The following is a 56,281-nucleotide window of genomic DNA, read 5'->3' as shown; positions in this document are numbered from 1 at the left end:
AGACGCGGGCGATGTCGCGCAAAAGCCGGCTGCGCCGCGCCCCGGCCAGCCGCGATTCGGGGGCCATGCGCACCAGCTCGGCCCCCCAGCTGTCGGCGCGGATCAGGCCCGAGCCCTGGGGCAGCAGGTCTTCGGGGAAATCGGCATCCACCGCCCAGAAGAAGCGGTCGCAGAACTGCAGATAGCCCTGCCATTTCCGGTCCGAGACGAAATCGGCCCGGCAGCTCTTGCATTCGACGACCCAGATCTCGCCCCTGGGCGTGACCGAGATCACGTCGACCCGCAGCCCGCCCGCCGGCACGAATTCCGGCAGCGCCGCATGGCCCAGCCCGGCCAGCATCCGCGCCACCCCGCGCGCAAGCCGCTGGCCCGGCAGGGCGGGCAGAAGATCGGCGGTCGGATCGGCGGCGCTGTTCATGCGTCCACCATGAACGAAAGGGAAACATTGCGCAAGCTCGCGCCGCCCTTGCAGCCCATGGGCGGCCGTCCTATCTTTGGGCTGGCGGGTTTCTGCTCTTCTCGTGCGCGGCCATCTTTCTCACTGGCCTATAACTTCACCGAGGGGGCTGGCTCTGTCGGGGCCCTGGTCCCGTTATCCGGTTCCCACCTGGACATCCAGGCTTTCGGGGAAACCTGCGCCGCCACGGTCGCTGCGGTTCCCGCCACCGCTTTTCCCCCTGCTCCCGATGCAAAAAGGGGCGGCCCGAAGGCCGCCCATGGAGAGAGAGGAGGGATCTTCTTTCTTCTGCTCGATCAGAAGCCGTAGACCAGCGACACGCCCAGCGTGTTGTCGGTGCGGGTCGCGCGATCCGAAACATACTCGGTCTTATAGGAAATCCGGGTCGCGAAGGCTTCCGTCATCTTGAAGTTCAGACCCAGTTCGTTGGTCGCGGTATCGTTCGCGTCCGAGGTCAGATAGTCGGTGTCGTTGGTGATGAAGAACTGGTCGTTGATCCGGTGATAGAAACGCGACGACAGCAGGTAGCCGACTTCGGTTTCCGTGTTGTAGTCGTAGGTCTCGGCGACCGGGTCGATCACGTCCACGGCCTTGGTGTAGCGCACGCCGACGGCGGCCTGCACGCGCCAGGCGGTGGTGTCGTTGTTGATCACGCGGTAACCCGGACCGACGCCGAAATAGGCGTCACGCTTCAGGCGGCCGTCCAAGTCCGCGAAGCTCTCGTCGGTGGCCAGGCTGACCGGATCGTTGGCCAGCGCATCGGTCGTCAGACGACCCAGAGCGAAGCCGTAGAAGCGATCGTTGATGTCATACATGCCTTCGTAGATGACATAGGTCTTTTCGGTATCCGTGTCGCCGGCATTGTTCTCGCCGTATTCAAGCAGGATACCGACCGATTGCGAGAAGCGGCCCTGGTTCGACGACAGGCGGCCGGCCAGGCTGAAGTCCTGGTTCTCGCTGTTGCCGGTGCGGCCGACGTAGCTCAGCGCGACCGAGCCGAACACGCCTTGGCGGCGCTCGGGATTGCCGAAGCGATAGGCGTCGGACGAGCGGTCGAAATCGTCGCGGACCGCCTCCTCGACGTCCCGCATCTGTTCGTTGACTTCCGTGATGCCGGTGGCATCGGCGCCCGTGGCGATTTCGGATTGCGCGAAAGCCGGGGCCGAGAACGCGGCGGCCAGGGCGGTGGCACCGGCGAGGTAAGCAAGCGTCTTCATTGTGTCAGTCCTTTTCCGAACCGTTTCGTGTCCGTGGCACCGCCCTTGCGGAACCACGAGCATCTCTGCTGGCCCAGAGGTAGAACCGTCGCGCCCGACGATAAAGAGGCCCGGAAAACTGCGCAAAAACTCGCAAAAACGTGAAATTCGGCGGGAACCTGCCCATCGGCGGAAAACGGATCATGCGAAAACGTGATGAAACCTTTTCGCCCGCCGGTTGCACGGAATTTTCGGCGCGGCCTCAGGCGGGTAACAGGGCACCACATTGCTAACGAAAGATGACAATGCTGAAACACCGGGATGACGGCAGGGAGTTGCACAAAAAAAAGGCACCGGATCGGCGCCTTTCCGAGATGAAATTGTTGCGAAAGGTCCACAGTGGCGACGCAAAAATGCAGCGCCTGCCGGGCGGGCCGCGAAGATCAGCGCGGGCGGGTGGCGGCGGGGGCCATGGCGGGCGCGGGGTTGGGGCGAATCCGCTGCCGCAGGCCGCCGCCGCGGCCATCCTTGCGCGCCATCAGCATGATGCGGATGCCGAACTGCACCCCCGAGAACAGGATGGTGTGGAATACGACCAGCATCAGCACCGCGATCCAGCCGCCGCGCGTGGCCGTCACCAGATGCCGAAGCGTGCCGACATCCAGCGCCAGAAGCAGCGCGGTAAAGGCCAGCGCCAGCGCGAAGCCGATGGCGATGCTGACGATATAAAGCCGGACGAGTTGCGGCATCTTTTTTCCCGGAACAGACAAGCCCGGCCATTCTAGCGCGGATCGCGGCAAAGCCCGAGGGGAAAATCCCGCGCGCCCCGCGTCAGAATGCCTCGGGACGGGCCTCGCGCGCCATGTGGTCCAGCACGGCGTTGACGAATTTCGACTCGCGCCCCTCGGCGAAGAAGGCCTGCGACAGGCGGACATATTCGGCGATGACCACCTTGGGCGGGGTCTTGGGCGTCACCAGCTCGGCGCCCGCGGCCCGGAAGACCGAGCGCAGCACCGGGTCGATGCGGCCGATCGGCCATTTCGCCACCAGCGCCCGGTCGGTCATCTGGTCGATCCGCGACTGCCAGGTGACGGCATCGTCCACGATGCGGGTGAACAGCGCCTGGTCGGCCTCGGCCGAGACCATGTCCTCGTCCTCGTCCTCGCGGCCGATGCGCCAGTTCAGGAACTCGCGCTGCACGCGGTCGGCGGACTGGCCGCCCGCCTCCATCTGGAACAGCGCCTGCACCGCATAAAGCCGCGCGGCCGCGGCGCGGGCCTGCCGCGCCTGCCGGTCGCCGTCGCGGCGCGTCTTGTCGCCCGCCCCGCTCATGCGCTGCCCGGCCCGTCGATCTCGCCGGCCAGCTTGATCACGTCGCGCGGCACCGGGGCGTCGCCGCGCGGCGATTGCCCGGCCCAGCCGCGCTTGAGCGCGATCAGGTGCAGCGCCGCGGCCGCGGCCCCGCCGCCCTTGTTCTGGCCCTGCGGATCGGCGCGCAGCTCGGCCTGGGCGGTGTTTTCCACCGTCAGGATGCCGTTGCCGATGCAATGGCCCTGCAGGCCCAGCAGCATCAGCCCGCGCGAGCTGTCGTTGCAGACGGTGTCGTAATGCGTCGTCTCGCCGCGGATCACGCAGCCAAGCGCGACATAGCCGTCGTAAAGGTTGCGGCCGGCCGCCAGGGCGATGGCGCTGGGGATTTCCAGCGCGCCGGGCACCTCGACCAGATCGACGGTGGCACCGGCGGCCTCGGCCACGCCGCGCGCGCCGGCGATCAGCCCGTCGGCGATCTGGCGGTAATAGGGCGCGACCACGATCAGCAGGCGCGCGCCGCCCTCGATCCGGGGCAGCGGCAATTGGTCATGTTCGATGCTGGCGGCCATTTCGTCACTCTTTGGGAATCGAGCGGGTGGAATGGATCGAAAGCCCGTAGGCGTCAAGCCCGACCACCTTGACCGGCGCCGAATTGGTCAGCACCACCAGCTCGGACAGGCCGAGCGCCGAGAGGATCTGCGCCCCCAGCCCGTATTGGCGCAGCACATGCGAGGAAACCTCGTCCTGGCGCGGCAGGCGCGGCTCGAGGTCGCGAAACAGCACCACGACGCCCCTGCCCTCCTGGGCGATGACGCGCATGGCGGCGTCCAGGGTGCCGGCGCTCTCGCGCCCGATCCCCAGGACGTCGTGCAGCGGGTCCAGCACATGCATGCGCACCGGCACCGGGCCGGGCGCGGTCAGGTCGCCCTTGGTCAGCACGATATGCTCGGCCCCCGAGGTCTCGTCGGCGAAGATGCGCATCATCCAGTCGCCGCCGTGGATCGAATGCACGGCGCGCTGGCCGCGCTCGGCGATCAGGTTGTCGTGGCGGCGGCGATAGGCGATCAGGTCGCTGATGGTGCCGATCTTCAGCCCGTGCTTCTGCGCGAATGCCACCAGGTCCGGCAGCCGCGCCATGGTGCCGTCCTCGTTCATGATCTCGCAGATCACGCCCGAGGGGTTCAGCCCCGCCAGCCGCGCCACGTCCACCGCCGCCTCGGTATGGCCGGCGCGCACCAGCACGCCGCCCTCGCGGGCGCGCAGCGGAAAGACATGGCCGGGCGTGGCGATGTCGGCCGCGCCCTTGCTGGGGTCGATGGCCACCGCGACGGTATGGGCACGGTCATGGGCCGAGATGCCGGTGGTCACGCCCTCGCGCGCCTCGATCGACATGGTGAAGGCGGTCTCGTGCCGGCTGGAGTTCTTGGGGCTCATCAGCTGCAGGCCAAGCGCGTCGATGCGCGGGCCGGGCAGCGACAGGCAGATCAGCCCGCGGCCATGGGTGGCCATGAAGTTGATCGCCTCGGGCGTGGCCATCTGGGCGGGGATGACCAGGTCGCCCTCGTTCTCGCGGTCCTCGTGGTCGACCAGGATGAACATGCGGCCGTTGCGGGCCTCGTTGATGATCTCCTCGATGGGAGAGATCGCGTCGGACCAGTCGCGCTCGACCGGCCCCGGCTTTTCATACTGCATCCGCCGCTCCTGCAAAGAATTGCCGGCCGGTGACGAAACCCGCCAGCCCGCCTGCCACCATCATTTCCCGCTCATGCCCGGTCTCGCCGATCATCAGCACCGCATCGCCGGGCAGGCCCCGTGCCCGCAGCCAGCCCTTCATCCCGTCCCGGATCGCCGACCAGCTGGCGCCAAAGGGCGGCAGGCGTTCGGCCGAGACCGCCCCGATCTGCACCGCGATCGCATCGGGCGCAAGCCCCGGCGCGCAGCCCAGATGCGGCGCGGCGGCACTTTCGGCGATGCGCCGGCGCTCGGCCGCGCCGACCGGCTGGCCGTCGCGGAACACCCCCAGCGCATTCGTCGAGTAAAGAAACGCCACCAGGTCGCGCCCGGTCGTCGCCCGCACCCCGGCATAGGTCTTGTAGTCCAGCCCCAGCTGCCTGGCCCGGCGGACCTGCATGCGCACCACCTCGACCGGCAGCCGCGCGCCCAGCAGCTCGCGCCGCGCCACGGTCCAGGCATGGACGCGAAAGCCGCGGCCCGCCTCGGGGGACAGCGCCGGGCCGCGGTTATGGCCGATCCCGGCCATCAGCCCGCCTCGGCCAGCCGCGCGACATAGCGCGCCAGCGTGTCGATTTCCAGGTTCACCTCGTCGCCCGGCTGCACCTCGCCCCAGGTGGTCACGGCCTGGGTGTGGGGGATGACGTTCACGCCGAAGCGATCGCCCTCGACCTCGTTCACCGTCAGCGAGGTGCCGTTCAGCGCCACCGAGCCCTTGGGCGCGATGAAGCGCGCCAGCGCCCTGGGCGCGCGCAGGGTGATGCGGGTGCTGCCGCCTTCGTCGCGCATCTCCTCGATCACCGCGACGCCGTCGACATGGCCCGAGACGATATGCCCGCCCAGCTCGTCGCCGACGCGCAGCGCGCGTTCCAGGTTCAGCCGCTTGCCGGGCGCCCAGCCGTTGGCGCCGATGTTGGTCTTGGAGATGGTCTCGGCCGAGATGTCCACGTCGAACCAGTCCGCCCCCTTCTCGACCACGGTCAGGCAGATGCCGTCGCAGGCGATCGAGGCGCCCAGGTCCACCCCCGCCATCTCGTAATGGCAGGAAATCCGCGCCCGCATGTCGCCGCGCATCTCGACGCGGGATACCTCGCCGATATCGGTGATGATGCCGGTAAACATGGACGCCCCCTTCCTTTGGCTGCCCGAGAACTAGAGCCTCGGCGCGCGATCTTCAAGCAAAGCCGCAGCCGGGGGCCGCGCCGATTAAGGCAAAATGAGGAAAGGCCGTGACAGCGGCGGGATTTTGGTGCAATCAGAGGGAATATGACCTCGGTGGCTGGGCCCCGCCTGTAGCGAAAAGCCCGATTCCTGCACAAACAGACACCAGGCTCATATGCTCAATCCCATGACCGGCCCCCGCCACGTCCGCGATCTGCGCCCCGCCCCGGCGCCTGCGGCACCCCAGCGCCCGCTTGCCCCGCCCGATCCGCCGCCGCCCCAGCGCAAGCTGGTCCCGGTGGCGGCGACCGCCGCATTGCCCGCAGCCAAGCGCGTCTTCCTGATGCTGCAGGGCCCGCACGGCCCGTTCTTCGACCGCGTCGGCCGGCTTTTGCGCGCCACCGGCGCCCAGGTCTGGCGCGTCGGCTTCAACGCCGGCGATGAGTTCTTCTGGTCCGACGCGTCCCGGTTCATCCGCCACGGCACCGGGCCCGAGGACTGGCCAGACCACCTGGACCGCATCGTCACCGAAAAGGGCGTGACCGACATCGTGCTTTACGGCGACGTGCGCCCGGTCCATGCCGCCGCGCGCGAGGCGGCGCGGCGCCACGACCTGGTGCTGCATGTCTTCGAGGAAGGCTATCTGCGCCCGTTCTGGATCACCTATGAGCGCGGCGGCTCGAACGGGCATTCGGCGCTGATGCGCATCCCCCTGCGCGAGATGCGCAATGCGCTGCGCAACCGCATCGCCGAGATGCACCGCCCGCCGGCGCGCTGGGGCGACATGCGCCAGCACAAGTTCTATGGCGCGCTCTATCACTTCCTGGTGCTGGTGGCGAACCGCCGCTATCCCGGCTACCGCACCCACCGCCAGATCGGCGTGTTCCAGGAATTCCGGCTGAACCTGCGCCGCTTCGTGCTGACGCCCTTCGACGCGCTGGCCCGCATGCGCGAGGCGGGGGCGGTGCGGCGCGGCGGCTTGCCCTATGTGCTGGTGCTGATGCAGCTCGAGCACGATTCGAACTTCGTCGCCCATTCGCCCTATGCCCGCATGGCCGATTTCACCGACGAGCTGCTGACCGAATTCGCCCGCTCGGCGCCGCGCCACCACCATATCGTCTTCAAGGCGCATCCGCTCGAGGACGGGCGCGGCGGCATCCGCCAGGCCATCCTGGACCGCGCCCTGGCGCTGGGCATCGCCGAGCGGGTGCATTTCGTGCGCGGCGGCAAGCTGGCGCGGCTGCTGAACCAGGCGCGGGCGGCGGTCACGGTCAATTCGACCGCGGCGCAGCAGGCGCTGTGGCGCGGCCTGCCGGTCAAGGCGATGGGGCGCGCGGTCTTCGACAAGCCCGGCCTGGTCTCGGACCAGAGCCTGGCGGAATTCCTGCACGATCCGCGCCCGCCCAAGGCGGCGGCCTATCGCCGCTATCGCGACTTCCTGCTGGAAAGCAGCCAGGTGCCGGGGGGCTATTACGCCGCCCGCTCGCGCGCCCATGCGCTGCGCATCGTCGTCGACATGATGCTGGCGCCCGAGGATCCCTATCAGGCGCTTTTCGCCGGACGTGGCAAATATCGGCAACAGATGCTCGACAAGGACGAGTGAAGCGCCCAAAGAACATGGAAAACCCGGGCCCGCTGGGCTAACGTGCCAGCAAAAGACCGCGGCGATCCGGGAATCGCGCGAGTGGACAGGAGTGACAGTTTGAGCGAAGTCAGTTTTTCAGCCCATGTGGGTGGTCCGGCCGCGCCTCGGTCCGGCGTTCTCGGCGCGCGCCTGGCGCGGATGGCGGTGCTTGGCGCGCTGCTGCTGGTGTCGGCCTGCGGCCTGCCGCGTTCGGGGCCGACCAAGGGCCAGATCATCTCGGGCTCGGTGGACAAGGGCGGCAGCACCCATATCGTGCATGTGGACGACCGGGTGAACCGCGCCGCCAGCTTCTCGCCCGCCTACGGCTTCTCGTCGGATTTCCGCGCCGCCGGCCAGGTCGGCGCCGACGAGGTGCGTCCGGGCGACGTGCTGGGCCTGCAGATCTGGGAAAACGTCGATGACGGGCTGCTGGCCTCGATGGGGCAAAGCTCGACCGCGCTGACCGAGCTTCAGGTGGACAGCCAGGGCTATATCTTCGTGCCCTATGCCGGCCGCATCCGCGCCGCCGGCAACAGCCCGGACGAGCTGCGCCGCATCATCACCCAGAAGCTGGAAAGCCAGACCCCCGACCCGCAGGTCATGGTGACGCGCGTCGCCGGCGACGGCGCCACCGTCTCGGTCATGGGCAAGGTGAACGCCCAGGGCGTCTTCCCGATCGAGCGGCCGACGCGGACGCTGTCCTCGATGCTGTCCAAGGCCGGCGGCGTCTCGATCGAGCCCGAGATCGCGGTGGTGACGGTGAAACGCGGCAATTCCAGCGGCAAGGTCTGGCTGCGCGACCTTTACTCCAACGCCCGCAACGACATCGCGCTGCGCCCCGGCGACGTGATCCTGGTCGAAGAGGACGAGCGCAGCTTCACCGCGCTCGGCGCGCTGGGCGGCCAGACCAAGGTGCCCTTGGGCAACGAACAGATCAACGCCATCGAGGCGGTGGCCATGGTCGGCGGGCTCAACACCACGCTGGCCGATCCCAAGGGCGTGTTCGTGCTGCGCGACGAGCCGCCGGCGGTGGCCCGCGCCGTGCTGGGCCGCGGCGACATCCAGGGCAGCCAGCGCGTCGCCTATGTGCTGGACCTGACCAGGCCCGACGGCATGTTCCTGGCGCGCGATTTCGTCATCCGCGACGGCGACACCGTCTATGTGACCGAGGCGCCCTTCGTGCAATGGCGCAAGACCCTGCAGTCGATCCTGGGCACCGCGACCGAGGTCGGCTCGGTAGACAGCGCCTTCCGGTAAGGACGTGGAGCAGAACGACGATGCCGCCGGGGATTCCCGGCGGCTTTTCATATGCAGCGGCGGCTTCCTGACCCGGCCTCGCCTGCGCCGCATCCTGCATCTGGCCGGATGGTCGCCCCGCATCGGCCTGCCCGGCCCCGGCGATCACGTCGGCATCTGGGGCGACAGCCCGACCGCCTGGCGCGGCAAGGCGCTGGCCGCCCGCCGCGGCGCCCGGCTGGTGCGGGTCGAGGACGCCTTCCTGCGCTCGGTCCTGCCGGGACGGGCGCGCGGCGCGGTGGCGCGGCGCGGGCCCATCGGCCTGCTGGTCGACCCCGTCGGGCTGCATTTCGACGCCGAGGCGCCCTCGCTGATCGAAACGATGGTGCATGCGCCCGGCACCCAGGCGCAACAGCAACGCGCGCGACAGGGGATCGCGCGGCTGATCGCGGCCGACCTGTCGAAATACAACGCGCATCTGCCCCAGGTCGCGCCGCCCGCCGCCGGCTATGTGCTGGTCATCGACCAGACCCGCGGCGACGCCTCGCTGCGCGGGGCGGGCCGGGCGGATTTCCTGGCCATGCTGGAGGCGGCGCGCGACGAAAATCCCGGCCTGCCGCTGGTGGTCCGCAGCCATCCCGAGACCGCGCGCGGCCTGCGACCCGGCCATTTCAGCCCTGCCGACCTGCGCCGCGGCGAGGTCTTTTGCGACGGCGCGGTGTCGCCCTGGGCGCTGCTTGCGGGCGCGGCGCGGGTCTATGCCTGTTCCTCGCAGCTGGGATACGAGGCGATGCTGGCCGGCCACCGGCCGCGCATCTTCGGCCGTCCCTTCTATGCCGGCTGGGGCCTGACGGACGACCAGCACCCGATCCCGCGCCGCAGCCCGGCCAGCATCGAGCAGCTTTTCGCCGCCAGCCACCTGCTGGCGCCGGTCTGGTATGATCCCTGCCGCGACCGGCTGACGGATTTCGAGGGCGCGCTGGAACAGATCGAGGCCGAGGCCCGCGCCTGGCGCCAGGACAATGCCGGCCATCGCGCGCATGGCATCCGGCTGTGGAAACGCCCGTTCATGGCGCGGTTCTTCGGCAGCGGCCGGGGGGTGCGCTTTGTCGCGAAACCGGGACCGGGCGTGACCATGGCCTGGGCAGGCCGCGCCGATCAGGTGCCCGGCGCGCTGCGGGTCGAGGACGGATTCCTGCGCTCGCGCGGGCTGGGGGCGGCGCTGGTCCCGCCCCTGTCGCTGGTCGCCGACGACCTGGGCATCTATTACGACCCCGGCCGCGAAAGCCGGTTCGAGCGGCTGATGGCCGAACCCCTGCCCCCCGGCGGGCGGGACCGCGCCCTGCGCCTGGCCCGGCTGCTGGTCGAGGCCGGGATCACCAAATACAACCTGTCCGGCGGGCCGCCCGACCTGCCGCCCGGCCGTCGCATCCTGGTGCCGGGCCAGGTCGAGGACGATGCCTCGATCCGCCTGGGCGCGGGAGCCGAGCGCACCAACCTGGCCCTGCTGGAGCGCACGCGGGCCGAGAATCCCGATGCTGTGCTGGTCTACAAGCCGCATCCCGATGTCGAGGCCGGGTTGCGCCCCGGCCTGGTCGCCCCGGCCGATCTGGAACGGCTGGCCGATGTGGTCGCCCGCAACGCGGCCGCCGATGCGCTGATGGGCCGGGTGGACGCGGTCTGGACCATGACCTCGACCCTGGGGTTCGAGGCGCTGTTGCGCGGCCTGCCCGTCACCACGCTGGGCGCGCCCTTCTATGCCGGCTGGGGGCTGACGCGCGACCTGGGGCCGGTGCCGGCGCGGCGGCAGGTGCGGGCGGACCTGGCGCTGCTGGTCCATGCCGCGCTGATCGCCTATCCACGCTATTTCGACCCGGTGAGCCACCTGCCCTGCCCGCCCGAGCTCGCCGTCGAACGGCTGCGCGATCCGGGATTCGGCGCGGGCGGCCCGGCGCTACGGCTGCTGTCCAAGGCGCAGGGCCTGCTGGCGGGCCACGCCTGGCTCTGGCGGCGCTAGGCCGCGACCGATTGATTAACGCTCCACCGCATCATCGCGCAGCCAGCGATGCAGGACGTCGGGGCCGATCCGGCGCGTCTCGGCCAGCCGGAAGCGCGGCGCATCGGCCAGGCGCCCCAGCCCCAGCGCGCCGATCCCGGCGCGGCCGTCGCCGCCCAGCACCACCCCGGCGCTATAGCCGATCAGCTGGTCCACCAGCCCCGCGCGCAAAAGGCTGGCCGCCAGCACCCCGCCGCCTTCGCAAAGGACACGGGTCAGGCCACGGACGCCCAGTTCGGCCATGACATCCTCGGGGCGGCCGGCGAGCTGCCACAGCGGGCCATGCTCCGGCCCCTCATCCGGCAGGTCGGGCAAGGGGCGCGACGAGACCACGATCCGCACCGGCTGCCGCACCGGGCCGAAGCCGCGCACGTTCAGCCCCGGCCGGTCGGCGCGCGCCGTCTCGCCGCCGACCATCACCGCGTCATGGCCCAGACGCAGGGCATGGACATGGCGGCGGGCCTCGGCCCCGGTGATCCACTGGCTTTCGCCCGAGGCGGTGGCGATGCGGCCGTCGAAGCTGGCGCCCAGCTTCAGCGTCAGCATCGGCCGGCCACGCTGGATGCGGCTGAGGAAACCGCGCTGCACCGCGCGGGCCTCGGCCTCGCAGATGCCTTCGATTACCTCGATGCCGGCCGCGCGCAGGATGGCATGGCCGCGGCCGGCCACGCGCGGGTCGGGATCGGTCATGGCGGTGACGACGCGGGCGATGCCGGTGCGGACCAGCGCCTCGGCGCAGGGCGGGGTCTTGCCGTGATGGGCGCAGGGCTCCAGCGTGACATAGGCGGTGGCGCCGCGCGCCGCCGCGCCGGCCTGGGCCAGCGCCATGACCTCGGCATGGGGGCGGCCGCCGGGCTGGGTCCAGCCGCGCCCGACCACCGCGCCGTCGCGCAGCAGGACGCAGCCCACCGCCGGATTGGGCCAGACATTGCCCAGGCCGCGCCGCGCCAGCGCCAGCGCGTGGCGCATGTGGCGGCGGTCGGTCACTCCTCGACCGTCTGCGGGCGCAGCTCGGACACGAACTTGTCGAAATCGTCCGCCGCCTGGAAGTTCTTGTAGACGCTGGCGAAGCGGACATAGGAAACGGTGTCGATCCGGGCCAGCGTCTCCATCACGATCTCGCCGATGACCTTCGAGGGGATGTCGGTGTCGCCCATGCTTTCCAGCCGGCGCACGATGCCCGAGATCATCTGGTCGATGCGCTCGGGGTCGATCGGGCGCTTCTGCATGGCGATGCGGATCGAGCGCTCCAGCTTGGCGCGGTCGAAATCCTCGCGCCTTCCGCTGGACTTGACCACGACCAGGTCGCGCAGCTGCACCCGCTCATAGGTGGTGAAGCGGCCGCCGCAGGCCGGGCAGAAGCGGCGTCGGCGGATCGCCACGTTGTCTTCGGCCGGACGCGAATCCTTGACCTGCGTATCGACATTTCCACAGAAAGGACAGCGCATCCCTTGTTCCCCCAAAGCCCCGGACCCCTGCCAGTATAGGCAAGCCCAAACCGCTTGGGTAGTGCGTTGAGCGCCCTACAAGATCGGCGATGCGCGGGCTGGGCGGACTGACGCTGCGGCAATTGCGCAAGCGGGCGGGGATGCGGCGGAAATCCGGCACTGGCGTCTCGACAGGCCGTCCGGTCGCATGCAACATTCGCCCCGTCATCGGCCGCCCAGGAACAGGCCGATCAACGCGGAGGAACCCATGAAGACAACCAACCAGTTCGGCCGGCGCGCCTTTCTGACCCGCGCCACGGTTGGCGGCGCGACCGCAGCGGCCGGGGCTGCGCTTGCCGCGCCCGCCATCGCGCAAGAGATGCCCGAGGTGAAATGGCGGCTGACCTCGGCCTTCCCGAAATCGCTGGACACCATCTATGGCGGCGCCGAGGTTCTGTCGAAATACCTGTCCGAGGCCACCGGCGGCAAGTTCCAGATCCAGGTCTTTGCCGGCGGCGAGATCGTGCCCGGCCTGCAGGCCCAGGACGCCGTCACCGACGGCACCGTCGAGGCCTGCCATACGGTCGGCTATTACAGCTGGGGCAAGGATCCGACCTTCGCGCTGGGTTCGGCCGTGCCCTTCGCGCTGTCGGCGCGGGCCATGAACGCCTGGCAATACCACGGCGGCGGCATCGATCTTTACAACGAATTCCTGGCCACCCATAACATCTTCGGCCTGCCGGGCGGCAATACCGGCGTGCAGATGGGCGGCTGGTTCCGCAAGGAAATCAACGCCGTGGCCGATCTGCAGGGCCTGAAGATCCGTGTCGGCGGCTTTGCCGGCAAGGTGCTGGAGCGGCTGGGCGCGGTGCCGCAGCAGATCGCCGGCGGCGACATCTATCCGGCGCTGGAAAAGGGCACCATCGACGCCTCGGAATGGGTCGGCCCCTATGACGACCTGAAGCTGGGCTTCTTCAAGGTCGCGCCCTATTATTACTATCCCGGCTGGTGGGAAGGCGGCCCGACCGTGCATTTCTTCTTTGCCAAGGACAAATACGAGGCGCTGCCCGAGAACTACAAGTCGCTTCTGCACACCGCGTGCCGGGCGGTCGATGCCGACATGCTGCAGAAATACGACCACCTGAACCCCACGGCTCTGAAGGAGCTGGTGGCCTCGGGGGCGCAGTTGCGCCCGTTCAGCGCCGAGATCCTGGACGCCTGCTACAAGGCCGCGAACGAGGTCTATGCCGAACTGGAAGCCTCGAACGCGCCGTTCAAGAAGATCTGGGAATCGATCAAGGGGGCGCGGGGCGACTGGTATCTCTACAACCAGACCGCCGAATATACCTATGATACCTTCATGATGATCCAGCAGCGCAACGGCACGCTCTGATCCGTCGCAAGCCTGCAATCGGGCCGCCGCGAGCGATCGCGGCGGCCCTTTTCGTTGCGGGGCGCGGGGGGCGAAGGCGGGCGGGAAACCCGCCCAGCCCGATCAGTTCCCCGCCGGCTGTTGCGGGGCGGTCAGGCCCGGCGGCGGGCCTGACAGCGCCCCCAGCCCGTCCTGCGGCGCGGCGGGGGCCGGGGCCGGGGCGGTCGCCCCATCCGCCGGCGCGGCCGGCGCAGCGGGGGTGCCGAAGTTCGGCGCCCCGCCCAGGCCGCCCGGCGCGGGAATGCCGCCCGGCGCAGCGGTTCCGGGCGCGGCCGGCTGGCCGAAGGGATCGCCCAGCCCGCCGAGGCCGCCAAGGCCGCCCAGCCCGCCGCCCGAGGGGATCTCGATCCTGACGTTCGAGGTATCGACCGGCGCGCCCTTGTAGTGCATGACCAGTCCGGGGAAGGTCATGACGATGGCGACCATGACCAGCTGGATGCAGACATAGGGCACCGCGCCCCAATAGATCTGCCCGGTGGTCACCGGCTGCATCATCTGCCCCGTCACCTTGTCGCGATAGGGCGATTTCGGCGCCACCGAGCGCAGGAAGAACAGCGAGAAGCCGAAGGGCGGGTGCATGAAGCTGGTCTGCATGTTCACCCCCAGCAGCACGCCGAACCAGATCAGGTCGATGCCCATCGCCTGCGCCGCCGGCGCCAGCAGCGGCACGATGATGAACGCCAGCTCGAAGAAGTCGAGGAAGAAGGCCAGCAAAAAGACCAGCACCGACACCGCGATCAGGAAGCCGTATTCGCCGCCGGGCAGCGAGGTCAGCAGATGCTCGACCCAGATATGCCCGTTCACGCCGTAGAAGGTCAGCGAGAAGACCCGCGCCCCGATCAGGATGAACATGACGAAGGCCGACAGCCGCGTCGTCGCCAGAAGCGCCTGGCGGATCACGTCATAGCTGAGCCGCCCCTTGACCCCGGCCAGCAGCAGCGCGCCGACCGCACCCATGGCGCCGCCCTCGGTGGGGGTGGCGATGCCCAGGAAGATCGTGCCCAGCACCAGGAAGATCAGCGCCAGCGGCGGGATCAGCACGATGACGACCTGCTGCGCCAGCCGCGACATCAGGTTGATCTTCAACGCCCGGTCCAGCAGCGCCAGCACATAGATCACGATCACCGCCAGCGAGGGGGCGAGGATGTCGGCATCCTTGCCATGGGTCGGGTAGAGCCAGCGGAAGGCCAGCCAGGCCATGCCCACGGTCAGCGCCAGCGCCACCAGCAGCGAGGTGACGCCCGAGCCCAGCGTCCGCGCCTCTTTCGGCAGGGCCGGCAGGCTGTTCGGCCGGATGAACGACATGACGAAGATATAGAGCATGTAGATCCCGGTCAGCACCAGGCCGGGGATCAGCGCGCCCTTGTACATGTCGCCCACCGAACGGCCGAGCTGGTCGGCCAGCACGATCAGCACCAGCGAGGGCGGGATGATCTGCGCCAGCGTCCCCGAGGCCGCGATGGTGCCCGAGGCGATGCGCCGGTCATAGCCATAGCGCAGCATGATCGGCAGCGAGATCAGCCCCATGGCGATGACCGAGGCCGCGACCACGCCGGTCGTCGCCGCCAGCAGCGCGCCGACGATGATCACCGCATAGGCCAGGCCGCCGCGGATCGGACCGAAAAGCTGGCCGACCGTGTCCAGCAGGTCCTCGGCCATGCCGGATTTCTCCAGCACGATGCCCATGAAGGTGAAGAAGGGGATGGCCAGCAATGTCTCGTTCGACATCACCCCCCATAACCGCTCGGGCATGGCGTTCAGCAGGGGCCAGCTGAGGTTGATGTTGCCACCCGACAGCGGTGCCAGTTCGACGCCGATGACGAAGAACAAAAGCCCGTTCGCCGCCAGCGCGAAAGCCACCGGATAACCGAAGAGCAGGAAGATCACCAGCGAGGCGAACATGATCGGCGCCATGTTCTGCGCGATGAAGATCATCATTTGCGGGACTCCCCGTCCTTCGTCTCATCCTCGATCGCGGCCGTCATCTCGCGCACCATGATCTCGCCCTCCATGGCGGCGGCCTCATGGGCCGAGACGAAGGGGTTGGGATCCTCGATGATGCCGCGCATGACGGCGATCTTCTTGATGATCTCGGAAATGCCCTGGAAGAACAGCATGACGAAGCCGGCCAGCAGCAGCATCTTGGCCGGCCACAGCACCAGCCCGCCGGCATTGGTCGAGACCTCGCCGCGGTAGTAGGAGCGCATCGCCCAGGGGTAGAGATACCAGATCATCAGCGTGACGAAGGGCATCAGGAAGAACACATGCCCGATCAGGTCGATCCAGTGCTGGCGGCGGCGGCGCCACATGCCATAGATGATGTCGATGCGGATATGCTCGTTCTCCTTCAGCGTATAGGCCGCGGCGCCCAGGAAGGCGGCGCCATAGAGATACCATTGCAACTCCAGCCAGGCATTGGACGAGGTGTTCAGCACCTTGCGGATGACCGCATTCCCAGCGCTGACCAGCACGGCGACCAGGATCAGCCAGCTTGCGCCGCGGCCGATGACCGAATTGACGCGGTCGATGCCGCGAGAAAGCCCCAGCAGGGCACCCATATGAAAAACCTCCCCAAAACAATGGCCGCCCCTTGCCGTGGCGGCGGCGGATAATCCCCACCTTTCATGTAGCCGTTTGGTATGAGTGAAGTGCAAAAACCCGTCAAGAAAAAGGCGATGCGACGTAACGGCGCTTAGGCAAGGGCGGCCAGCGCCACCAGCCCGGCCGTCTCGCCCGCCTGTTGCATGGCGCCCAGCACGTCGCCGGTCTGCCCGCCAAGCGCCCGCAGGGCCCGGCGCGCCAGCCAAAGCTGCGCCGCCGCCACCGCCGCGGCCAGCACCAGCCAGCCCGCCGCCGGATGCGGCAGGCCAAGCGCCGGCAGCATCAGCGCGGCAAACCCCAGCGCCAGGGCGGCGAGCATCGCGCCGCGCGTCGGCCGCCCCGCCGCATGGCCCAGCCCGTCGTGGCGCGCAGGCGGCATCAGCCCCAGCCCCAGCGCCATCCCCGCGCGCGAGGCCGCCGCCAGCCCGGCCACGGCCGCCGCGGCCAGCCAGGGCTGGGCGACCAGCGCCGCAATCGCCGCCACGCGCAGTCCCGTGACCAGGACCAGCGCCAGCACGCCATAGCTGCCGATGCGGGAATCGCGCATGATCTCCAGCCGGCGCTCACGGGTCGCGCCGCCGCTGCCATCGGCGCAATCGGCCAGCCCGTCCTCGTGCAGCGCGCCGGTGGCAAGGATCATGGCGCCGACCGCCAGAAGCGCCGCGACCATCCCCGGCAGCCCGGCAAGGGCCGCCAGCCCCAGCACGGCGGCACCGATGAACCCCACGGCAAGCCCCACCAGCGGAAAGGCCCAGGCCGCCTGCGCCAGCGTCGGCGGCGAGGCGGGCAGAAGCCGCCCCACGGGCAGCCGGGTCAGCCAGACCAGCGCCAGCGCCGCCTGCGCCAGAAGCCTAGCCAATCCCGGCCTCGGCAAAGGTGGCCATGCCGTTGTGGCATTCCAGCGCCGCGCGCAGGATCATCAGCGCCACCGCCGCGCCCGAGCCCTCGCCCAGCCGCATGTCCAGCGTCACCACCGGCTTCTTCTGCATCACCGCGACCAGCCGGCGGTGGCCCGGCTCGGCGCTTTCATGGCCGATCAGGCAATGGTCCAGCGCGTTGCGGTCGTTGACCAGCAACACGCCCGCCGCCGCCGAGCAGATGAACCCGTCCAGGATCACCGGGATGCCCAGCTCGCGCGCGCGGATCACCGCGCCGCAGATCGCCGCCTGCTCGCGCCCGCCATAGGAGCCCAGGATCGAGGCCGCCGTCGCCGCGCCCTTGTGCCGCTTGAGCCCGGCCTCGACGGCGGCGATCTTGCGGGCCAGCACCTCGTCGTCGGCGCCGGTGCCGGGGCCGACCCAATCCTCGGCCGTGCCGCCGAAGGTCGCCGCCGCCAGCGCCGCCGCGACGGTGGAATTGCCGATCCCCATCTCACCCAGCAGGATCACGTCGGCCTGCGCGTCCACGGCGTTCTTGCCGGTCTGGATGGCGGCGACCAGGTCGTCGACCTCCATCGCCATACCTTGGGTGAAATCGCCGGTCGGCCGGTCCAGGTCCAGCGCGATCACCTGCAATTCAGCGCCGGAGAGCCGGCAAAGCTGGTTGATCGCCGCGCCGCCCTGGCGGAAATTCTCGACCATCTGGGCGGTGACTTCGACCGGGAAGGGGTTCACGCCCTGCTGGGTGACGCCGTGATTGCCGGCAAAGACCAGCGCCTGCGCGCGCTCGATCCGCGGGCGCTCGCGCCCCTGCCAGCCGGCCATGAACACCGCCAGTTCCTCGAGCCGGCCCAGAGAGCCGGCGGGCTTGGTCAGCTGGTCCTGGCGGTCGCGGGCGGCGGCGGCGGCGGATTGATCGAACTCTTTCACGATGTCCCTCTTTGCGGTTTGAGGCGCAGCGGCAGGCCGCTGACGGCCATCCAGACCTCGTCGGCGATCCCGGCCACGGCCTGGTTCATCCAGCCATGCTCGTCCCGAAAGCGGCGGGCAAGCGCGTTTTCGGGCACGATGCCCAATCCCAGCTCGTTCGTCACCACGACCACCGGGCTTTTCTGTGCATCCAGCGCCCGGCAAAGCGCGCGGACATGCGGGCCGGGCTGGCCCTCGGCCATGACGTTGGACAGCCACAGCGTCAGGCAATCGACCAGCCGCACCCCCTGCCCGTCGGTGCGCGCCAGCGCGCCGGCCAGGTTGCGCGGCTCTTCGATCGAGCGCCAGCCGTCGTTGCCGCGCCGGTCGCGGTGCAAGCCGATGCGCTGCGCCATCTCGTCGTCCCAGGCCTCGGCCGTGGCGATATAGATGCGCCCGCCCTCATGGCCGGCGGCGATGGATTCGGCCAGGGCGGACTTGCCCGAGCGGGCGCCGCCAGTGACCAGGGTGATGCGCGGGTGCTTGCTCATGAAGCTGTTGTTTCACAAGGCCGGGCGCTGCGAAAGCCGGAAAACGCCGCGGCTGTCTTACAGGTTCCGGTTGCCTGCCGGGCCGCGGCCGGCGCAGCATGCGGCCATGAAGATCGACCCGATTCGCGAAACCACCGACGAGGCCCGCGCCCTTGCCCGGCAATTGCTGGAGGGCGCGCGCCATGCCAGCCTGGGCACGCTCGACCCCGATACGGGGGTGCCGCTGGTCACGCGCATCGCGCTGCAGACCGATGCGGATGGCGCGCCGCTTGCGCTGCTTTCGGGGCTTGCTGCGCATACGCGGGCGCTGGCGGCCGATCCGCGCGCCGGGCTGCTGATTGCGGCCGAGACCGCCAGGGGCGACGCCATGACCCATGCCCGCCTGTCGATCCTTGGCCGTGCCGCGCCCGTCGCGCCGGACGAGGGACGCCGCGCCCGCTGGCTGGCACGCGATCCCAAGGCCAAGGTCTATCTGGACCTGCCGGATTTCCGCTTCTGGCGCATCGAGCCGGTCTCGGCCTTGCTGAACGCGGGCTTCGGCCAAGCGTTCCGGCTGCTGCCGCCGGACATGCTGAAACCCCCGGCGGAATGATCCGCCGAGGGCAAAGGCCGGCATAAGGGGGGCGTCAGTCGGGGTTGTCCATGCGCAGCCGCAGGCTGACCGAGCCGCGCACCGCCGCGCCCCAGTTCAGCGCAACCTGTTGCCGCGTGGTTCCCAGCGCGGTCTGCACCCAGGGCATCTCGGACACGCGGGCATTGGCGGCATTGGTGATCTGGCTGGTGGCGATGATGGACTGGACGTTGCGCACCCAGCCGTTGAAGGGCAGCGCCTGGTCCACCGTCACCAGCCAGCGGTTCGAGGCGCTGGCCTGGTTATGCGCCACGTCGACCGGGTTGGCGACATAGCTGTTCACGCCGTTGAACATGTTGCCCTGGAACTGGATGTTGCGCATGCGCTGATAGTTCATGTCGGCGAATGTGGTGTCCACCTTCTCGATCCGGGCGATCTTGTTGAACAGCGACTTGAACACATTGCCCATCACCGCCAGCCCGTGGATGAAATGGCCGCTGCCATAGGGCTTGACCACCAGCCAGTTGAACCCCAGCGTCGTGTTCGAGGCCAGGAAGGTGTTGCCGGTGACGGTCAGCCCGCCAAAGGAATATTCCTCGCCGTCGAAATTCGGATAGGGGTCATGCTCGTTCGTCCATTCGATCGAGCAATTGTCGATATAGTTCCCGGTCACGGTCGCCTGCAGGTTGGTCTGGGTCAGCACCAGCCCGCCGAAGCGCACGCCGTTCTGGGCATTGTCGCCCTGGAACCAGTGATTGCCCTCGATCATGTGGCCGCCGCCGTTCATCACCGCGAAATGCGCGAAGCGGATGAAGCGGCTGTGGCGGATCTTGGCGTCGTTGTTGTTGACGTTCAGCGCGACGGTGGTGCGGTTCTGCGCCAGGTCGCCCATCTCGTTGGACAGGAATTCGCAGCGGTCCACCAGCATCCCCTGGCAGGACGAGCCGATCGAGGTGATGCCGCGATCCCTGGGCCGGGTGAAGTAGCAGTCGCGGAAACAGTTCATGTTGCCGGTCTTGGCCAGCATGACGCCGCTGGCATTGCCCTCCAGCAGGAATTCGATGTCGTCGAAGTTGAAGCGGCTCAGATGCTCCATCCCCGAGAAATCGAAGGCATAGCGATAGCGGCTGAAGGTATAGTTGCGCGTGCCCGCCCCGCCGTAAAGCGGCTGCGACAGCGTCAGCGTCCCGGCGGCGACGTTCCGGGCCAGGACATAGACCTCGCGGCCGACGCCGTTGCCGATGACGCGGGCGCCGACCTCGATATTGGCGATGTTGGCGACGGCCGAAAGCACCTGGGGCTGCGCCGGGTCGTAGGTCGCGGCCGATGTCGCCGCCCGCGTATCCCAGGCCGGGCCGGGCACGATGCTGACCTGGCCATTGGCGATGACGCGGCGGTTGGCAAAGCTGGTCATGCCCGGCACCGCGTCCGAAATGCTGATCGGCTCGGCCAGATGCACGTTGCGGCCGCAAAGGTCCAGCACCGCATGGTCGGTAAAGCCCAGCAGCGCCTGCAGCGCCCGCTTCATCCCCTCGGTCTCGTCGCCGAAGGCCGCGGCATAGGTCGGAAAGTCGAAGCTGCGCGTCAGCGACAGCCGCGCCGTGCGCGGCATGGCCAGCGTGCCGACGAAACGGACCGGCGAGGACAGGCTCAGGTCCGAGCCGATGCGATAGCTGCCCTCGGGCACCAGCACCTGCCGCCCGGCCGCGGCCTGGTCGGCGGCGAGGAAGGCGCCGCGGTCGTCGGTGGTCCCGTCGCCCATGGCGCCGAAATCGCGCACATCGACCCAGTCCAGCATCCCCGGCACGAAGGCGGCGGTCACGTCCTCGATCACGATGCTCTCGATGCGGATCGAGCCGTTGTTGTCCCCGGTCAGGTCCAACCCGAAATGGCCAAAGGCGGCGCTGCGTCCCCAGGCCATGTCCACGCCCTCGCGCCGGCCGGTGCCGACGATGGCCGAGACCTCGACCACCTGCCCATAGCCCGGCAGCGTGACCGCAGGGCCGGTCTGCGGCACGCCCGCCACGTTGTTGCCCGCGGCATTGCCGGCGAAGGCGGCGATGCGCACCTGCGGCAGGTTGCCCGCGATGGCCTTGACCCTGGCCGCGATGCGCAGATAGCTGCCGGGATTGATCGGCGTGCGCTGCATGTAGCGGATCTGCGTCACCGCATCTTGCTTGAGGATTTCCAGGCAGCTGCCGAAATCCTCGTCCGCCGGCACGATGGCCGCATTCGCCACCCCCGCCCAGGTCGGCGATCCCGCCCTGCCATCCGTCCGGGACCACTGATCCAGGCCCAGCCGGAAGGCGCGCGGCATCAACGACTGGTTGCCGATAATCGCAATGGTCATGCCAATTCTCCCCTAATCCAGAACGTGCGAGGCGGTTGCCCGCGCGGTCCGGTAGGAATCTGGCAATCTCGCGTTAACGGGTCGTTAACCATGCGCGCGCGGCAACGAGGCCGCGCGCAACAGGGAATTCCCGTTCTGGTTCAGGCGGTTGGTTCGGAAACCAGCTCGCCGGCCAGCGCCCGCTCGATCAGGGCGCGGGTTTCGGCCACGCCGTAAAGCGCGATGAAGCCGCCGAAGCGCGGCCCCTGGTCGGCGCCCAGCAACACCTGGTAGAGCGCCTGGAACCAGTCCTTCATCGGCTCGAACCCGTGTTCGCGGCCGATGGCAAAGACCATGGTCTGCAGGGCCTCGGCATCGGCGGGCTGGCTCCATGCCGCCAGCCGCCCGGCCAGATCCTCCAGCGCCCGGCGCTCGATTTCCGTGGGGGCGCGGAAGCTGCGGGTCGGCGCCACGAAATCGTTGAAATAGCGCACCGCGAAGGCGGCGGCCTGGTCCAGCGTCGGATGGGTCTCGGGGCTGGCCTCGGGCGCATAGCGGCGGATGAAGCCCCAGAGCCCCTCCTTGTCCTTGGCGCCGGCCACCGAAGCGAGGTTCAACAGCATCTGGAACGGCACCACCATGTCCGAGGCCGGAACCGCGCCGCCATGGATGTGCCAGACCGGGTTGGCCAGCTGCTGCTCGACCGTCTGGTCGGGATAGGCGCGCAGCTGCTGGTGGTATTCGTCCACCGCCTTGGGGATGACGTCGAAATACATCCGCTTCGCCGTCTTGGGCTTCTGGAACATGAAATAGGACAGGCTCTCGGTCGCGGCATAGGTCAGCCATTCGTCGATCGACAGCCCGTTGCCCTTGGACTTGCTGATCTTCTGCCCGTGCTGGTCCAAAAACAGCTCATAGGTGAAATGCTCGGGCGGCCGCCCGCCCAGGATCTTGCAGATGCCGTCATAGATCGGGGTGTTGGTGGAGTGATCCTTGCCATACATCTCGAAATCCACGTCCAGCGCCGCCCAGCGGGCGCCGAAATCCGGCTTCCATTGCAGCTTCACATGGCCGCCGGTGACGGGCAGCGTCAGTTCCTCGCCGTCCTCGTCGTCGAAGGTGACGGTGCCGGCCTTGGCGTCGACATGCTTGATCGGCACGTAAAGCACCTTGCCCGACTTGGGACTGATCGGCAGGAAGCAGGAATAGGTCTGCTGGCGCTCTTCGCGCAAGGATGCCAGCATGACCTCCATGATGGCGTCATAGCGTTCCGCGGCCAGCAGCAGCGTCGCGTCGAACTGGCCGGACTTGTAGAACTCGGTCGCGCTGATGAATTCGTATTCGAAGCCGAAGGTGTCCAGGAACCGGCGCAGCATGGCGTTGTTGTGCCCGCCGAAGCTGTCGTATTCGCCGAAGGGATCGGGCACCGTGGTCAGGGGCTCTTGCAGGTGCCGGCGCAGCATCTCTTGCTGGGGCACGTTGTCGGGCACCTTGCGCATGCCGTCCATGTCGTCCGAAAAGCAGAACAGCCGCGTCGGGATGTCCGAGATGATCTCGAAGGCGCGGCGGATCATGGTCGTGCGCGCCACCTCGCCGAAGGTGCCGATATGCGGCAGGCCCGAGGGGCCGTAGCCGGTCTCGAACAGGACATAGCCCTTTTCGGGATCCTTCTTCTCGTAGCGTTTCAGCACGCGGCGGGCCTCCTCGAAGGGCCAGGCCTTGGATTTCATCGCGGCGTCACGCAGGGCGGTCATTTTCGGGTCTCCATTGGGTCGAGACTTCCCCGTATTGAAACGGCGCCGGATGGTCAATAATTACCCCCGGAAACGCAAGGAGAAATGCTATGCCCGACAGCCTGCCCTCGTTCTCGCCCTGCGACGCGCTGGTCGCGGTCATGGTGGCGGTCTCGGCCTCGGACCAGAACCCGCGCACCGCCGAGCTGGTCGCCATCGAGCGGGCGGTGAACCACACGCCGGTCTTTGCCGCCTATGACATCGACCGCGTCCGTGCCGTGTCGCAGACGGTGGTGACGCTCTTCGAGGAAGAGGACGGGCTGGACGCGCTTTTCGGCCTGGTGCGCGAGGCGCTGCCGGAAAAGATGTTCGACACCGCCTATGTCCTGGCCTGCGACGTCGCCGCCTCGGACGGCCGCCTGGGCGAGATCGAGGCCGAGATGCTGGCCGAGATCCGCGACCAGCTGGAGATCGACCGCCTGCACGCCGCCGCCATCGAGCTCGCCGCCCGCGCCCGCCATCGCGTGCTTTGAAGCGCCCCGGCGGTTTCGCGGCCGCATGGGTATTTGGACAACGAAGAAGTCAGAGGCTGGCGACCCAGCCCTCGACCAGCGCCTGCTGAAGGCGTTTGGAGCGCCTGGTCCAGCCGATGACGCCCTCGGGCAGTTCCTGGCCCTGGCTGGCGGCGCGGCGCGGCTCGTCGCCGGTCAGGATGGCAAAGGCCAGCTCGCGCCCGCCGGGGCCCTGGGCGTAGCCGGCAAGGTTCGAGACGAAGTTCAGCGTCCCGGTCTTGGCCTCGATGGCGATGTCGCTGTCCTTGCGCTTGCCGCCCGCGTCCTTCAGCGGGATCGGCTTCAGCAACCCGCGCAGGCCGCGCGCCCGTCCCGGCCCGGCCATCAGCCCGGCCAGCATGCGCGCATCGGCACGGTTCGCGGGCGAGAGGCCGGAATGGTCGTGGAAGACGAAATCGCCGCCGACCCCCTGCCCGCGCAGCCAGTCCGCCATCGCCGCGGCCGAGGCCGCCACGTCGCCCGCACGGCTGGCGGCCAGCCCGATCGCCTCGGCGGTCAGGTTGGTCGAATATTCCAGCATGCCCTGGACGATCTCGCGCAGGGGCGGGCTGTCGTGGCGGGCGATCCCGGCCCCTTCGGGCAGGATCTCGATCACCTCGGGATCGGGCAGCGCCAGGCCGCGGGCGCGGCACAGCGTCTGGAACACGTCGCCCGCATAAAGCTCGGGGCGGCGGACGGGCAGCCAGCGGCTGCCGGACTTGCCCAGGCCGCGCCGGGCGATGGTCCAGCTTTCCAGCTTGCCCGCCTCGTAGGTAAAGAGCGGCAGCCCCCGGTCCACCGCCGCGATCGCGGCGGTATAGGCCCTGGGCGACAGCTTGCGGCCCCGCGCCTGCAAGGACAGCCGATAGCCCGCCTCGCCCTGCCGCCAGTCCAGATGCACCCGGTTGAAGTTCAGGATCATCCCCGAGATCGAGGGGTTGTAGGGCAGATGCTCGTCCTGCGCCGGGTCCAGCCGGCCGATGCGCGGCAGCGCCCCGCCCCAGACGGCAAAGGCGGTGGGCGCCGGGCGGCCGGCGGCCTTTTCGTCGGCGACCGCGGCCGCGGCCAGTTCGTCCAGCGCATCGGTGTCCAGCAGCGGATCGCCGCCGCCCGCCAGGATCAGCGTGTTGCCGGCGCGGATGACCCTGGTCGTGAAGCAATGCCCCTCGCCCAGCCGGTCCAGCGCGTAAAGCGCCGTCACCGCCTTGAGCGTGCTGGCCGGGGCCATGGGCCGGTCGGCCTGGCGCTGGGCGAGCATCCGGCCCGAGGCCGGGTCGATCACCGCAAAGGCCACCGCCCCGCCAAGCCCGGCCGCAGCGATCAGCGCCTCGGCGTCGAAGCCCGCGGGGCGCGCGGCCGGCCTTTGCTGGGCCGGCGCCATGCGGGGGGCCAGCGCCAGCAGCCCCAGCCCCGCCACGAAGCCACGCCGCGTCCATCCGTTCATGCGCGTCCTTTCGGCCCCAGCGCGCGGATGGCGCTGGAACTCAGCTTGTTCAGCGGCAGGTTTATCATCACCCAGGCCGGCGGCCCAGACCGGGCGAGTTCACGCGCCCGCGACTCGGGCAGGCGCGCGCGCCACAGCAGCCGCGCCGCGCGCGAGAATCGCGCCGGCATCCGCCAGCCCGGCCGGGCGATCACGCCGATCGGCACCCGCGCCGCGATGTCGCGCCAACGATCCCAGCGGTCGAACTGGACCAGGTTGTCCGCCCCCATCAGCCAGACGAAGCGCACGCCGGGGTAAAGCCGCTGCAGCGCGGCGATGGTGTCGCGGGTCATGCGGGTGCCGAGCCGGGCCTCGATGCCGGTGATCTCGACCCTGGGGTCGCGCATGAGGTGCCGCGCGCGGTCGATGCGCTGCGCCAGCGGCGCCGGCCCGTGCGGCTTCAGCGGATTGCCGGGGCTGACCAGCCACCAGATCCGGTCGAGGCCGAAGCGACGCAGCGCCTCCTGCGTGATATGGACATGGCCTTCATGCGCGGGATCGAAGGAACCGCCCAGAAGGCCCACGGCCATGCCCGGCCGCGCGATGGGAAAGCCGGCGCGCATCGGCTAGAACAGGCCCTGCACATGGCCGTCGCCGTCCAGCCCCACGCGCAGCGCCGCGGGGTCGCGCGGCAGGCCGGGCATGGTCATGATGTCGCCGCAGATCGCCACCACGAAGCCGGCGCCGGCCGACAGCCGCACCTCGCGCACCGGGATGGTAAAGCCCTCGGGCGCGCCAAGCGCCGAAGGGTTGGCGGAAAAGGAATATTGCGTCTTGGCCATGCAGACCGGCAGATGGCCGTGCCCGGCCCGCTCCCATTCCTCGAGCCGCTCGAGGATATGCGGCAGGAACTCGATCTGGCCGGCGCGATAGACCTGGCGGCAGATGGTCTCGATCTTCTCGGCCAGGGGCATCTCGTCGGGATAGAGCGGCGCGAAATCCGCCCCGCCCTCGGCCAGCGCGACCACGGCGCGGGCCAGATCCTCGGCCCCCCTGCCGCCCTCGGCCCAGTGCCGGCACAGCACGGCCTGAACGCCATGCCCGCGGCAATGATCGGCAAGCGCCGCGATCTCGGCCTCGGTATCGCCGGCGAAATGGTTGATCGCCACCACCACCGGCAGGCCGAAGCGGCGCAGGTTCTCGATATGCCGGCCCAGGTTCGCGCAGCCGGCCCGCAGCGCCGCGACATTCTCGGCCCCCAGGTCGGCGCGGGCCACGCCGCCGTTCATCTTGAGCGCCCGCACCGTCGCCACCAGCACCGCCGCGTCGGGTTGCAGCCCGGCCAGCCGGCATTTGATGTTCAGGAACTTCTCGGCCCCCAGGTCGGCGCCGAAGCCCGCCTCGGTCACGACATAGTCCGACAGCGCCAGCGCCGTGCGCGTCGCCATGACCGAGTTGCAGCCATGCGCGATATTGGCGAAGGGCCCGCCATGGACCAGCGCCGGGTTGTTCTCCAGCGTCTGCACCAGGTTCGGCTGCAAGGCATCGCGCAGCAGCACCGTCATCGCGCCCTCGGCACCCAGGTCATGCGCAGTCACCGGCCGGCGGTCGAAGGTCTGGCCGATGACGATGCGGCCCAGCCGCGCCTGCAAATCGGCCAGGTCCGAGGCCAGGCACAGGATCGCCATCACCTCGGAGGCGACGGTGATGTCGAAGCCGCATTCGCGCGGCACGCCGTTGGCCGGCCCGCCAAGTGCCACCACCACCTGCCGCAGCACCCGGTCGTTCATGTCCATGACCCGGCGCCATGTCACCCGGCGCGGGTCGATGCGCAGCGCGTTGCCCCAGTGGATATGGTTGTCGATCATCGCCGCCAGCAGGTTGTGCGCGCTGGTCACGGCATGGAAATCGCCGGTGAAATGCAGGTTCATGTCTTCCATCGGCACGATCTGCGCATGACCGCCGCCCGCCGCCCCGCCCTTCATGCCGAAATTCGGCCCCAGCGAGGCTTCGCGGATGCAGACCGTCGCGCGCTTGCCGATGCGGTTCAGCGCGTCGCCCAGGCCCACGGTGGTCGTGGTCTTGCCTTCGCCCGCCGGGGTCGGGTTGATCGCAGTGACCAGGATCAGCCGGCCCTGCGGCCGCCCGGCCAGCCCGGCGATGGCCTCATGCGCGATCTTGGCCTTGTCGCGGCCATAGGGCAGGAAATCGGCCTCGGCCAGGCCCAGGCGGCCGGCGATCTGCGCGATGGGCAGCTTTTGCGCCTCGCGGGCGATCTGGATGTCCGATTTCATGATCCCTCCTCGGTCTGCGGCCGACAGTTGAGCGGCTGGGGCCCGCCAAGGCAAGCCCCCGCACGCCCTAGCCCAGCCCGAGGCGTGTCCGCAACGGCGGCAGCCAGGTTTCCCGCCGCATCCAGGCCGCCGAGATGGCCCAGAAGGTCACCACCAGCCAGATGTCGATGGCCAGCCGGGTCCAGATATTCGCCGCGCCGGGCGGCACGGTCATGTCCAGCGCATCGCCCCAGATCGACAGCATCACGCAGACGATGAAGGAAAGCAGCCCGCCGCGGCCGATCTCGGCCAGCGCCTCGCCCGGCACGGTGGCGGCCATCCAGGCAAAGGGCCGCGCCAGGGGCACCGCCACCATCCAGCTTGCCGCAAGAATGGCGGTGAAGCGCATGAAATCCAACGACCATTTGTCGATTCCGCCGGTGATCTGGCGCAGGAACTGGCTGACGGGCTTGGCGGGTGCGCCGATCTTCCAGGCGATCACGATGGTCAGCCCGAAGAGCAGCACCCCCACCGAGATCCAGGTCAGCAGCGCCGAATAGCGCCGCAGGACCGGCATGACCCGCTCGCGGAAGGCACCCATGGCGACGCCGGCAAAGAACAGGAGCTGCCAGCCGAAGGGGTTGAACAGCAGCCCCGGCCCCGGCCGCTGGTTGGGGATCAGCGCGTTCAGCGGCTGGGCAAAGACCCAGACCAGCACCGAAACCGCCATGGCTAGCCAGGGCCAGCGCAACAGGAAGGGCACCGTCACCGGCACGGTGGCGATCAGCAGCACGTAAAGCGCCAGCACGTCCAGCAGGTTCGGCTGCATCCACATCAGCGCCACGGTGGCGACATAGCCGATGGGATGTTCGATGATCCAGCGCGCATATTGGAACCAGACCGCGGTATGGTTCATGTGCAGTTGGAACAGCAGCGCCGAGAACAGCGCCAGCAGGATCGCGCCGGCGATCAGCGCCAGCCAGACCTGCGCCGCGCGGCGCAGGAAGCGGATCTGCGCGGCGCGCCGGCCCTCGCGCGCCTCGACCTTGACCCAGACCATGCCGACCAGGAAGCCCGACAGCAGCACGAACAGCTCGGCCGCGTCGAAGACGGCGAAATTGGTCAGCGTCAGGTTGCGCAGCACCCCGATCGGCATGTGGTCCAGCATGATGCAGACCAGCGCATAGCCGCGCAGCATGTCCAAAGCGGCGATGCGTTTCATTGCGGCAACTTCGCGAAGGCTTCGATCAGCGCGCGGTTCTCGATCAGCGCCAGTTGCTCGGCCGGGCCCAGGAAGCGCAGCGCCTGCGCCTGCGAGGCGGCATGGCCGATCTTGGCTTCGGCCGAGATGGCGTCGAGCCGCTCTTCGACCGGGCCGCGCGGCGCGGCGGGCAGCAGCGCCAGGATGCGCGCGCGCAACGCCGCATCGCGCCCCAGCGCCTCCAGCCCCCCGCGCGGCAGGCCGCCGGCAATGCGGAAGTCCAGGACGTTGGCGGCGGTCAGCACCTCGGGGGGCTGGCGCTCCTCGGGGGTGACCAGCAGGCCCTGGCGGCGCGCCCAGCGGCCAAAGACCGGGCTGGCCGACCAGCGCGAGGTCAGGGGCGACAGGATCAGCCCGGCCAGGATCGGCGACAGCCAGACCAGCTGCCAGGGCGACAGGAAGGCCAGCACCACCAGCGTCGCGACCCCCAGGACGACATGCAGCGCATGGCGGCGCAGCACGACGTGCCAGGGCGGCATCTGGCCGGCGCGGACCTGCGCCTCCCAGCCGGAATCGCGGCCGCGCAGGATCTCGATGATCTGCCGGGTCTGGATCAGCATCTGCACCGGCGCGATCAGCGCGGAAAGCACGATCTCGAACATGGCCGAGGCCAGAAGCCGCACGTTGCCGCCCGAATCCTTGGCCAGCGGCCGCAGCCAGGCGCGGAAGATGGCGATGAACTTGGGCACCAGCAGGAAGGACATGGCGGCGATGAACAGCCACAGCATCCGCACCGGGTCGAAGGTCGGCCAGGTCGGGAACAGCTGGTAGGTCTGCGGGAAATAATCCGGCCGCGACAGCAGCACATTGGCCGACAGCGCCAGCCCGACCAGGATCAGCATCAGCCAGATCGGCGACATCAGGAAGCCCAGGATGCCGATGACGAAATGCGCCCGGCTGATCCAGGCGAAGCCGCGCGAAAATATCAGCCGCGCATGCTGCAGGTTGCCCTGCGCCCAGCGGCGCTCGCGCACGGCCATGTCCAGCAGCGTGGGCGGGCAGCCCTCGAAGCTCTGGCGCAGGTCGTGGTCCAGCCGCACCTTCCAGCCGGCGCGGCGCAGAAGCGCGGCCTCGACGAAATCGTGGCTCAGGATGGTGCCGCCAAAGGGCGGCCTGCCCGGCAGTTCCGGCAACCCGCAGCATTGCGCGAAGGCGCCGACGCGGATGACGGCGTTGTGACCCCAGAAATTGCCGCTGTCTCCCGACCAGGCGGCGACGCCGCGGGCGACGGCCGGGCCATAGATGCGGCCGGCAAATTGCGTCAGCCGGGCGAAGATGGTCTGGCCGCCGACCAGCATCGGCATGGTCTGGATCAGCCCGACGGCCGGATCGGCGTTCATCCGCGCCGACAGCGCCTTGATCGTCGCCGCACCGACCACGCTGTCGGCGTCCAGCACCACCATCTGGTCATAGCGCCCGCCCCAGCGGCGCACGAAATCGCCGACATTGCCCGCCTTGCGCCCCTTGTTGAAGCTGCGGCGCCGATACCAGACCGGCACCGGCGAGATGTCGCGCAGCCGGCTGATCGCCGCCATCTCCTCGAATACGGCCTGCGGCTCGTAGCTGTCCGACAGCACGAAGATCTCGGCCCGCTCGCCCAGGCCCTCGCGGTAGAGGTCGCGCGCCAGCGCCGCCAGAAGGCCAGCCGTCGCCGCCGCGTTCTCGTGATAGACCGGCATGACCACGGCAAGGCGCGCCTGGTTCGGCCCCTCCGGGTTGCGCAGCCGCCGCGCGAAGATCCCCGAGACCATCGAGGTAAAGGAAAACCCGACCCAGGTGAAGGTCAGCGCGAACAGCACCAGCAGCACCGATTGCAGCCAGGTCATGTTCGTGCCGAAGGTCAGCATCATCTGCCGCCAGCCCAGCCAGGCGATCGCCGCCGCGCCGCCAAAGGCGGTCAGCCGCGCCGCGATCGTGCCCAGGCCCGGCCAGCGGCTGTCCGGCCCCAGGGGCGGGCGGGCACGGAAATCCTGCTCGGGCATGTCCAGCGGCGCTTCGGGCGGCGTCGCCGGGCCTTCGGATTGCGGCAGGTCCAGCGCCTCCCAGCCCTCTTCCGCGGACAGAGGCAGGGGACGGTTCTGGCTGGCCGGATGCCCGCCCGGCTGGCTGTGGGTCGCGCCCATGTCGGTCACTCGCGCGTCCAGCGGGCGATCCAGGTCTCGCTGAGCGGACCGTTCGGACCGTTCAGCACCGCCGAGAGATCGGCCAGCTTGGCGCCTTCGGGCAGGTATTCGAAGGCCAGCCGCATCCGGCCCTGCTCGGGCAGGCGCAGCAGGTAGCTGTGCCCGATCCGCCCGGCCGAGGCGCGCAGCTGCGGCACCGGATCGTCCGAGCCGAACAGCCCCAGGTCGAAGTCCACGATATAGGTGCGGCCGTTGGGATTGTTGATCGCCTGGCCCGACATGGTCTCGAGCACGCGGGAAATCGGCGCGCTGTCAGGAACTTCGGCGGCAAATGTCAGAATATAGTTGAAGTCGTAGCGATTGCCCTTGGCCAATGTGTCGGCCGGCTGCCAGAACGAGACGATATTGTCGTTGAACTCGTTCTCGACCGGGATCTCGATCAGCGTGACCGTGCCCTTGCCCCATTCGTCCTGCGGCGCGATCCAGGCCGAGGGGCGCTTTTCATAGCGCGCCTCGGCATCCTTGTAGGATTCGAAGTCGCGCGCGCGCTGCGCCAGGCCGAATCCCAGCGGATCGTTGTCCATGAAGGCCGAGACCTGCAAGGTGCTGTGCCCCGACAGCACCCGCCACAGCCGCTGTTCGCTGCCGGTCAGCATCTGCAACCCGTCGCTGTCATGCACCGCGGGGCGATAGTCGTCCACGCGCGAGCGGTCGGTCGGCCCGAACCAATACATCGAGGTCAGGGGCGCGATGCCTGCGTTGCGCATGTCCTGGCGCGGAAACAGCGAGACGCGGGTGTCGAAGACCGTCTCGGCGCCCGGCGTGATGCGGAACTCGAACGCGCCCGAGACGGAGCGGCTGTCGAGCAGCGCATGGACCAGCACGGAACGGTCCTGCGATCCGGGCTTGTGGATCCAGAAGCCGCGGAACAGCGGGAACTCCTCGCCCTCGGCGCTGCCGGTGCCGATGGCCAGGCCGCGCGCCGAGAGGCCGTAAAGCGTGCCGCGCGCCACGGCGCGGAAATAGCTGGCGCCCTGGAAGACCGCGATCTCGTCCATCACGTCGGGACGGTTCAGCGGCGCGCGCAGGCGGAACCCCGACCAGCCCATGTTGCCCAGCGTCTCGTAATCGACGCCGTCGGGGAATTGCACCGGGTCGAAGTCGAACATGTGCGGATCGAACCGGACCGGAATCACCACCCCCTCGTCGACCAGGGCGATGTCCACCGGCTCGTGGAAGATCGCGCCCGGCGGCAGCAGGTCCAGCGCGAAATCGCGGCTGCCGGCCCAGGGGTCGCGGTCGCGGCGGAACCGGATGCCGCGATACTGGTCATAGGTCAGGTTGCCGAAGCTGCCGACCAGCTCGGCATCGCGGTATTCATAAGGATTGGCGGCCAGATCCCTGGCCATCGCGGCGACATCCTCGAAGCCGAAGGGCCTGGGCGCGGCCTCCTCGGCCGGTTCGGCGGCGGCTTCCGGCTGGGCCTCGGGGCTTTCCTGCGCCAGGGCCGCCCCCAGCGAGGCTGACAGCGCGCTGACGGCCGACACAGCCGCACCGGCAGAAAGGACAAATTCACGACGACGCATCGACCGACCCCATGTTTCGGGCAGGAAAGCCCGGAAATTCCGGGGGGATTTCGCATTGCCGCGCGCATCAGGCAAGCCTTTTCGCGCCGAAAGGCAGGGTCTTGCCGAGAGGTTGATCGGAATTGGCGCGCCAAAGGGCCGCGCCGGCCCGAAAGCCCGCGCGGCCCGATGTGCCTGCCGCCTGCCTCAGCGGTTGATTTCCCGCGTGACCTGCCCCTTGGGGCTCAGCTCGACCGCGACCGGCTCGCCCTCGGGGTTCACCGCCTGCGCCAGGACGCGCGTCCCGTCCTGCATGATCTCGCCGATGCGGCTGTAGCCGGCCGAGGTCAGCGCCATGCGCACCTCGCCCCGGTAAAGCTGGTCCGGCGACAGCGCGCCCTGGCGCTGCGGCGCGGGCGCCTCGCCGGCAGGGGCCGGTGCCTCTCCGGCGGGGGCCGGCGGCGGCATGTCGCGGCCCGGCCCGCGGTCCCAGCCGCGCTCGCCCCCGCGATCCCCGCGCGGCCCATGGTCCCAGCCCCGCGGGCCGTCGCCGCGGTGATGGCCGCGACGCATGTCCCGGCGGTCGTGGTCGTGCTTGCCCTGCCAGCCCTTGCCACGATCGCCGCCGCGCTCGGCATCGCCGCGGCCAAAGCGCATCAGCGTGCCGTCCTGGGTAAAGGCGGCGCGCACGCCCTGCTTGCCGTCGCCCTGCCCGGCCAGCATCACGCCGCGCTCGCCGGAAAACACCGCCTTCAGCCCGCCCAGCTCGCCGAAGACCGCGCTGTCGCGCACGGGCTGCGGCACCAGCTGGTCGACCAGCGCCTGCGGCAACACGCCGTCGCCCTTGGCGCGCAGCCCGCGCAGCTGGCCCTTGTCGTCCAGCATGGCGTCGATCTGCGTGCCGTCGGGCAGCTTGCCCTCCAGCCGGGTGGCGCCACGCGGGCCGAGCTTGCTGGTCACGTCGGTCAGCCCGGCATCCTGCAATACCTGCGGCAGCGCGACCGGCGCCTGGGACTGGGCCTGGGCCTCGGCCGCGGGCGGGGGCGCGGCGGGCGTCTCTTGCGCCAGCACGGGGGCCGAGAACGCCGCCAGCAGGGCCGAAAGCGCGATCGAGGTCGAGAGTTTTCTGCTCATCTCTGGTTCCTTCCTTATCGGGGCATCCTCAGCGGCCCCGGACGAATCGGGTGATAGCCCCCGTCGCGCCAACCAAAGACCAACGACCCGTTTGGCTTTCATTTGGATTTCGCCCATTACATAGGGCCGATGAACCGCATGCGCATCATATCCCTGTCGCTTCCCGTCGCGCTGGCGCTGGGGCTGAACGCGCTGGCCGAGGATCGCGGCCACGACCGCGGCCCGCCCTGGCCCGAGGATTGGGCGCCCGAGTTCGAAAGCCTCCAGCGCCACGATTCCCGCATCCTGCCGCTCAACCGCGCTGCCGAGATCGTGGCGGAACGGTTCCGCGGCCGGCTGATCGCGGCGCGCATCGTGCCGCCCACCCCCGACGAGCGGGCGCAGGGCGTGATCCTGGTGCATGAGCTGCGCCTGCTGACGCCCAGGCGCGACGTGCTGCTGATCCGGCTGGACGCGCATAGCGGCGATTTCCTGGAGGTCGCGGGCGCGGGCCTGACCGATGCCCGCCGAAAGGGGCCGAAGCCATGAAATGCCTGATCGTCGAGGACGACCCGACCCTGTCCGCGCAGCTGGCAGCCGCCCTGCGCGACGGCGGCTTCACCTGCGACATCGCCGCCGACGGCACCCAGGGCGAATTCCTGGGCTCGACCGAGACCTACGACCTCGCGATCCTGGACCTGGGCCTGCCCGGCATGCCGGGGATCGAGGTGCTGACCCGCTGGCGCGAGGGCGGCGCGACCATGCCGGTGCTGATCCTGACCGCGCGCGGCGACTGGACCGACAAGGTGGCCGGCTTTCGCGCCGGGGCCGACGACTATGCCGTCAAGCCCTTCCGCCTGGAAGAGGTGGTGATCCGCGCCCAGACCCTGGTGCGCCGCGCCGCCGGCCATGCCCAGGCGGTGATCAAGGCCGGGCCATTGCGGCTCGACACCCAGCTGGGCGTCATCACCCGCAACGGGCTGGCGCTGAAGCTGACGGCGTTCGAAACCCGCATCCTCGCCTATCTGATCCATCACCAGAACCGCGTGGTCAGCCGCAGCGAACTGTCCGATCACCTCTATGATTCCGCCGCCGACCGCGACTTCAAGTCCATCGAGGTGGTGATCGGCCGGCTGCGCAAGAAGGTCGGCGAGGGCCTGATCGAGACCCGGCGCGGCGAGGGCTATGTGCTGAGGACCGCCGCTTGATCCTGCCGCGCGATTCGATCCGCGCCCGGCTGATCGGGCTGGCGGCGCTGCTGACCGGGGTGGCGCTGGTCGCAGGCTACCTCGCCATCGCCGCCATCCTCGAGGATTTCATCACCGGCCGCTTCGACGCCGAGACCGGGGCGGTGGCCGACGCCCTGATCGCCGGCGCCGGGATCGACGCCGAGGGCCGGCTGGTTGCCGGTCCCGCCCCGACCGATCCGCGTTTCCAGATGCCGCTGTCGGGCTGGTTCTGGCAATTGACGCAGGACGGCCAGGTGATGGCGAAATCGCCCTCGCTCTTCGACAACGTGCTGAACCCGCCCGAGGCGGATTTCCAGGGCGGCCCCGGCCTTGGCCCGGCGAACGAACCGCTGCGGGTCGCGCGCCATGTCTTCACCCTGCCCGGTTCCGCCTCGGCCCTGGCCGTCACCGTGACCGCGCCGCGGGCCGAGATCGACGCCGCCATGGCGCGGCTGCGCCGGCCGCTGGCCATCTCGCTGGCCGTGCTGGGCCTGGCCCTGGCAGCGGCCAGCCTGCTGCAGGTCGCGGCGGGGCTGCGCAGCCTCGACCGGCTCGGCCGCGACCTGCGCCGCATCCGCGCCGGCCAGGCCGAGGCGCTGCCCCTGCCCGCCGTGGCCGAACTGCGCCCGGTCGCGGCCGAGATCAACGCGCTGCTGGAACAGAACCGCGCCGTGCTGGCCCGCGCGCGCGAGCATGTCGGCAACCTGGCGCATTCGCTGAAGACGCCGCTGGCGGCGCTGGACAATGCGCTGCCCCCAGACCATCCCGGCCACGCGCTGATCGCGCGCATGGACCGCCAGATCGGCTGGCACCTGCGGCGCGCGCGCAGCTCGGCCGCGCCGCGGCTTCTGGGCCAGCGCACGCCGGTCGCGCCGGTGATCCAGGACATCCTGCTGGTGCTGGGCGGCCCGATCCGCGAGACCGGCCTGCGCGTCGAGGTCCGTGCCGAAGCCGATCCCGCCTTTGCCGGCGAGCGGCAGGATCTCGAGGAGATGATCGGCAACCTGGTCGAGAACGCGGTGAAATGGGCTTCCTCGGCGATCCGCATCACCGCGCGGACCCAGGGCGACCAGCTGCACATCCTGATCGAGGACGACGGCCCCGGCATGTCGGATCAGGATCATGCCCTGGCGCTGACCCGCGGCGCCCGGCTGGACGAGGCCGGCCCGCCGGGCACCGGCCTGGGCCTTGCCATCGTCGCCGACCTGGCGGCGCTGCATGGCGGCGCGCTGACGCTGGACCGCGCGGCGCTGGGGGGCTTGCGCGCGGGATTGCGGCTGCCGGGGGCTGCCGCGCCGGCAGCGCGGCGCGGCTAGATTCCCCTTGCCTCGCATGGCGCGCCGGCCTATCCCGGCCCGGCCTGGAAGCGTGGCCGAGTGGTTTAAGGCTCTGGTCTTGAAAACCAGCGTGGGGGAGACTCCACCGTGGGTTCGAATCCCACCGCTTCCGCCATTCCCTCAATAAAACAGTGGCTTGTCGAAGAATGCTGAGAAACCGGGACCGCTCCCCCGGCCCGCCGGTCGAGGCCGAAACGGACTCGCCCTATCGCGGCGCGATGCAGGTGGTGCCGGGCGGGACCGCTGGCTGGCACGCATGATAGGAGCGACAAGAAAGCCGGCCATCCCTGTGTAGCGCGTCAAAAAAAAAACGCCGCTTTTGCGTCAAAAAAACGCCACCAGACACCAGCCGCTCAAAGCGCATTAAACCCATGTTTCTGTCGCGTTACACCCTACGTCGGCCGGGGGCTGTTCATCCCCCTTGGTCGAGGGGACATCCCCAGCGACCCGATCTTCGTGTTCGATGCCTGTCCTATGCCTTCAATTTCGAGCCGTTGGAACCGGCCCCTGGACCCTCCGGCCGCGGGGGTGTTGGCGGTGGCAAGGATGGCCGCCAGTGCAGGGCCGGGCGCGGGGCGCAAGCGTCCAGAAACGCCGCACTGGCCCCGGCCAGCGGGACCGGCCTTCCCGCCCCGATCGCCTTCCCGAACCAGCCCGGCAAGCGCGTCGCAGCTCGGCTTCGGCCTTCAGAACGCGGGTTCCAGCACCCTGCGCAGCATCGAACGCGCCCGGTTCACGCGACTCTTGATGGTGCCGATATCGCAGTCGAGGATGCGCGAGGCGTCCAGATAGCTCTCGCCAAGCGCGCCGACCAGCACGATCGCCTCGCGGTAATGCACCGGCATCGCGCGCAACGCCGCCTGCAGCTCGCGGGCCTGCAGGTGCCATTCCTGGTCCGGCTTGACCTGCGGCGCCAGCGAGGCGCAATCCGCCGCCCCGGTGCGCTCGCGCGCGGATTTCCGGCAATTGGTGAAGAAACGGTTGCGCATGATGGTGAACAGCCAGGCCCGCATGTTGGTGCCCGGCCGGTAGCGGTGGACGTTCTCGATGGCGCGCAGCAGGGTCTCCTGGACCAGGTCCTCGGCATCCGGGACCGACCGGCACAAGGCGCGCGAATAGGCCCGGAGCGCTGGGATATGGCCGAGTATGTCGTCCGACATGACGGTCCTTCGCAATCCTCGAGGTGACGGCGGAAAGTCAATGCGGGCCGGGAAGGATGGTTCCGTGCGAAATCGCCGGATCGGCAGGAACCGGCCGGGCCTAGCGCAGGCCCCCGCCCGCGCTGCCATTGCCGCCGCCACCATTGCCGCCGCCCTTGCCGTCGCGGCGATGCCGGGCCTCGTCGAGCGCCGTCTCGAGCCGCCGCGCCAGTTCGCGCAGCCGCGGCGAGATCGGTTCCCTCTCCGTCTGCGCCAGCAGCTCGGACAGGGCCTTGTCGAGTTCGGCATCGACGATGGGGCCGCTTTCACCGTTGGCCATCAGGATCTCCATGTTCCACGCAACTGATCTATTTTAATCGAATGCCGCCGCTTGGCGAGCCTTCCCCCGCTGCATATTCCGACAGTGTTGCAGAACGGGGCGCGAATTCCCGCTCACATTCGGGCGATGCCCGCCGCCGCCTTGCCTTCCGGGGTGCCCTCGCGGCCGGCCGGTTCGGCAGCGGCCGGCGCGCCGTTTCCTGCGGGAACATCCCCACGCCGGGGGCGATCACATGGCGCAGGAGGCCGGGACATCCAGAAACGGGTCCGGAAAAGCAGACCAGCCGCAGGACGCGACCGAGGACGCCGAGACGGCAGGCGGGGGCCAAACCAACTCGGGCCGGGACGCGAAGGACGACGGCTTCGCCAGGCCGCGCGAGCCTCACCGGGCCCTGCGCGCGCTGCTGGGCGAATGCGCCGAGGCCGCCGAGCGGTCCGGGCCGGACCAGCGCGGCCGCAAGGCTGCCGCTGAAGCGGATGTCCGCCGGCCCGGCCCCATCCCTGGCCCCCGCTCTGGCCCCAGCCTCGTAGGCGCGGCCAGCCGGTGGCGCGCCAGCATCGGCGGCAGGACCGGTGCATGGGCCCTCCGTCGATGCGGTGATGCGCAGCGTGTCGAGACGCGCGCCCTCGATACGCTGGGTGGGCGCGAGTGACGAGATGATCCAGCTGTCGACGACCGAACCGATGCTGGAGCCGATGAAACCGCCGATCGTCGCGGCGCTGACGCCGAGGATCGCGCCGCCGATGGCGGCGCCGGCGACGCCGAGAACGAGGGTGGCCATGGCAGATGCTCAGCGTTGCGGGAACAGGAAGGCGAAGGCAATGCGCCGCCGCCAGACAGAGGTGAGCGGCTCCTCGATCACGCCGAGCCGCTCGTAGGCGTGGAGGAAGATGGCGGGCGCAGTGAGGATCCCGACATGCTTGGCGATGGCGCGGGATTTCATCCGGAAGAGGATCAGCGCGCCGGGTTCGGCCGCCGCAGGTTCCACTTCGATCATCATCTGCCGCGCGCCCTCCGCCAGCACCTCGCGCGGGCCGGTTTCGCCCCAGTCGCGGCTGTAGGGCGGGATCGGGAACGGCTCGGGGCCGACGATCTCGCGCCAGACACCACGGGCGAGGCCGAGGCAGTCGCAGCCGACGCCGCGCAAGCTGGCCTGATCGTGGTAGGGCGTGCCGAGCCAGGATCGCGCCGCCGCGATCACCCTGTTCGGCTCGGCCCCGCGCGGAGCGCACTCTTCCGGTAGGCTCGTCACAGCACGCTCCCGTCGTGCCCGCCATCCTTCGTCGCGTAGCGGAGAACAGCATCCTGACCGGGGATATGCGGGAAGCCCCGGAAGTTGGCGACATTGGCAAACTTCACGCCACAGTTCACCGGCTGGGAAGGTGTCGGCGATGCCTACGGCAACCCCGTTCCCGTCACATCGGAAGGCATCGACGCGCTTCTCGATATCTGGCCGGTGTTCGAGGCCTTCCAGACCCGCTGTCTCGCGCCGCACCCGATGCTGGACGTGGGCGCCTGCAAGGACATGGAAACGGCGGCCGTTCAAGGCCGCCCACTCCCCTTGATGAGACAACGCAGCAGGAGACGATAGCCGCCACGCGCCAGGTCGTTCGCCATCGCATGCCGTCCGGCGCGATGAGGCCGATGGCCATCACGCCCGTTTCGTGGATCTGGCAAAGAGCGGGCGACGGGCGCTCAGGCCCGAGCGCGTCGCAATGCCTGCGGCGGCTGGCCTCGGCGAGCAGGAAAGCGCCCGAGCAGACGCTGGCGATGCGCCGGGCCGTCACGCTCCTCAGCCCAGGCGACGATCTGCTGCGCTGCCGCCATCGAGCGGATGATCTCGCCGCCCGAGACGAGGATTGTATCGAAGGGGCCGTCGCGCAACGGCTCGGCCGCGAGGCTGAGGCCGAAGGAGCTTTCCACGCGCGCCGTCGCGCGGCAGATGCCCGGTGCCATGACCCTGAGCTGGTAGCTGCCCGGCCGGAAGCGCTCCGCCATCTCGAAGGCTGCGGTCGGGCCGGCCGTGTCGAGCAGTTGAAATCCCGGATGGAGCACAATGGCGATATTGCGTATCATGGCAGTTTTTGCCGGCTTTATGTCATTTCAGCCATGACCGGCCCGCGGTAAGATCAGGTCAACCTGGAACCCGGAGGACCAAAGTGAGAAAAGGCATGGTTGCCATGTGGGGACTCATCGGGGCCGTCATCGTCGTGGCGGGTGGCTTCGGCCTGTGGCTCGCGGCGTTGCCGTCCGATATGGCGGCATCCGCGCCGCCGGTGCCTGCCTCCGAGACGGCGGCGATGCTGGACGCGCTCCAGCCCTCCAGGAAGCGGCGGCCGGTCATCGCCGTCATCGGCCTCAACGATGCGACCGAGACGACGGACTACGTGGTGCCGACAGGAATCCTGCGGCGCGCCGACGTGGCCGATGTGCTGATGCTGGCGGCCGGCCCTGGTCCGGTCCATCTCTATCCCGCGCTCAACGCGGTTGAGCCGGATGCGACGATCGCCGAATTCGACGCTGCGCACCCGGACGGGGCGGACTATGTGATCGTGCCGGCAATGAGCCGCGACGACGATCCCGCCGTGCTGGCATGGCTGCGGCAGCAATCGGACAAGGGCGCCATCGTCATCGCTGTCTGCGCCGGGGCCAAGATCGTCGGCGCGGCCGGCCTGCTCGACGGCAGGCGCGCCACGACACACTGGTACTACCTGAAGGACCTGCTTCGGCGCAGCCCGACGATCGAGTATGTCGCGGACCGGCGCTTCGTGATCGACGGAAACGTCGCGACGACCACCGGCATCACCGCATCCGTGCCCATGATGCTGACCCTGATCGAGGCCGTCGCCGGCCGCAAAAAGGCAGAGGCCGTGGCCCAGGATCTCGGCGTCGACCGCTGGGACGCGCGGCATGCGAGCAGCGCATTCAGGTTTAGCCGCTCGTTCGCCACCACTGTTCTGGGCAACCTGGTCGCCTTCTGGAACCGCGACGCGTTCGGGATCGCCCTGGAACCGGGCATCGACGAGGTTGCGTTGGCTCAGGTCGCCGATGCCTGGTCGCGGACCTATCAGTCGAAGGCCGTCACCTTCGCTGCCTCGACGTCCGCCATCGTGACGGCGAACGGCATTCGCATCCTGCCCGGCCTGGTTGCGGAGGCCTGGCCGCAGGAGCGCACCGTCTCGATCTTCCCGGACCGGCGACCCGAAGCTGCCCTCGACCTCAATCTTCAGGCGATCGCCGGGCGATATGGCCAGCGCACGGCCAGGGTGGTGGCCATGCAGCTTGAATATCCTTGGGCTGAGACTGTGCCATGAAGGATTCGCGGAACTTGCCGGGTCGCGCATCTGCACGTCCCCTGGCTGACGCTCGGCTTCCATCGCGGCGGCGATGCCGTCCGCAGCTGAAAAGGTGAAGAGGCCAGCGGCCGCAGGTCGATCGCGGTCCTGGCCCGACAGACAGAAGGAATATCGACATGTCGCTCGCCCAAGTCCAGAACTTTGCCATCTCGCTCGACGGTTTCGGCACCGGGGAAGGCCTGAGCCGCGATCGCCCGTTCGGCCATGCGGACGAAAGTCTCCACGAATGGATGTTCGAGACCCGATGGTGGCGGGAGAGAACTGGCCGACAGGGTGGAACCGGCGGCATCGACGACGCGCTCGTTCGCCAGCACGACACCGGCATCGGCGCCGAGATCATGGGCGCCGGCAAATACGGCTTCCCCGGATGGCAGGACGATCCCGACTGGAAAGGTTGGTGGGGTTCCAGCCCGCCGTTCCACACGCCGGTCTTCGTCCTGACCCATCACACCCGCCCGCCGATCGAGATGGAGGGCGGCACGACGTTTCACTTCATCGATGCCTCGCCCGCCGAGGCGCTCGCGATGGCGCGCGAGGCCGCGAAGGGCCAGGGCGTGCGGATCGGCGGCGGCGCGACCGTCGTGCGCGACTTCTTCGCCGCCGGCCTGGTCGACCACGCCCATGTCGCGGTGGTGCCGATCCTGCTCGGCCGCGGCGTCCGGCTGTGGGACGGTCTCGAAGCCCTGGAGCAGAGCTATGAGATCGAGGCGGTCTCGTCGCCGAGCAGGGTGACGCATCTGAGATTCACGCGCCGAGGTCTGTAAACCACGGTCCCCCGGTGGCCGACAGCCGGGCGAAACCGGGCATCAGTCCGCGCTGCGCAATGAATCCGTCATCAGCTTGAAGCCGCGCGCACCGGCAGCAACGCCGGCCACTAACCGTCCCGGTCCTTCGTTCATTGGCGCGACGACCTCCAGGCAATGGCAAGCCCCGAAACAAGTACTGCCAGCAATACGGCATGGAAGAGGTAGTCCGCCGGCGAGCGTAATGCCCTGTCTTTCGCTGACGGCCGCCCTCGCCCGGCGCCATGCGGCCTCTGCCGCAAGCAGAACAAAGCCGCGGTCGACTAGGTCGAGCATCGAGATCGGCTCTCCGTTGCGCTCGACCACCAGATGCGGCGCGCGTGTGCCGGGCCGGCCCGACAGTTCGGCGACCGGCTCGAAGAGGCGATCCGGCGGCGGACCTTCCGGCACGATCGCACCCGTGTCGTAGCGCTGCCCGAACACGATATCGTAGTCGTCCACGATGGCGACGGCAGGCGGCAGCCGCCCCGCAGGACCCTTGAACCACTGCTGCAAGCGGGCAAGCGCCTGCGCGACCGTCGCGGCGATCACCGACCGGCGCTCCGCGTCGTAGCTGTCAAGCAGGCCGGCATCCGCCTCGCCCCGGACGACCATGGTGAGCTTCCCGGCCAGGTTGTGCGCGGCGTGGATGCCCGAATTGCCCCCGAATGCCCCGGTCGGCGGCATGAGGTGCGCGGCGTCGCCGACCAGAAAACAGCTACCCGCGGAAGCGCTTGGCGACGCATGCCGCCATCTCCCAGAACCGCGCGTCGACCAACTCCGCCTTGATGCCGGATCGGCCGGCCGCCTTTTCGACGAGTTCCCGGTAACGGTCGCGGTCGAAATCCTCCGGTCGCTCGCCTTTCTCTGGAAAATACTGCAATGCCACCAGTCAGCGCCCGCCAGGACGCGGCGTGACGGTGGCGTTGAGGTCGGTAACGAAGCAGGAGGTGAAGCGCTCGCCGCCGATCTCGGAAGACAAGTCGGTGTCGAAGATGATGTTCATCCAGTGCTGCAACACGCCCGGACCGCTTCGGCCGATGCCGAACATCTCGCGGAGCCTGCTGCCGGCACCGTCGGCGGTGATCAGATAGTCGGCGACCGCCGTTTCCTCCTTCCCGGTTTCGCGATTTCGGATGACGGCGCGAACACCGGCGGCGTCCTGCTCGAAGGACAAGCGCTCGCTGCTGAAGCGAATGTCCGCACCCAGCCTCTCTGCGCAATGCTGCAGGATCGGTTCCAGAACGTGCTGGTCGCAAGTCGCAGGCTGCGTGAGGCTGTAGGGGCTGGCACCGGGCCATGGCACCATCGCATATCTGGATCGGCAAGGTTTCTTCCCCGCACAATGCCGCCCCCTGCTGGTCACCGGTGCGTTTGGCGCGGATTTCCGCCTCCAGCCCGAGGCCGCGGAATATCTCCATGCTGCGGGGCGAGATGCCGGCGAATTTGTACTGGATCGACGTGTCGGCATGGCGCTTCACCACCATGCAGCCGATACCCTGATGGGCGAGAAGTGCTGCGGCCGTCAGGCCGTTCAGGCCGCTGCCGACGATCAGGACAGGGATATGCGTGCTCATGGGCTTCTCCCGTGCTTGGCATAAACGGGTTCGCCTCCGGCAGAGCCGGGTCACGTGCTGCCGGCATTTCTTTTGACTAACAAAATCATTTGACCATTCAAAGTATGCCAAGACATTGAAGCAAGGCGAAACCGAAGATGACGACACGCCCTCACGACGCGCCGGACCCTGCCACCGAGGCTTGGCGCTGTTTGATTTTCTGATGCGTTCGGCGCCGCAGCTTCTTGAGGCGCAGCAAAGCCATGAACTGACACCGAACCATTCCCGCGCCCTGTTCTCGCTCGACGCGGATGGCAAGCCGATCGGGGTGTTGGCGCGCGAATGGGGCTGCGACCCTTCGACTGCGACATGGTTGGTGGACCGGCTGGAGCGATCCGGCCTGGCCGACCGCGTTGCGTTGCGTTGCCCAGCGATCGGCGGGTGAAGCTCGTGCGAGCAACCGAAAAGGGAAGCGCGACGAAGGACGATTTGCAAGCGGCCTACTATCGTCCCCCGGCCGAGATCGCAAAGCTATCGCCAAGCGATCTCGATGCGCTCATCCGCATTTGTCGGAAGCTGCAAGATAGGTAAGAGGGTACTTCGGCATCAGGTGCGCGTCGAGGCCGCGCGGATCGAAGTCATGCTCGCAAGCTCCACCCATCCGCGCCTCACAGCTGCCGCCGTGCGGGAACTGGGAGCGCAGCCGGCTCCGGCTCGTAAAGCACGACTATCGGCAGGATCACGTCCGGGCTTTTGCGCAACGCGTCGAGGTGGCCGACGATGCAATCTACATAAGGCAGAAAAAGCGCCCTGTTGCGGACGCTGATAGCCACCAAGGGAGCGAAATGGCGGGAATCGGCGTTCCCGGTTTTATACCGAAGTGGCGGATGAGTCGGGACTGGCGTCGAATTTTCTCTACCCTGCAGAACTATCAGGGGGTCAGGAGGCCTCTCGCAACCCCATGACTTGCCTGCCTTTTGTTTCCACGCCTTCGTTTCCCGGCGACCGTGCGAGTCGCGCGAAAGGAGATGAAGATGCAAGAAACCTCCCCCGATCAGGCCGAACTGCCAAGCCGATGGACCATCAGCCCCAGAACTCTCGAGCGGTGGGGATGGGTGGGAGAGCCGCCTTTCATGAAACGCCCCAATCGCTCCCACCCGATCGGATCACGCCGGCCGAACGCCACGCCGAACTATGCAACTTGCTGGCATTCGGGCTGGTCCGGTCACGCATGCGAGACGATTCCTAATGTCACCGACGGACAGGTAGCGGCCCATCCTACGTCAGCCCGAAGTCCTCCCGGAACCGGTCGATCTGGTGCATCCGCTCATGCAGGACGGTGGCGATACCGATATCGTCGTTGGAGAGCCGGCGCCAATAGACGAAATGGCGTTCGTAGCGGAAGAAGAAACCCTCGACCCCGAACTCGGCCGGAATGGGCCGCGAGACAACGCCATGGGTCTCGATCCGCTCGAACGCCTCGAACATGCCGGTGATGTAGCGATCGGCCTGGGCCTCGCCCCAGCGGTCGCGCGTATGGCGATAGATGTCGTCGAGGTGGAGCGAAGCCGCCTCCTGGATGCGGACGGCCATCCGGTCAGGAGGCCCGGTTCCGGGCGATGACCTCGGCCGCGGTCAGCGGCTTGTAGCTGTCCTCGGGCGCGGCGAAGGCTCGCGTCAACTCTGCCTTCAGCCGGTCGAAGGCCTCGCGCTCGGCCCGCTCCTTGTCGCGCCGGATCAGGTCGCGGACATATTCGCTGATGTTCTCGTAGGAGCCGTGCTCGCCGACATTGGCCGCAACGAAGTCGCTGAGCGCGCCGCTGAGGCGGACGGTCATGGTCGTCGTTCGGGACATTGCGGCACTCCTTCCATGGCATCCGTCTTCAATATAACCAAAAATGCACACAGTCGCAACGCGCTCTACGCCATAGCCCGAGATGCGCCGGTACAGAACTGGCCCGATCGAGCGGCATGTCAGTCGCCAGTTGCGATTGGCCTATCTGTCGCCCACCGTCCTCAAACGCCTGACCTGCGGCCGGGAGTCTCCAGCGGTCAGCCTCATGTCCCTCGTCGAAGCAATTGCCGCACCGTGGCCGGAGCAAGCCAAGAAGGTGTTCGGCTGATCCTCAGTGAAAGCTCGCCTGAAACGTCGTCGCGGTGAGAGCGACATGGGCATCGAGCGGCGGGTGAAGCTCGAAGGCCTTCGGCTCGCGCGAGAAGTTCCAGAGCCGGAACAGGCGCCATTCCGATCGGCGTTCCTCGGCCACGGCCAGTTCGTTGCGGGTGATCAGGAACGGCGTGCTCCCATCCGTTCGTCGTCTTCACCTCGATCAGGCGGGACCGCCCATCCGGTGCAAAGCTCTCGATATCATAACCTGCGCCGTCGCCATCCTCTTCCGACACCCAGCGTACCCTCCGCGCCAGATCCTCGCGCCCCACGGCATGAAGCGAAGCCTGCTCATGCGCCAGCACACATTCCTCGCCCGCGCGACCGAGCGCGCGGTTTCGCTCGTCCCGGCCCGCGACATCGAATTTGCGGGCGATATGCAGCATCTGCTCCAACTCCTGCGGCGGTGGCTGGTTGGACAGCGTAGGGGGTGGGCCGATCCAGAGCCGCGCGGCCTCCTGTAGGCCGGTGACCGGACGCATGCCCGGCATCCGGCCGAGCCAGTCGGGATGGAGCACGAGCCAGCGCGCCACCGCATCGACCAGCGTCATCTGGAAATTGAACGCCGGCTTGTAGCCGGGGATCCAGTCCTCGCCGAGCCCCTTCAGCACCGCACTGATGTTCTGGTGTTTGAACTCGATCGACGTGCGTGTGCGGTCGATCCGTTCCTGAAGCCGCCGGTTGTGCTCGGCCTTATTATAGGGGCGCCTGGCAATGTCATCGGCCAGCATCGCGAAGTAGTCCGCGACGATCAGGTTGTTCTCTTCATCTGTCCAGGGCCCGTTCGACATTGCGTCAGGCTAAAGGGCAGAAGTCCTTTTGTCATCAGAGACTTCCGGTACAAAGATATCGTGGCGCTCCTTCCTTGGTGCCCGTCTTCAATATAACCAAAAATGCACACACGCGCAATGCGCTCTCCGCTGTTGCCCGAGATGCGTCGGACAGAGCTGGACCGATCGAGTCTCCGGCTGCCTCGTGGGAGACCGCATCCGGACATATGACTTGATAGCATTTTTTATCCACGCCTACGTCCTGTCGCAGTCAAACCGACTTGTGCGAAAGGAAACGAATATGTCCGTCAGACATCTCAACCAGATCGAGCTGGCCGCTCGCTGGAACATCAGCCATCGTACGCTCGAGCGCTGGCGCTGGGTGGGTGAAGGCCCCCGATTCCTCAAAATCGGAGGTCGCGTGATCTACAGGGTGGAAGATGTCGAAGCGTTCGAACTCGAAGTGCTGAGAGCCGCCGGGGAAGAACAGAAACGTGGCTGACTTTCTCGCGACTTGAAGTCAGGGCGTGGCCGAGGCACAGCCACTATCCTCGCCTTCCCGTCTGCACTCAGGCGCTCCCAATTCCGATTGAACCCGCGCCGCTTCTCAGATAGCTTGACCGGAAGTCCAGTAACTGGGTTCGCCTAGTTACAAGACGGATCATGTCACTGGGAGTGCGTGGTGGGAACAGCAAAGGCCGATCTGCGGTGGGGTGTCGAGCGTCGGCTCGAATTCATCGAGTTCCGCCTGTTTTGGGAGGGGCATGTGAATCGGGGCGATCTGATGGATGCGTTCGGCGTGTCGGTGAACCAAGCGTCCACCGACCTGAACCGCTACATCGGTATGGCCCCGGACAACATGGTCTACGACAAGAGCGCACGAGCCTACATCCGGGGCGCCAAATTCGAGCCACTTTTCCTGACGCCGGACGCCAGCCGCTATCTCTCTCAGTTGCGCTCCGTTGCCGACGGCATTCTTGACCATGCTGATGCCTGGATCGGCCAGTTCCCGTCCTACGAGGCCGCACCGACCCCCGTCCGCGGCGTCGGTGCCAAAACCCTGCGTTCAGTCATCGCCGCGATCCATCGATCAGAGGCTATCGAGGTCAGGTATCAATCGCTGTCCCGACCGGAGCCGCGCTGGCGCTGGATCGCACCACACGCCATCGCGTTCGATGGCTTTCGCTGGCACACGCGAGCCTTCTGCCTCACCGACCAGAGCTTTAAGGACTTCCTGCTCTCGCGGATCATCGAGACCCGCGGCACCAAACCGAGCGAGATCGGCACTGATGGAGATGCCGACTGGAACGAGCAGGTGACTTTGGAGATCGGACCGCACCCAGAGTTGTCCGACACGCAGAAGAAAGTCATCGCGCTCGACTACGGAATGCGCGGCGGAAAGGCCAGGATCCCGGTCCGCAAGGCGCTTCTCTACTACGCGCTGAAGCGGCTGGGACTGGACACCGATCCGGCTGCGCGACGCCCTCACGACCAACAGATCGTGCTTCTGAATAGAGAGAGCATAGGGAAGAACATATCGCCGGACCGAGATGATCGGAGAACCGATTTAGAAGGTCGGACTGGTTAGAGGGCGGAGGGTTGCAATGATCACTGGGTATCACGCCAAGCTCTTCGCGCATGAATTGAGCAAGCGGCATTCTGTTGCCGACACTGAGAAACTTGCAGGAGCGCTTTTGGATGCTCAGGTCGACCTAAATCCACATCAGGTCGAGGCTGCGCTTTTCGCCTTTAAGTCACCCCTTTCAAAGGGGGCGATACTCGCTGACGAAGTTGGTCTTGGAAAAACGATTGAAGCCGGCTTGGTGCTTGCCCAGAAATGGGCCGAGGGCAAGCGACGTATCCTGATCATTACACCAGCAAATCTACGAAAGCAGTGGTCCCAGGAAGTAGAAGAAAAGTTCTTCCTTCCAACGCTCATTCTTGAGGCCAGGAACCACAACAAAATGTCGAAGGGTGGGATGCGCAGCCCATTCGAGCAAAACCGGTTGGTCATCTCTTCGTTTCAATTCGCAGCACGTCACGCCGAAGCATTGATGGTCATCCCTTGGGACTTGGTGGTCATTGACGAGGCACATCGTCTCAGAAACGTGTACAGGCCGGATAATCGTATTGGCCGCACTTTGAAGGGCGCGCTTGTCAACGCTCCCAAGATCCTGTTGACGGCAACGCCGCTGCAGAATTCCCTGATGGAGTTGTATGGACTAGTCAGCCTGATCGACGACTTCACGTTCGGTGACGCCAAGAGCTTCCGGGCCAAGTACTCACGGCTCACTGGCGATGACCAGTTCGACGAACTGAAGCAACGCCTCCAAGCGGTTAGTCATCGCACCCTGCGGCGGCAGGTTCTCGAGTATATTCGCTACACCAATCGGATCCCGATCACACAAGAGTTCGTACCGACGGAGGCGGAGCAGGCACTTTACGACATGGTGTCTAACTACCTCCGCAGGCCTTCGCTGCACGCGTTGCCGTCAGCTCAGCGCACCCTCATGACGCTGATAATGCGCAAGCTGCTCGCATCCTCCACCTTTGCCATTGCAGGGGCTCTTGATTCCCTTGCAAAGAAACTCGAGCGGCAGCTTAAGCAGGATACAGACCTCCGGAGCAAGCTCGAGGAGGAACTGGCGGAGGACTACGAGGAATTCGACGAGCTTGCCGACGAATGGTCGGAGGGTAACGATCAGCCGGAACTTCTTTCTCCGGACGACATCAACGCCATCGAGAAGGAAATATCCGACCTACGCGAGTTTCGGGATCTCGCTGTTTCTATTTCTGAGAACGCCAAGGGAGAAGCGCTGCTGAGCGCTCTGAGGGCTGGCTTTGCAAAGACGCAGGAGCTTGGCGCCGCCCAGAAGGCCATCATCTTCACAGAGTCTAGGCGCACACAGGAGTATCTCGTCCGCCTGCTTTCCGAAAATGGATACGGAGATCAGCTCGTTCTGTTCAACGGATCCAACAATGACCCGCAGTCCAAGGCGATCTATGGAGCCTGGCTGGAGAAACACAAGGGCACAGATCGCATTACCGGCTCACGAACGGCAGACATCCGCGCCGCGTTGGTCGAGTACTTCCGTGAACGCGCTTCAATCATGATCGCCACCGAAGCGGCCGCAGAGGGCATAAACCTCCAGTTCTGTTCCATCGTGGTGAACTATGACCTGCCCTGGAACCCTCAGCGCATCGAGCAACGGATCGGTCGCTGCCACCGGTACGGGCAGCTCTACGATGTGGTTGTGGTCAATTTCCTGAACAAGAACAATGCCGCGGATCAACGCGTCTACGAACTCTTGGCGGAGAAGTTCCAGCTGTTCTCGGGGGTTTTCGGCGCATCGGATGAAGTCCTGGGATCGATCGAATCCGGTGTCGAGTTCGAGAAACGGATCGTCTCCATCTATCAGAATTGCCGAACGACCGAGGAAATCGAGGCCGAATTTTCGCGTTTGCGCGGCGAGATGGATGAGAACATCAGCGCCGCCATGGAGGACACGCGCCGGAAGCTCCTCGAGAATTTTGACGCGGAGGTCCACGACCGCCTGAAGATCAATCTCGACAAGAGCAAGGAATACATCGGTCGTTACGAACGGATGCTCTGGGCGGTGACACGGCACGAGCTTCGCGATCATGCGCGGTTCGATGATGAACATCTGACCTTTACGCTGAAGGAATCGCCGAGCGGAGTCGCGGTCCCCACCGGAGGTTATGGCATCGCCAAGAATGGTCTGAGCGAGCACAGGTACCGCTTGGGCCATCCGATGGCACAGCATGTCATCCAGCGCGCCAAAGACCGGTCGTTGAACGGCGCTTCGCTCATCTTTGATTACTCCGCCTGGCCGGCAAAGGCGGTCAGCATTGAGCCGCTCGTAGGGCGCAGTGGCATATTGGCTGCACGCTGCCTCAGCTTCTCCGGCTTTGACGAACAGGATCATATCCCGCTCGCGGCCATCACGGATGAGGGCACTGTCATCGAGGAAGAGACCGTTCGGCGCCTGTTCGAAATGCCCTGCCGTGTCGTGGACGATCCCGCGTGGATCGACAGTGCCCGACTTGAGGGCGCCCTCGCCGCGCGCGAGAAGGCTGTCACCGAAGCTCTGAAGCGCCAGAACGCGGAGTGGTTCTCAGCCGAGAGCCAGAAGCTCGAAAGGTGGGCCGAGGACAAGGTGTTTGCAGCCGAGAAGGAATTGAAGGATGCGAAGGCGCGGATCCTGGAGCTCAAGCGTGAGGCGCGCACCGCCGAGTCCCCCGAGGAACAGCGCCGCATCCAGGTGCAGATTCAGGATCTGGAGAAATCCAAGCGCCGGCTGCGCCAACGCATCTTCGAGGTGGAGGACGAGATCATCGAGGAACGAGACCAGATGATCACCGACCTTGAAGCCCGCCTCCAGCAGCATATCAGCAAACAAGAGCTCTTCGCCGTCCGTTGGGCGGTGGTATGAGCCAACAGAACGCAGGAAAATCCGTCACATGCCGAACGTTGAGAAACAGAGAGACCGCCTGATCAGCCTGCTGAAGGAGCTGTTCCAACTCGACCAGCCCGACCTGGACTTCGGCTTCTATCGCATCATGCACGCCAAGGCCGGCCAGGTGACGAAGTTTCTCGAGGAGGACCTGCTGGGCATCATTCGCGAGGCATTTGGGGAGGCCGACGAGGCGCGTGTCGCAGAAGCGCGGGCGGCCTATGAGGCGGCGCGCAAGCAGGCCGAGGAATTCGGCGCGCCCGATCCCGATGCGGCGCCGAAAGTGAGGGAAGCCAAGGCGGCTTGGGACGCAGCGAAGGACAGCGGCAGCAACGAGGGCGACGTTTACGATCACCTCTACCGCTTCTTCGAGCGCTACTACGACAGCGGCGACTTCATGAGCCGCCGCTATTTCGTGCGGGAAACGGACGGCAAGGCAGCTTCACCTTCGACCCGACGCAGGCGAAGGAGTTCCAGACACATCACGGCGCGCTGCTGGCGCAGAAGCCGCTCAAGGTCCATTGCCACATCGTCTCCGCCAGCGAGGGCGAGCACAACAACGTCAAGGCATCCGAGCAGACCGAGCGCTACTTCATCATCCACGAGCCGGAGCCGGTGAGGATCGAGACGGGCGACAGCGGCGAACCGGAGCTGTTCATCCAGTTCCAGTACCGCCCGGACCCCGAGAAAACCGGCCAAGAGGGAACGTGGCGGAAGAAGCGCCTGACCGAGGCGGCCGAGAAAGTGAAGGCGTTGCTGCCCACGCTGGAGGGCGCGGACGATTTTGTGACCGCGCTGATGACCCCGGCCCCGACCGAGACGGAGAAGGACCGGGCTCTGCTGGAGAAATACCTGGCTCAATATACGGCCCGGAACACGATGGACTACTTCATCCACAAGGATCTGGGCGGGTTCCTGCGGCGCGAGCTGGATTTCTACATCAAGAACGAGGTCATGCGGCTGGACGACATCGAGTCCGCCGATGCGCCGCGAGTGGAGACCTATCTCGCCAAGATCAAGGTGTTGCGACGCATCGCGTATTATCTGATCGACTTCCTCGCCCAGCTTGAGGACTTTCAGAAGAAGCTGTGGCTGAAAAAGAAGTTCGTAGTCGACACGCAGTACTGCATCACGCTCGACCGCATCCCAGTGGAGTTCTATCCAGAGATCGCGGTGAATGACGCGCAGCGGGAGGATTGGGTTACTCTGTTCGCCGCGCACGAATTAGAGGGGTATAGCAATCCTCTTTCGGTGGAATTTCTCCACCTCCATCAGCAATTGATCGTTGATACAGAATTATTTTCGGAAACGCTGCGCGATCAAATTGTTGCAGGCATTGAGGAGCTGGATCAATCTCTCCACGGTATTCTGCTACACTCGGACAATTCCCAAGTCCTGCGCCTCCTATCGCCAAAGTATCAAAATAGTGTTCAGACAACATATATTGATCCGCCATACAACACCGGCTCAGATGGGTTTATTTACAAGGACTCTTTGAAATCGTCATCGTGGACCTCGATGATGCATGAACGGCTGGCGGCGTATGCTTCTCTCATGTCAGATAAAGGCGTCATTTTTTGCAGCATCAATGAAGTTCAACGTGCTGAGCTGGATTGGTGCATGAGAAGTGTTTTTGGGACTGAGAATCGCGTTGAGGAGCTCATTTGGGCGCGTGACACAGTCAGCAACAACTCTCCAGCATACTCTACGAACCACGAGTACATCGAGGTCTTTGCGAAATCTAAGGCCCGCGTTGAAGCGGAGAAATCGATGTTTCGCGAAGAGCGGCCAGGCTATTTCGAAGTTCGCGAGCTGATTGATCGAATTGGGAACGAGTTCCCTCCTATCGCTGAGGTAGAGGGCGCTCTGAAGGCTTTGTACACGGAACATCGAGACCAGTTCATCTTAGAAGCTCAAGAACTAGGGCTCTCAAAAGCAGAGGCGAAGAAGGCAGACCCGTGGAAGGGCTTGTATCCTTACAGATTTGCTGAATACCGGGATGCAGACGGGAAGCTCGTCGAGGAGGTCGATGCGAAGAAAATGATGGCTAGCATTTGGGTCTACCGCGAGGTGGAGCCGTCCATGCCCTCTGGAAAACAAGCATCCGATATTCGGGATTCTAATTCGGACAACTTTCGGTTTTACGCTCCACCTCACCCGATTACAGAAAGGCCCTGCAAGCCACCGAAGCGCGGATGGGCATTCCCCCAGAAGTCTATAGGTACCCGTCCTTCTTTTGAGGGGTATCGAGACGACCACAGGATCGTCTTCAAAGCGGATGAAAACTCAATTCCGCAGCTCAAATATTTTCTGCATGAGGTCGGATCGGTGGTGTCGACTTCTGTTATCCGACAGTATTCGGATGGCGAACCAAAGCTGGAAGCGTTGTTCGGTGAAAAAGGTTTCATTGACAACCCAAAGCCGCCAGCGCTGGTGGAAAAGCTTGTCAGACAAACAACTGACAAGAGTTCGTGGGTAATGGACTTTTTTGCAGGCTCAGGCACGACCGCTAGCGCGGTCTTTGACGCAAACCGCGCTGACAACGGACAGCGCCGGCACATCTTATGCGAAGTCGGAAGCTACTTTGACGCCGTACTCAAGCCTCGGGCTATCAAGTCGGCTTACAGTTCATCGTGGAGTGAAGGTGCACCCATTGAGAAAGATGGCGTATCGACACTGATTAAATATCATCGACTCGAGTCCTACGAAGATGCGCTAAACAACTTATCGCTGACCCCGAGCCCTGACATATCGCAAGCGGGCGTTGATTTTGCGCGTGACTACATGCTCCGCTATTGGCTCGACTTCGAGACCAAGGGCAGCTCGTCGCTCCTGAACATCGAGTGGTTCGACGATCCCACGGCTTACAAGCTGAAGATCAAGAAGCCCGGCACGGACGAGTATGTCGAGAAGGCCGTGGACCTGATCGAGACGTTCAACTGGCTGATCGGCCTGCATGTCGAGCATCTGGACCGCTGGCGCGGCTATGACGCCGTCTTCAAGCGTGAGATCGATCCCGAGTTGCCGGAGGACTCGAGCACCCGGCTGATGCTCGACGGCGCGCTGAAGGAGACCGACGGCGGTGCCTGGCGTTTTCGCAAGGTCGAGGGCTACACCCTGCGCACCCCCGGCGATCACAACGACCGCGAGAAGGTGCTCGTCGTCTGGCGCAAGCTGACTGGCGATCTCGAGCAGGACAACCTAATGCTGGACGAGTGGTTCCGTAAGTACCGCGTGTCCGCGCAGGACACCGAGTTCGACGTGATCTACGTGAACGGCTCCAACAACCTGCCCAACCTCCGCCAGGCCGAGGAGACCTGGAAAGTGCGCCTGATCGAGGAAGCCTTCCATCAGGCGATGTGGGACGTGGAGGGCTGATCCATGGCGAGAAAGCCCAAGTCCTCGGCCAAGCCGCTCCCCTTTGGCCACAAGCTGGTGCTGAACCAGTGGATCGTCAGCCTGTTCGGCTTCGACCCGCTGAAGGACCACAAGGACGGCAAGCGTACCCTGCGGCCGGTGCAACCACTGGCGAAGACGGTGAAGGACGCGCCGGAGGGCATGACGTCCGAGAACCTGCACCACTTCTACAAGGCGCTGGACGTCCACCTGCAGGAAGGCGCGCAGATCACGCGGGCCGACCTGCTACGCTACGAGCACAACATCGTCAGCCATACGCTGGCGATCAACGAGAAGCGCGACCGGCCGATCGTCTGGAAATACTATCAATGGCTCTCGCTGCTGTTCGCGGAGATCTATCTCGACCGCTTCTTCGCAGACCGCGAGGCGCTGCAGGAGGCGCTGAACGACTATGTCTCGGCATTCAACACCTACTGGACCGACGAGGGCTACGAGACGGGCATAACGCCCTATGAGCTCGACGACCTGAACAAGCTCTGCCTGCAGAACGCCACCGGCTCGGGGAAGACGCTGCTGATGCACGTCAACTTCCTCCAGTTCCGGCACTACGCATCGAAATCGCCGCTCAAGCACGACCTGACGCGGACCGTGCTGATCACGCCAAACGAGCAGCTTTCGTTGCAGCATGCGCGTGAGATGAAGGGGAGCAACATCGTGGCATCCCGCCTGCTGACAGACAGCGGCGACCTGCTGTCCTCGGGCAAGAACGGGCTTCGGCAGGTGGACTATACCGAGGTGACCAAGCTCGGGGACACGGACGGACCAAACATCATCGCAACCCGCAATCTGGGTGACCAGAACCTGCTTCTTGTCGATGAAGCCCACCGCGGAATGGGAAGTCAGGAAGAGCGCGGCTGGTTCAGAAGCCGGGCCCGCCTTTCGGAGAAGGGCTTCGTCTTCGAATACTCGGCCACCCTGAAGGAGGCCGTTTCAGCCGCAAAGCGTCCCGACATCGAGGCGTCCTACGCCAAGACGATCTTGTTCGACTACTCGTACAGGTATTTCTACGAGGACGGCTATGGCAAGGACTACCGCATCTTCAACCTGCCGCGGACCTTTGCCGAACTGGAGTTCTCCTACCTGACGGCGTGCCTTCTGAGCTTCTATCAGCAGCTGAAGCTCCACGAGGACAAGCATGGTCTGTATGCGCCCTACAATATCGAGAAGCCGCTCTGGGTATTCGTCGGGTCAAGCGTTACCAAGGCGACTGGATCGAAGGCAGAAAAGGAGACGGTCTCCGATGTTGGCAAGATCCTCGCCTTCATCGCGAAATTCCTCAAGCACGAGGCGACATCAGCCGCCGAGATCGAGCATATCCTGACCGGAAATGCTCAGGAAACCGGTTTGCTTGACGAGAACGGAGGTGACATCTTCGCGGGCGGCTTCGTCTATCTTCAGCAGCTCATGCTTCGGGAGGGATGGAAGCCCGAAGACCTCTTCCGTGACATCCTCGACAAGCTGTTTCAGAATCGCGCCGGCGGTGAATTGTCGATCGCTCGGATCAAGGGCGACGAAAACGAGATCATGCTGCGGGTCGGTCAGGCCGAAAAGCCCTTCGGGCTGATCAACGTCGGTGACGCATCGGGTTTGGCAAGCCATATCGCCGAGCGGGGTTTCGACAACGTTGCGGTCCTGGAATCCGAGTTTGCCGAGACCATGTTCGGTCAGATCAATCTGTCCAGCTCCCCGGTCAACCTGCTCATCGGTTCCAAGCGCTTCGTCGAAGGCTGGGATTGCTGGCGCGTCAGCACGCTCGGCCTCATGCATGTCGGCAAGAGCGAAGGCGCGCAAATTATCCAGCTGTTCGGTCGCGGTGTTCGCCTCAAGGGTTATGACTGGTCGCTCCAGCGCAGCAGCTTCGCCACACCCACCCACCAACCGGAACTGATCCAGTATGTTGAGACCCTGAACGTTTTCGGGATCGAGGCTGACTTCATGGAACGTTTCCGTAAGTTCCTCGAAGAAGAGGAGCTGCCGCGAAACGACCAGAAGCAGGTGTTCACCGTTCCCCTAACGGTCACCTACGATTTCGGGCAGCGCTTGAAGGTGCTGCGCCCGCGTAAGAAACGGGGAGATGGTCGGGAGTACGACTTCAAGCGCGATGGCGCTGTCCCGGCCTTAACCCTTGTGCCGGACAAAATTCGCCAGAAGGGCGTCGTCATCGACTGGTATCCCCGCATCCAGTCTCTCGAATCCAAGAA

General features: G+C 66.8%; 51 protein-coding genes, 1 tRNA gene and 4 pseudogenes (2 of these 56 running past the window's edge). 20 read left to right on the top strand and 36 right to left on the bottom strand.

Translation table 11 applies throughout. From position 1 onward, the window contains the following. The 8 genes from KF941_RS03600 to KF941_RS03565 form a co-directional block, all read right to left on the bottom strand. Positions 1–418 carry the 5' portion of an MmcB family DNA repair protein gene (locus KF941_RS03600; protein ID WP_036759385.1) on the bottom strand. 59 nt of this gene lie to the left of the window's left edge, so 418 of the gene's 477 nt are visible here — the first part of the coding sequence; the start codon lies at positions 416–418; its stop codon lies beyond the left edge, outside the window. 335 nt (positions 419–753) lie between these two features. Continuing rightward, on the bottom strand, positions 754–1,674 hold the full coding sequence (locus KF941_RS03595) for a DUF481 domain-containing protein (protein WP_036759386.1): 921 nt from the start codon (positions 1,672–1,674) through the stop codon (positions 754–756). 422 nt (positions 1,675–2,096) lie between these two features. After that, the gene (locus KF941_RS03590; protein WP_072462862.1) at positions 2,097–2,402 is read right to left on the bottom strand and encodes a hypothetical protein; all 306 of its coding nucleotides are present in this window, start codon (positions 2,400–2,402) and stop codon (positions 2,097–2,099) included. Positions 2,403–2,484: 82 nt separating this feature from the next. Beyond that, positions 2,485–2,985: a transcription antitermination factor NusB gene (gene nusB / locus KF941_RS03585; RefSeq protein WP_036751013.1), complete on the bottom strand. Its 501-nt coding sequence runs from the start codon at positions 2,983–2,985 to the stop codon at positions 2,485–2,487. Continuing rightward, on the bottom strand, positions 2,982–3,533 hold the full coding sequence (locus KF941_RS03580; protein WP_072462861.1) for a 6,7-dimethyl-8-ribityllumazine synthase: 552 nt from the start codon (positions 3,531–3,533) through the stop codon (positions 2,982–2,984). The genes nusB and KF941_RS03580 overlap by 4 nt, the downstream gene beginning before the upstream one ends. Before the next feature lie 4 nt (positions 3,534–3,537). After that, a complete protein-coding gene (ribB, locus tag KF941_RS03575) occupies positions 3,538–4,656 on the bottom strand; it encodes a 3,4-dihydroxy-2-butanone-4-phosphate synthase (protein ID WP_036751019.1) in 1,119 nt (372 codons plus the stop codon). Continuing rightward, the gene (locus tag KF941_RS03570) at positions 4,646–5,224 is read right to left on the bottom strand and encodes a hypothetical protein (RefSeq protein WP_214272565.1); all 579 of its coding nucleotides are present in this window, start codon (positions 5,222–5,224) and stop codon (positions 4,646–4,648) included. Before KF941_RS03570 ends, ribB begins: the two co-directional genes overlap by 11 nt. Further along, entirely contained in the window at positions 5,224–5,817 is a 594-nt protein-coding gene (locus KF941_RS03565) for a riboflavin synthase (RefSeq protein ID WP_214272564.1), read from the bottom strand. The genes KF941_RS03570 and KF941_RS03565 overlap by 1 nt, the downstream gene beginning before the upstream one ends. A 226-nt stretch (positions 5,818–6,043) precedes the next feature. Here KF941_RS03565 and KF941_RS03560 point away from each other — a divergent pair, with 226 nt between their 5' ends. The 3 genes from KF941_RS03560 to KF941_RS03550 all read left to right on the top strand — a co-directional run bounded on the left by KF941_RS03560 (position 6,044) and on the right by KF941_RS03550 (position 10,733). Further along, entirely contained in the window at positions 6,044–7,459 is a 1,416-nt protein-coding gene (locus tag KF941_RS03560; RefSeq protein ID WP_214272563.1) for a capsule biosynthesis protein CapA, read from the top strand. 99 nt (positions 7,460–7,558) lie between these two features. Beyond that, entirely contained in the window at positions 7,559–8,737 is a 1,179-nt protein-coding gene (locus tag KF941_RS03555) for a polysaccharide biosynthesis/export family protein (RefSeq protein WP_240540206.1), read from the top strand. 4 nt (positions 8,738–8,741) lie between these two features. Further along, positions 8,742–10,733 (top strand): capsular polysaccharide biosynthesis protein, encoded by a 1,992-nt coding sequence (locus tag KF941_RS03550; RefSeq protein WP_214272562.1) that lies wholly within the window; start codon positions 8,742–8,744, stop codon positions 10,731–10,733. A 15-nt stretch (positions 10,734–10,748) separates the two neighbouring features. Here KF941_RS03550 and ribD read toward each other — a convergent pair whose 3' ends face one another. After that, a complete protein-coding gene (gene ribD / locus KF941_RS03545; protein WP_214273637.1) occupies positions 10,749–11,741 on the bottom strand; it encodes a bifunctional diaminohydroxyphosphoribosylaminopyrimidine deaminase/5-amino-6-(5-phosphoribosylamino)uracil reductase RibD in 993 nt (330 codons plus the stop codon). Positions 11,742–11,755: 14 nt separating this feature from the next. Beyond that, the gene (gene nrdR / locus KF941_RS03540; protein WP_036751029.1) at positions 11,756–12,220 is read right to left on the bottom strand and encodes a transcriptional regulator NrdR; all 465 of its coding nucleotides are present in this window, start codon (positions 12,218–12,220) and stop codon (positions 11,756–11,758) included. 247 nt (positions 12,221–12,467) lie between these two features. Between nrdR and KF941_RS03535 the strand changes: the two genes are divergently transcribed. Beyond that, the gene (locus KF941_RS03535) at positions 12,468–13,592 is read left to right on the top strand and encodes a TRAP transporter substrate-binding protein (RefSeq protein WP_114534724.1); all 1,125 of its coding nucleotides are present in this window, start codon (positions 12,468–12,470) and stop codon (positions 13,590–13,592) included. 102 nt (positions 13,593–13,694) lie between these two features. Here the strand turns inward: KF941_RS03535 and KF941_RS03530 are convergent, their stop codons facing one another. The 5 genes from KF941_RS03530 to cobU all read right to left on the bottom strand — a co-directional run bounded on the left by KF941_RS03530 (position 13,695) and on the right by cobU (position 18,570). Beyond that, positions 13,695–15,569, bottom strand: coding sequence for a TRAP transporter large permease subunit (locus KF941_RS03530; protein WP_214272561.1), 1,875 nt, complete (start codon positions 15,567–15,569; stop codon positions 13,695–13,697). Then, positions 15,566–16,189, bottom strand: coding sequence for a TRAP transporter small permease subunit (locus KF941_RS03525; RefSeq protein WP_036751038.1), 624 nt, complete (start codon positions 16,187–16,189; stop codon positions 15,566–15,568). Before KF941_RS03525 ends, KF941_RS03530 begins: the two co-directional genes overlap by 4 nt. A 134-nt stretch (positions 16,190–16,323) precedes the next feature. Further along, complete coding sequence (gene cobS / locus KF941_RS03520) at positions 16,324–17,091, bottom strand: adenosylcobinamide-GDP ribazoletransferase (RefSeq protein ID WP_214272560.1); 768 nt, start codon at positions 17,089–17,091, stop codon at positions 16,324–16,326. Further along, positions 17,084–18,040, bottom strand: coding sequence for a nicotinate-nucleotide--dimethylbenzimidazole phosphoribosyltransferase (cobT, locus tag KF941_RS03515; RefSeq protein WP_214272559.1), 957 nt, complete (start codon positions 18,038–18,040; stop codon positions 17,084–17,086). The genes cobS and cobT overlap by 8 nt, the downstream gene beginning before the upstream one ends. Then, positions 18,037–18,570 carry a bifunctional adenosylcobinamide kinase/adenosylcobinamide-phosphate guanylyltransferase gene (gene cobU, locus KF941_RS03510; protein WP_214272558.1) on the bottom strand — a complete coding sequence of 178 codons (534 nt, stop codon included), beginning with the start codon at positions 18,568–18,570 and terminating at the stop codon, positions 18,037–18,039. Before cobU ends, cobT begins: the two co-directional genes overlap by 4 nt. Before the next feature lie 106 nt (positions 18,571–18,676). On the opposite strand from cobU, the gene KF941_RS03505 reads away from it, so the two are divergent. After that, on the top strand, positions 18,677–19,162 hold the full coding sequence (locus KF941_RS03505) for a pyridoxamine 5'-phosphate oxidase family protein (protein WP_214272557.1): 486 nt from the start codon (positions 18,677–18,679) through the stop codon (positions 19,160–19,162). Positions 19,163–19,196: 34 nt separating this feature from the next. Here the strand turns inward: KF941_RS03505 and KF941_RS03500 are convergent, their stop codons facing one another. Both KF941_RS03500 and KF941_RS03495 read right to left on the bottom strand, forming a co-directional pair. Next, on the bottom strand, positions 19,197–21,491 hold the full coding sequence (locus tag KF941_RS03500; RefSeq protein ID WP_214272556.1) for a glycosyl hydrolase family 28-related protein: 2,295 nt from the start codon (positions 21,489–21,491) through the stop codon (positions 19,197–19,199). Positions 21,492–21,631: 140 nt separating this feature from the next. Then, complete coding sequence (locus KF941_RS03495; protein WP_036751050.1) at positions 21,632–23,224, bottom strand: lysine--tRNA ligase; 1,593 nt, start codon at positions 23,222–23,224, stop codon at positions 21,632–21,634. 89 nt (positions 23,225–23,313) lie between these two features. Here KF941_RS03495 and KF941_RS03490 point away from each other — a divergent pair, with 89 nt between their 5' ends. Next, positions 23,314–23,736, top strand: coding sequence for a tellurite resistance TerB family protein (locus KF941_RS03490; RefSeq protein WP_036751052.1), 423 nt, complete (start codon positions 23,314–23,316; stop codon positions 23,734–23,736). Between the two features lie 49 nt (positions 23,737–23,785). Here the strand turns inward: KF941_RS03490 and KF941_RS03485 are convergent, their stop codons facing one another. The 7 genes from KF941_RS03485 to KF941_RS03455 form a co-directional block, all read right to left on the bottom strand. Then, positions 23,786–25,198, bottom strand: coding sequence for a D-alanyl-D-alanine carboxypeptidase (locus KF941_RS03485; protein ID WP_214272555.1), 1,413 nt, complete (start codon positions 25,196–25,198; stop codon positions 23,786–23,788). Next, positions 25,195–25,800, bottom strand: a complete 606-nt coding sequence (locus KF941_RS03480) for a nicotinate-nucleotide adenylyltransferase (protein ID WP_036751058.1) — start codon at positions 25,798–25,800, stop codon at positions 25,195–25,197. The genes KF941_RS03485 and KF941_RS03480 overlap by 4 nt, the downstream gene beginning before the upstream one ends. A 3-nt stretch (positions 25,801–25,803) precedes the next feature. Beyond that, positions 25,804–27,471, bottom strand: coding sequence for a formate--tetrahydrofolate ligase (locus tag KF941_RS03475; RefSeq protein ID WP_214272554.1), 1,668 nt, complete (start codon positions 27,469–27,471; stop codon positions 25,804–25,806). Positions 27,472–27,538: 67 nt separating this feature from the next. Then, positions 27,539–28,672: an OpgC domain-containing protein gene (locus KF941_RS03470; protein ID WP_214272553.1), complete on the bottom strand. Its 1,134-nt coding sequence runs from the start codon at positions 28,670–28,672 to the stop codon at positions 27,539–27,541. After that, complete coding sequence (gene mdoH, locus KF941_RS03465; protein ID WP_240540337.1) at positions 28,669–30,834, bottom strand: glucans biosynthesis glucosyltransferase MdoH; 2,166 nt, start codon at positions 30,832–30,834, stop codon at positions 28,669–28,671. Before mdoH ends, KF941_RS03470 begins: the two co-directional genes overlap by 4 nt. A gap of 5 nt (positions 30,835–30,839) precedes the next feature. Next, positions 30,840–32,381, bottom strand: coding sequence for a glucan biosynthesis protein G (locus KF941_RS03460; RefSeq protein WP_244273996.1), 1,542 nt, complete (start codon positions 32,379–32,381; stop codon positions 30,840–30,842). Positions 32,382–32,606: 225 nt separating this feature from the next. Beyond that, positions 32,607–33,533, bottom strand: coding sequence for a hypothetical protein (locus tag KF941_RS03455; RefSeq protein ID WP_214272551.1), 927 nt, complete (start codon positions 33,531–33,533; stop codon positions 32,607–32,609). A gap of 138 nt (positions 33,534–33,671) precedes the next feature. On the opposite strand from KF941_RS03455, the gene KF941_RS03450 reads away from it, so the two are divergent. From KF941_RS03450 to KF941_RS03435, 4 genes are all read left to right on the top strand, one after another. After that, complete coding sequence (locus KF941_RS03450; protein ID WP_240540205.1) at positions 33,672–34,061, top strand: hypothetical protein; 390 nt, start codon at positions 33,672–33,674, stop codon at positions 34,059–34,061. Continuing rightward, positions 34,058–34,720 carry a response regulator transcription factor gene (locus KF941_RS03445; RefSeq protein WP_036751072.1) on the top strand — a complete coding sequence of 221 codons (663 nt, stop codon included), beginning with the start codon at positions 34,058–34,060 and terminating at the stop codon, positions 34,718–34,720. The genes KF941_RS03450 and KF941_RS03445 overlap by 4 nt, the downstream gene beginning before the upstream one ends. After that, on the top strand, positions 34,717–36,057 hold the full coding sequence (locus KF941_RS03440; protein WP_036751075.1) for a HAMP domain-containing sensor histidine kinase: 1,341 nt from the start codon (positions 34,717–34,719) through the stop codon (positions 36,055–36,057). The genes KF941_RS03445 and KF941_RS03440 overlap by 4 nt, the downstream gene beginning before the upstream one ends. A 46-nt stretch (positions 36,058–36,103) precedes the next feature. Continuing rightward, a tRNA-Ser gene (locus KF941_RS03435) sits at positions 36,104–36,193 on the top strand. Between the two features lie 571 nt (positions 36,194–36,764). Here the strand turns inward: KF941_RS03435 and KF941_RS03430 are convergent. The 5 genes and pseudogenes from KF941_RS03430 to KF941_RS03410 all read right to left on the bottom strand — a co-directional run. Further along, the gene (locus KF941_RS03430; RefSeq protein WP_114536776.1) at positions 36,765–37,238 is read right to left on the bottom strand and encodes a sigma-70 family RNA polymerase sigma factor; all 474 of its coding nucleotides are present in this window, start codon (positions 37,236–37,238) and stop codon (positions 36,765–36,767) included. A gap of 100 nt (positions 37,239–37,338) precedes the next feature. Continuing rightward, positions 37,339–37,557, bottom strand: a complete 219-nt coding sequence (locus KF941_RS03425) for a hypothetical protein (protein ID WP_214272550.1) — start codon at positions 37,555–37,557, stop codon at positions 37,339–37,341. Between the two features lie 580 nt (positions 37,558–38,137). Further along, positions 38,138–38,338: pseudogene (locus KF941_RS03420) on the bottom strand (hypothetical protein); the annotation flags it as partial. Positions 38,339–38,347: 9 nt separating this feature from the next. Next, positions 38,348–38,809, bottom strand: a complete 462-nt coding sequence (locus KF941_RS03415) for an NlpC/P60 family protein (protein ID WP_214272549.1) — start codon at positions 38,807–38,809, stop codon at positions 38,348–38,350. Next, positions 38,806–38,922: pseudogene (locus KF941_RS03410) on the bottom strand (phage BR0599 family protein); the annotation flags it as partial. The pseudogene KF941_RS03410 and the gene KF941_RS03415, both read right to left, overlap by 4 nt. Positions 38,923–38,932: 10 nt before the next feature. On the opposite strand from KF941_RS03410, the pseudogene KF941_RS03405 reads away from it, so the two are divergent. After that, positions 38,933–39,148, top strand: a pseudogene (locus tag KF941_RS03405) (hypothetical protein); the annotation flags it as partial. 104 nt (positions 39,149–39,252) lie between these two features. Here KF941_RS03405 and KF941_RS03400 read toward each other — a convergent pair. Then, positions 39,253–39,633, bottom strand: a complete 381-nt coding sequence (locus KF941_RS03400) for a hypothetical protein (RefSeq protein WP_214272548.1) — start codon at positions 39,631–39,633, stop codon at positions 39,253–39,255. Between the two features lie 104 nt (positions 39,634–39,737). On the opposite strand from KF941_RS03400, the gene KF941_RS03395 reads away from it, so the two are divergent. Both KF941_RS03395 and KF941_RS03390 read left to right on the top strand, forming a co-directional pair. Continuing rightward, a complete protein-coding gene (locus tag KF941_RS03395) occupies positions 39,738–40,871 on the top strand; it encodes a DJ-1/PfpI family protein (RefSeq protein WP_240540204.1) in 1,134 nt (377 codons plus the stop codon). Between the two features lie 158 nt (positions 40,872–41,029). After that, complete coding sequence (locus KF941_RS03390) at positions 41,030–41,677, top strand: dihydrofolate reductase family protein (RefSeq protein ID WP_214272546.1); 648 nt, start codon at positions 41,030–41,032, stop codon at positions 41,675–41,677. Between the two features lie 42 nt (positions 41,678–41,719). Here KF941_RS03390 and KF941_RS28500 read toward each other — a convergent pair whose 3' ends face one another. The 3 genes from KF941_RS28500 to KF941_RS28490 are packed head-to-tail and all read right to left on the bottom strand — an operon-like array spanning position 41,720 to position 43,004. Further along, positions 41,720–42,382: an FAD-dependent monooxygenase gene (locus KF941_RS28500; protein WP_346428957.1), complete on the bottom strand. Its 663-nt coding sequence runs from the start codon at positions 42,380–42,382 to the stop codon at positions 41,720–41,722. Between the two features lie 31 nt (positions 42,383–42,413). Continuing rightward, positions 42,414–42,584, bottom strand: a complete 171-nt coding sequence (locus KF941_RS28495; RefSeq protein WP_214272545.1) for a hypothetical protein — start codon at positions 42,582–42,584, stop codon at positions 42,414–42,416. A gap of 3 nt (positions 42,585–42,587) precedes the next feature. After that, positions 42,588–43,004, bottom strand: coding sequence for an FAD-dependent monooxygenase (locus tag KF941_RS28490; RefSeq protein WP_214272544.1), 417 nt, complete (start codon positions 43,002–43,004; stop codon positions 42,588–42,590). Between the two features lie 449 nt (positions 43,005–43,453). On the opposite strand from KF941_RS28490, the gene KF941_RS03365 reads away from it, so the two are divergent. Continuing rightward, the gene (locus KF941_RS03365) at positions 43,454–43,696 is read left to right on the top strand and encodes a MarR family transcriptional regulator (RefSeq protein ID WP_208021287.1); all 243 of its coding nucleotides are present in this window, start codon (positions 43,454–43,456) and stop codon (positions 43,694–43,696) included. Positions 43,697–44,529: 833 nt separating this feature from the next. Here the strand turns inward: KF941_RS03365 and KF941_RS03360 are convergent. The 3 genes and pseudogenes from KF941_RS03360 to KF941_RS03350 all read right to left on the bottom strand — a co-directional run bounded on the left by KF941_RS03360 (position 44,530) and on the right by KF941_RS03350 (position 46,209). Beyond that, entirely contained in the window at positions 44,530–44,844 is a 315-nt protein-coding gene (locus tag KF941_RS03360; protein WP_214272543.1) for a type II toxin-antitoxin system RelE/ParE family toxin, read from the bottom strand. A gap of 4 nt (positions 44,845–44,848) precedes the next feature. After that, on the bottom strand, positions 44,849–45,106 hold the full coding sequence (locus KF941_RS03355) for an addiction module antitoxin (RefSeq protein WP_214272542.1): 258 nt from the start codon (positions 45,104–45,106) through the stop codon (positions 44,849–44,851). 271 nt (positions 45,107–45,377) lie between these two features. Further along, a pseudogene (locus tag KF941_RS03350) lies at positions 45,378–46,209 on the bottom strand (DUF3883 domain-containing protein). Positions 46,210–46,489: 280 nt separating this feature from the next. Here KF941_RS03350 and KF941_RS03345 point away from each other — a divergent pair. From KF941_RS03345 to KF941_RS03320, 6 genes are all read left to right on the top strand, one after another. After that, positions 46,490–46,690 (top strand): helix-turn-helix domain-containing protein, encoded by a 201-nt coding sequence (locus KF941_RS03345; protein ID WP_214272541.1) that lies wholly within the window; start codon positions 46,490–46,492, stop codon positions 46,688–46,690. Between the two features lie 180 nt (positions 46,691–46,870). Continuing rightward, complete coding sequence (locus KF941_RS03340) at positions 46,871–47,776, top strand: WYL domain-containing protein (protein WP_214272540.1); 906 nt, start codon at positions 46,871–46,873, stop codon at positions 47,774–47,776. 16 nt (positions 47,777–47,792) lie between these two features. Beyond that, a complete protein-coding gene (locus KF941_RS03335) occupies positions 47,793–50,642 on the top strand; it encodes an SNF2-related protein (protein ID WP_214272539.1) in 2,850 nt (949 codons plus the stop codon). Between the two features lie 28 nt (positions 50,643–50,670). Further along, positions 50,671–51,282, top strand: coding sequence for a hypothetical protein (locus KF941_RS03330; RefSeq protein WP_214272538.1), 612 nt, complete (start codon positions 50,671–50,673; stop codon positions 51,280–51,282). Beyond that, entirely contained in the window at positions 51,279–54,041 is a 2,763-nt protein-coding gene (locus KF941_RS03325; protein WP_214272537.1) for a site-specific DNA-methyltransferase, read from the top strand. The genes KF941_RS03330 and KF941_RS03325 overlap by 4 nt, the downstream gene beginning before the upstream one ends. Positions 54,042–54,044: 3 nt before the next feature. Then, positions 54,045–56,281: the 5' portion of a DEAD/DEAH box helicase gene (locus KF941_RS03320; protein ID WP_214272536.1), read on the top strand. It continues 1,018 nt past the right edge of the window; only the first 2,237 of its 3,255 coding nucleotides appear in the window; it begins with the start codon at positions 54,045–54,047; its stop codon lies off the right edge, out of view.

The organism is Paracoccus sp. pheM1 (assembly GCF_018499825.1).
Lineage (GTDB): Bacteria > Pseudomonadota > Alphaproteobacteria > Rhodobacterales > Rhodobacteraceae > Paracoccus > Paracoccus versutus.
This window is presented reverse-complemented; position numbering and strand designations above follow the sequence as displayed.

What these genes read in the sequence shown, in the direction of transcription:
- KF941_RS03475 (WP_214272554.1), bottom strand. Translation starts at nt 27,471, where the DNA reads ATGAAATCGGACATCCAGATCGCCCGCGAGGCGCAAAAGCTGCCCATC.
- KF941_RS03570 (WP_214272565.1), bottom strand. Translation starts at nt 5,224, where the DNA reads ATGGCCGGGATCGGCCATAACCGCGGCCCGGCGCTGTCCCCCGAGGCG.
- ribD (WP_214273637.1), bottom strand. Translation starts at nt 11,741, where the DNA reads ATGCGCCACGCGCTGGCGCTGGCGCGGCGCGGCCTGGGCAATGTCTGG.
- KF941_RS03565 (WP_214272564.1), bottom strand. Translation starts at nt 5,817, where the DNA reads ATGTTTACCGGCATCATCACCGATATCGGCGAGGTATCCCGCGTCGAG.
- KF941_RS03360 (WP_214272543.1), bottom strand. Translation starts at nt 44,844, where the DNA reads ATGGCCGTCCGCATCCAGGAGGCGGCTTCGCTCCACCTCGACGACATC.
- KF941_RS03425 (WP_214272550.1), bottom strand. Translation starts at nt 37,557, where the DNA reads ATGGCCAACGGTGAAAGCGGCCCCATCGTCGATGCCGAACTCGACAAG.
- KF941_RS03525 (WP_036751038.1), bottom strand. Translation starts at nt 16,189, where the DNA reads ATGGGTGCCCTGCTGGGGCTTTCTCGCGGCATCGACCGCGTCAATTCG.
- KF941_RS03445 (WP_036751072.1), top strand. Translation starts at nt 34,058, where the DNA reads ATGAAATGCCTGATCGTCGAGGACGACCCGACCCTGTCCGCGCAGCTG.
- KF941_RS03535 (WP_114534724.1), top strand. Translation starts at nt 12,468, where the DNA reads ATGAAGACAACCAACCAGTTCGGCCGGCGCGCCTTTCTGACCCGCGCC.
- nrdR (WP_036751029.1), bottom strand. Translation starts at nt 12,220, where the DNA reads ATGCGCTGTCCTTTCTGTGGAAATGTCGATACGCAGGTCAAGGATTCG.
- KF941_RS03335 (WP_214272539.1), top strand. Translation starts at nt 47,793, where the DNA reads ATGATCACTGGGTATCACGCCAAGCTCTTCGCGCATGAATTGAGCAAG.
- KF941_RS03590 (WP_072462862.1), bottom strand. Translation starts at nt 2,402, where the DNA reads ATGCCGCAACTCGTCCGGCTTTATATCGTCAGCATCGCCATCGGCTTC.
- mdoH (WP_240540337.1), bottom strand. Translation starts at nt 30,834, where the DNA reads ATGGGCGCGACCCACAGCCAGCCGGGCGGGCATCCGGCCAGCCAGAAC.
- KF941_RS03390 (WP_214272546.1), top strand. Translation starts at nt 41,030, where the DNA reads ATGTCGCTCGCCCAAGTCCAGAACTTTGCCATCTCGCTCGACGGTTTC.
- KF941_RS03505 (WP_214272557.1), top strand. Translation starts at nt 18,677, where the DNA reads ATGAAGATCGACCCGATTCGCGAAACCACCGACGAGGCCCGCGCCCTT.
- KF941_RS03450 (WP_240540205.1), top strand. Translation starts at nt 33,672, where the DNA reads ATGCGCATCATATCCCTGTCGCTTCCCGTCGCGCTGGCGCTGGGGCTG.
- KF941_RS03480 (WP_036751058.1), bottom strand. Translation starts at nt 25,800, where the DNA reads ATGCGCGCCGGCTTTCCCATCGCGCGGCCGGGCATGGCCGTGGGCCTT.
- KF941_RS28490 (WP_214272544.1), bottom strand. Translation starts at nt 43,004, where the DNA reads ATGGTGCCATGGCCCGGTGCCAGCCCCTACAGCCTCACGCAGCCTGCG.
- KF941_RS03355 (WP_214272542.1), bottom strand. Translation starts at nt 45,106, where the DNA reads ATGTCCCGAACGACGACCATGACCGTCCGCCTCAGCGGCGCGCTCAGC.
- KF941_RS03430 (WP_114536776.1), bottom strand. Translation starts at nt 37,238, where the DNA reads ATGTCGGACGACATACTCGGCCATATCCCAGCGCTCCGGGCCTATTCG.
- KF941_RS28500 (WP_346428957.1), bottom strand. Translation starts at nt 42,382, where the DNA reads ATGCCGCCGACCGGGGCATTCGGGGGCAATTCGGGCATCCACGCCGCG.
- KF941_RS03330 (WP_214272538.1), top strand. Translation starts at nt 50,671, where the DNA reads ATGCCGAACGTTGAGAAACAGAGAGACCGCCTGATCAGCCTGCTGAAG.
- KF941_RS03400 (WP_214272548.1), bottom strand. Translation starts at nt 39,633, where the DNA reads ATGATACGCAATATCGCCATTGTGCTCCATCCGGGATTTCAACTGCTC.
- KF941_RS03595 (WP_036759386.1), bottom strand. Translation starts at nt 1,674, where the DNA reads ATGAAGACGCTTGCTTACCTCGCCGGTGCCACCGCCCTGGCCGCCGCG.
- KF941_RS03455 (WP_214272551.1), bottom strand. Translation starts at nt 33,533, where the DNA reads ATGAGCAGAAAACTCTCGACCTCGATCGCGCTTTCGGCCCTGCTGGCG.
- KF941_RS03495 (WP_036751050.1), bottom strand. Translation starts at nt 23,224, where the DNA reads ATGACCGCCCTGCGTGACGCCGCGATGAAATCCAAGGCCTGGCCCTTC.
- KF941_RS03490 (WP_036751052.1), top strand. Translation starts at nt 23,314, where the DNA reads ATGCCCGACAGCCTGCCCTCGTTCTCGCCCTGCGACGCGCTGGTCGCG.
- KF941_RS03500 (WP_214272556.1), bottom strand. Translation starts at nt 21,491, where the DNA reads ATGACCATTGCGATTATCGGCAACCAGTCGTTGATGCCGCGCGCCTTC.
- cobU (WP_214272558.1), bottom strand. Translation starts at nt 18,570, where the DNA reads ATGAGCAAGCACCCGCGCATCACCCTGGTCACTGGCGGCGCCCGCTCG.
- KF941_RS03345 (WP_214272541.1), top strand. Translation starts at nt 46,490, where the DNA reads ATGTCCGTCAGACATCTCAACCAGATCGAGCTGGCCGCTCGCTGGAAC.
- nusB (WP_036751013.1), bottom strand. Translation starts at nt 2,985, where the DNA reads ATGAGCGGGGCGGGCGACAAGACGCGCCGCGACGGCGACCGGCAGGCG.
- KF941_RS03395 (WP_240540204.1), top strand. Translation starts at nt 39,738, where the DNA reads ATGTGGGGACTCATCGGGGCCGTCATCGTCGTGGCGGGTGGCTTCGGC.
- KF941_RS03560 (WP_214272563.1), top strand. Translation starts at nt 6,044, where the DNA reads ATGACCGGCCCCCGCCACGTCCGCGATCTGCGCCCCGCCCCGGCGCCT.
- KF941_RS03530 (WP_214272561.1), bottom strand. Translation starts at nt 15,569, where the DNA reads ATGATGATCTTCATCGCGCAGAACATGGCGCCGATCATGTTCGCCTCG.
- KF941_RS03470 (WP_214272553.1), bottom strand. Translation starts at nt 28,672, where the DNA reads ATGAAACGCATCGCCGCTTTGGACATGCTGCGCGGCTATGCGCTGGTC.
- KF941_RS03485 (WP_214272555.1), bottom strand. Translation starts at nt 25,198, where the DNA reads ATGAACGGATGGACGCGGCGTGGCTTCGTGGCGGGGCTGGGGCTGCTG.
- ribB (WP_036751019.1), bottom strand. Translation starts at nt 4,656, where the DNA reads ATGCAGTATGAAAAGCCGGGGCCGGTCGAGCGCGACTGGTCCGACGCG.
- KF941_RS03580 (WP_072462861.1), bottom strand. Translation starts at nt 3,533, where the DNA reads ATGGCCGCCAGCATCGAACATGACCAATTGCCGCTGCCCCGGATCGAG.